A 57,671-nucleotide genomic window follows, 5' to 3' on the forward strand; every position below is an offset into this window, starting at 1 on the left:
CAATGCCAAAGCGCTGGCCGGGGCCATTTGCGCGCTCGCCCGCATGTAAGCCTTTCTAAGGTCCTTGTTGTCGCTGCGTCTTTTCCGCCTCGAAAATTTTCTCCAGATTCATATTGATAGGCATTCTCATTTTCAATAAGGTCCGGCAACTTTAACGGGCTGATTTGAGGGGATGCAAATGCTCGAATTCACGAATAAATCCAGGGCGGCGCATGTCGCCAGCCGCGCCGGTCTGTGGGCCGCGCCCGCCGCGCTTGCTTTGACGCTTGCTGCGCTGCCGGCTTTTGCGGGGCAAGAAAATGCCGGCGAGATCGTCGTCACCGCCACCCGCGCGGCAACGCCGGTTTCCGAGCTCACCCGCTCCGTCACGGTGGTGGATGAGGAAACGGTCGAGCGGGAAGCAAAGATCAACCGCAATCTCGGCGATATTCTCTCCAATACGACGCCGGGCTTTGCCACCTCTTCCGAGGCATTGTCCAATTTCGGCCAGACCCTGCGCGGGCGCGATTTCCTGACCCTGATCGACGGGGTGCCGCAATCGACGCCGCTGCGCGGCGGCAGCCGGGACCTCAACACGATCGACCCGGATGCCATCGAGCGCATTGAAATCGTGCGCGGCGGCACCGCCGCTTACGGCTTCGGCGCGACGGGCGGCCTTGTGAACATCATCACGAAACGGCCCGAAGACGGCGCGCTGAAAGCGAAGTCGGAAGTCGGCATCCGCTTTTCGACCGACCATCCGAGCGATTCCATGCAGTATCAGACGACGCATTCGCTCTCGGGCCGTGAAGGCGAGATCGATTTCCTGGCCGCCGGTACCTTCGTCAGCCGCAACAGCATCTTCGATGGGGACGGCGACCGCATTCCCCCGGATTCGCTTGGTGTGCAGGGCGGCTATGCCGATACCGACGAATGGAACTTCCTCGGCAAGCTCGGTTTCGAGCCCGATGCCAATCAGCGCTTCGAGCTCTCCGCGAATTATTTCGAGTTCCTGCAGGATACCGAATACACATTCGGCCTCGGCAACCCGGCCGCCGGCATCAAGACGCCCGCCGTCAAAGGCAGCCCGAATGTGGAAGAGCCGGGCACCGAAAATCTGATGATCAACGGCGAATATACCCATAGCGCCGTGCTCGGCTCCGAGCTTGCCGCGCAGGTCTATTACGGTGACATCACTTCCCGCTTCGGTAAGTTCCCGGGCTTTGCGCAGACCGAAGTGCAGTCGGAAAAATGGGGCGGGCGGCTGACCATGCAAACGCCGTTCGAGGTTGCCGGTACCGGTATGAAGCTGCTCTGGGGCGCCGACTATCTGCGCGATGAAACCGTGCAGGCGGGCATTGACGGGCCGACCATCGTGCCCGTCATGGAACAGAACGCCATTGCCGGGTTCGCCGAGCTTGAAATTCCGGTCGGCGAATGGGGCCTCGTACGCGGCGGTGTGCGCTATGAAGACATCACTGTCGATATCGAGAGCGTGACGAACCGGCCGGGCCGTTTCGTGCAGGGCGGGGAAATCTCGCTGCAGGAAGCGCTCTTCAATCTCAACGGTGTCGTCTATCTCTCCGAGCGCTCGGAGCTTTATGGCGGCTTCTCGCAGGGCTTCTCCGTTGCCGATCTCGGCCGTGTCATCCGCGACAGTACGACGATCAACAATGCAAGCGAGGTTGCCTCCGAAGCTCAGCTCGTCGACAACTACGAGCTTGGCCTGCGCACCGCCAACGATTGGGCGGACGGGTCGGTCGCCGTTTTCTTTTCCGAATCGGAAAAAGGCACGACCTATTCCACGACCAATTTGAACCTCGTCAAAGCGCCGGAAGAAATCTGGGGCATCGAGGCCGCGCTCAACGTGACGCCCGCCCCGCGCTGGAAGCTCGGCGGCACCGCCACCTGGATGGACGGCCATGTCGATCTCGACAGCAACGGGTCTTACGAAGAAGATCTCGACAATACCCGCATTCCGCCGCTGAAACTGACGGCCTATGTGGATTACGAGGTAACCGAATGGTGGGATGCCCGTCTGCAGGCACTCTATTCCGGTCACCGCGAACCGTTCACCACGGGCGCTTACCGGGGCGACAGCGATGTTTATACGCTGGTCGACTTCTATAGCTCTTTCGATGTCGGCCCCGGCCGCCTCGAGCTCGGCGTGGATAACCTTTTCAACGAGGATTATTTCCCCGTGGTCAATTCCGCCTTCAATGTCGCCTATGCCTACAATAAAGGCCCCGGGCGCATGGCGAGCCTGACCTACTCGATCGAATGGTAAGTTCCTCGCAGGAGCTAACTTGACCGGGAGCCGGCCTTCTTTCAAAGAAGCGCCGGCTCCCTTTTGTCTTTCGGAGAAAAGCCGTGCGCGCGTTTCTGGCAAAACTGCATCACTGGACCGGCATTACGGCGGGCCTCGTTCTTTTCGTTCTGGCGCTGAGCGGCAGCATTCTGGTTTTCGACGATGAGATCGACCGCGCGCTCAACCCGCATCTTTTCGCGGTGGAAGAAGGCGGGCCCGGCAGTCTCGATGCGGGTCTTGCGGCACTGAAAGAAACGCGGCCCGATTTCCCGCTCGCTTTTATCCGCTTGCCGAGAACGCCCGAACATCCGGTGGAATTCTGGTCGTCCGATGAGCCGCACCGCATTGCCTATGTCGATGCGGGCGCAGGCAAATTGCTCGGGACACGCGGTGAGAAAGACGGCCTCGTCGGTTTTCTCAAAGATCTCCATATCCATCTTCTGATGGGCGAGAACGGGCATACGGCAAACGGCATTGTCGGTATCGTCGTGCTTTTTCTGCTCATCAGCGGCGCCGTGCTGGCCTGGCGCAAAGGACGCTTTGCCCGCATTCTCAAACCGCGTTTGCGCGGCGCGCCGCTTGCCGCGTCCGCTTTCGATCTTCACCGGTTCACGGGCACAGTCGGCTGGGCGCTTCTTTTCATCAGTGCTCTGACGGGTGTGATGCTGGTTTTTTACCGCGTCACCGCTTACGCGCTGCTTTTGACCCTAGGCGGCACGCCGCCTTCTCAGCCGCCTACCATCGAGCAGGTGGAAGGCGCGCCTCTGCTCGGCCTTGAAGAGATAAAGGAAATTGCCGCGCGGGAAATGCCCGGGGCGGTGCCCACCTGGATCAGACTGCCTGCGGATGAAAAATCCGCCGTCGTCGTGCGCTACCGCCATGAAGATGACCCGCACCCCAACGGCACGACCTACGGCGCTTTTCACCCGCAAACGGGCACGCTCGTTTCCTCTTATGCCTGGGAAGGCAAGGGCACGGGCATGTGGCTTTCGGACCTGAAATACCCCATCCATATCGGCGATTTCTGGGGACCGGCAGGGCCTGTCATCGTGCTGGCGACGGGCATCGTTCCCCTCATCCTTATGGGAAGCGGGACATATCTCTTTTTCCGCCGCCGCGGCTTTTTCAAAAAATGATCAGGCGCGCGACGAAGTGAGCTGCAGGAAGACGTCTTCAAGATCGGCTTCTTCGGTCGACACATCGGCAACCTGCACACCGGCATTGCCGATTTGGGCCAGGATCTCGCCTGCCTTCATCTCCGCCGGATTGTAGCGCACCGCCAGGCGGCCATCCTCGCGCAGCTCCGCTTTGAGCGCGGTAAGCGGCGCAGGCAGGGCGCTCAAAGGGCTGTCGGGCTGAATGATCAGCCGCTTTTCCTCGATGCGCGAGAGCAGTTTGCCCGTCGGCTCGCAGGCCACCACTTCACCATGGTTGATGATGGCGATCTCGTCGCAAAGCGACTGGGCTTCTTCAAGATAATGTGTGGTGAGCACGATGGTCGTGCCGTTGGCATGCAGTTCGAGCACATAATCCCAAAGCTGTTTGCGTAGCTCGATATCGACGCCTGCCGTCGGCTCGTCCAGCACCAGAATGGGCGGGTTATGCACCATGGCCTTGGCAACGAGGAGGCGGCGGCGCATGCCCCCTGAAAGCGTGCGCGCATAAGCGTCCGCCTTGTCGGCAAGGCCCATCGCGCCCAGAATTTCCATGGTCCGCCGTTCCGGCCGGGGCACGCCGTAAAGCCCGGCCTGCAGCTCCAGCGCTTCGGCGGGGGTGAAGAACGGGTCGATATGCAGCTCCTGCGGTACGACGCCAATGGCCGCACGCGCCTGGCGCGGATTGACGTCGATATCGAAGCCCCAAAGCGAGACATTGCCGGAGGTTTTCATCACCAGCCCGGCCAGAATATTGATGAAGGTGGATTTGCCTGCCCCGTTCGGCCCCAGAAGGCCGAAGATCGAGCCGCGCGGAATGGCAAGATCGACGCCTTTCAGCGCTTCCTTGGCGGGCTGCCCGCCCGAGGCGCGGTAAACCTTTCGCAGGCCCCTGGCTTCAATAGCATTGAATTGAGCAGCGCTCGCGCCGGGCTCTGCGGGCACCGGCGTTTCAATCTCGGCATCATGCGCAACATGCGAAGCCATGCAGTCCCTCCCGGCGGCGTTGATGGTCTTGAGAGGCAGGATCTTACATGGCTCTCTATCACCGGCCCCATATGGGGTCAATTGCGCCGCCTGACAACTGCCGGGCAAAAAAGGAATTGCAGCCTTTCCCAAGCCCCGTGGAAGGTGCCATTATGCGCGCCTATCGGCGGAACTTCAGCGCGCAGGCAGGGAAAAACCGGCACTCATGTCATCCAAAAAAGAATCGAACGCGGCAAAAACGAAATCGTCTGACGTAAAACAGCCGGGTAAAGGCGATCACATTTTTCTGGTCGACGGGTCGGGCTATATTTTCCGCGCCTACCACGCGCTGCCGCCTTTGACGCGCAAATCCGACGGGCTGCCGGTGGGCGCCGTCAGCGGTTTCTGCAACATGCTGTACAAGCTCTTGCAGGATACGAAAGACGAGTTCGAACCGACGCATCTTGCGGTGATTTTCGACCATTCGGGCAAGAGCTTCCGCAACGAGCTTTACGCCGATTATAAAGCGCACCGCCCGCCGGCGCCCGAAGACCTCGTGCCGCAATTCGCTCTTATCCGCGATGCGGTGCGCGCCTTCGATGTGCCCTGCATCGAGATGGAAGGCTTCGAGGCGGACGATCTTATCGCGACATATGCTTGCCAGGCAGCGGCGAACGGCGCGCGCGTCACCATCGTTTCTTCCGACAAAGATCTGATGCAGCTCGTCAACGGCAATATCGACATGCTCGATACGATGAAGCTGAAAGCCATCGGTCCGGCGGAGGTCGAGGAAAAATTCGGCGTCGGGCCGGACAAGGTCGTGGATGTCCAGTCGCTGGCCGGCGATTCGGTCGATAACGTGCCGGGCGTGCCCGGTATCGGCATCAAGACGGCGGCGCTGCTTATCAACGAATATGGCGATCTCGACACGCTTTTGGAGCGGGCCGGGGAAATCAAACAGAAGAAGCGCCGGGAAAATCTGATCGAGTTTGCCGATCAGGCGCGCATCAGCCGCGATCTCGTACGCCTCAAGCAGGACGTGCCGGTGACAGTGGGTCTTGACGAGATGGACATCAAGACGCCCGATCCGGTGAAGCTCATCGGCTTCTTGAAGGATATGGAATTCACCACGCTGACAAAGCGTGTCGCCTCCGAGCTTGGCGTGGAAGCGGACGAGGTGCCTGCCGCCGGCGACCATCCGGCGGATGCCCCCGTCATTGTTGAGGCGAAAGGACCGGCCGAGCGCGGCGGTGCGCCGGGCGCGGTCTCACCCGGCATCGAAGCGCCTATCGATCCTGATGCTTATGAAACCGTGACGGAGGTGGAGGCTCTGAAGGCCTGGCTCGAGGAAGCTAAAGATCAGGGTTTCATGGCGCTCGACACGGAAACGGATTCGCTCGATGCCATGGCCGCGCGTCTTGTCGGTGTCTCCATCGCAACGCGCCCCGGCAAGGCCTGTTACATTCCCCTGCAGCATGGCGCGGGCGAGGGGCTCGATTTCGACGGCAATGGCGCGCCCGAGCAAATCAGTCTCGATGAAGCGCTCGGCCTTCTTAAACCCGTTCTGGAAGACCCGGCAGTTTTGAAAATCGGGCAGAACCTGAAATACGATCTTCAGGTCCTCAAACGCCATGGCATTGATGTCGCGCCCATCGACGACACGATGCTTATGTCCTATGCGCTGGACGCTGGGCTCCACGGCCATGGTATGGACGAGCTTTCCAAGCTCCATCTCGGCCATGAGCCCATTCCCTTCAAGGAAATCGCAGGAAGCGGCAAATCCCAGATCACGTTCGATCAGGTACCCATCCCGAAGGCCACGCGCTATGCCGCCGAAGATGCGGATGTGACGCTGCGCCTTTATATGCTTTTGAAGCCGCGCCTCGTCGCGGAGCGCAAAGTCACCGTCTATGAAACGCTGGAGCGCCCGCTCGTCTCCGTCCTCGTGGATATGGAGCATGAGGGGGTGAAGATCGACCGGCAAGTGCTCTCGCGCCTGTCGGGTGAATTCTCCCAGAAGATGGGCGCTTACGAAGAAGAGATTTACGAGCTCGCAGGCGAGGAATTCAATATCGGCTCGCCCAAGCAGCTCGGTGAAATTCTCTATGACAAGAAAGGTCTTTCCGGCGGGCGCAAAACGAAGACCGGCGCCTGGAGCACGGATGCCGCAGCGCTGGAAGAATTGGCCGCGCAGGGCCATGAGCTGCCCCAGCGCATTCTCGACTGGCGCGGCCTTTCCAAACTGAAAAGCACCTATACCGACGCGCTGCCCGAATATATCAACAAGGATACGGGCCGCGTTCACACCTCCTATTCCATGGCCTCCACCACCACGGGACGGCTTGCCTCGAGCGAGCCCAATCTGCAGAACATTCCCGTGCGCACCGAGGACGGGCGGCGCATCCGCACCGCCTTCATCGCCGAAAAGGGCATGAAGCTCATCAGCGCCGACTACAGCCAGATCGAGCTGCGTCTTGTTGCGCATATTGCCGGCGTCAAGGAACTGAAAGACGCGTTTGCGGACGGGCTCGACATTCACGCCATGACGGCAAGCGAGATTTTCAACGTGCCGATCAAAGGCATGGAGCCTTCCGTGCGCCGAAGGGCCAAGGCCATCAATTTCGGGATCATCTACGGCATCTCCGCTTTCGGCCTTGCCAATCAGCTCGGCATTTCGCGCAGCGAGGCGGGTGACTATATCGATCTTTATTTCAAGCGGTTCCCCGGCATCCGCGATTACATGGAAAGCACGAAGGAAAGCGCGCATAAGGACGGTTTCGTGGAAACGATTTTCGGGCGCAAGATTCATCTGCCCGAAATCAACTCCAAAAACGGCGCCCGCCGGTCCTTCATGGAACGCGCGGCGATCAACGCCCCCATTCAAGGCTCCGCTGCCGATATCATCCGCCGCGCCATGATCCATATGGCCGGCGCGCTCTCGCGGGCAGATTTGAAGGCGCGTATGCTCTTGCAGGTGCATGACGAATTGATTTTCGAGGCGCCGGAAAAAGAAACCGAGAAGACCTGTAAGCTCGTCTGCGATGTCATGTCGAAAGCAGCCGAACCGGCCATCGCCCTCTCGGTGCCGCTGGATGTGGAGGCGAATGCCGCGAATAATTGGGAAGAGGCCCACTGATTCCGGGCCTCTTCCAGGGGATGTCTAACAAGAGAGAAGGCCCTTTATGGCGCCCATCACCGATCCCACTCTTGCCATCACGCTGATCGTTGCGAGCGGCGTTTTCGCGCAATGGCTGGGCGCGCGCCTGCGCACCCCGGCCATCCTGCCGCTTCTCTTCATGGGCTTCCTGCTGGGGCCGGGGCTCGGGCTTCTAAATCCCGATGCGGTTTTCGGCGATCTTCTCTTTCCGACCATCTCCATGGCCGTTGCAGTCATTCTCTTTGAAGGCGCGCTCACCTTGCGCTTTGCGGATTTGCGCGGCGCGGCAACGCCGGTCATCCGCCTTGTCACGGTGGGCGTTCTTGTCACCGTGCTCATTCTTGGTTGGGCGGTGCATGAGATTTTCGCCTTTCCCTGGCCGCTTGCGCTGCTTTTCGGGGCGATCGGTGCGGTTTCGGGTCCGACCGTCGTCATGCCGCTTTTGCGCACCATTCGGCCGAACGACAAGGTGGCGCAGGTCCTGCGCTGGGAAGCGATCCTGATCGATCCCGTGGGCGCGGTGCTTGCTGTCGTGCTTTTCGAGGCGATCGTGGCTGCAGGCGCCATGACGGAGGGAAGTTCCGTCCTCGCCTTCCTCGAAGTTTTTGCCATTGGCGGGGCGGTGGGCGCCGGTTTCGGCTTTGCCTTCGGCTGGGCGCTGCGCCGTCATGCCATTCCCGATTATCTCATCAATGTGTCGACGCTCGGCCTCGTCCTCTTGGCCTTCACGCTTGCCAATACGCTCGGCCATGAAGGCGGCCTTGTTGCCGTCACGGTGATGGGCATCGTGCTCGGCAATCTGCCGGGCCTGCGTACGGGCGAGCTCATCGACTTCAAGGAAAGTCTTTCGGTCCTTCTCATCTCCGCGCTTTTCATCGTGCTCGCCGCGCGGGTGGATTTCGGCGGCATGATGGCCATCGCGGGCGGCCTTGCCCTTCTTATGGCGATCATTCTTTTCATCGCCCGCCCGCTTAATGTGCTTGTTTCGACCATCGGCACGGAGACAAGCTGGCGCGAGCGCGCGCTTTTATCCTGGATCGCGCCGCGCGGCATTGTCGCTGCCGCCATCTCCGCGATCTTTGCGGTGCGCTTACAGGAAGCAGGCGTGGAAGGGGCAGAGCTACTCGTGCCGCTGACCCTCGTCATGATCATGGTCACGGTCGTCTTGCAAAGCCTGACCGCGCGGCCCGTTGCCGAATTGCTGAATGTTGCCGAACCTGCCGCGCGCGGTGTCCTGATCGTCGGTGCCAATCCCTTTGCTTTGGCGCTCGCCGAAGTGCTGCATGAGCGGGGCGTGCGCGTGCTCGTCGCCGATACGTCCTGGAGCCAGACACGAACGGCACGGATGAAAGGCCTGCCCACGTTTTTCGGCAATGCGGTTTCAGAATATGCGGACCGTGAGCTTGATTTGGTCGGCGTAGGCTCGCTCCTTGCGCTTTCCCGCCAGCCTGCGCTCAACGCGCTTTCCTGTATGCGCTACCGCCATGAATTCGGCTCGGCCAATGTTTTTGCCGTGCGCCATGACCCGGCGACCTTTGAAAAAGGCTCGGATCCGCTGCCGCTTGAGCTGCGCGGTCATCTTCTTTTCAAGCCGGAATTGACTTTGGAACGCGCGCAGGAATTGCTGCGCGAGGGCTATAAAGTGCGCCTCACCCGCCTGACGGAAGAATTCGATTTCGAGGCGCTGGCCGAACAAATCGGCGGCACCGACAATATGCTTCTCGCCATCGATAAGGACGGGCTCGTCAAACCCTTCTCCGAGGAAACGCGCCTGCGCGCGGGGGCGGACTGGCGCGTCGTCTATCTTGAGAAGGTCTCCGAAGAAAAAAAGATCGAGAAGAAAAAAGAAGAAAAAGCCCAGCGCGAGGCGAAGAAGAAAGATTAGCGCCGGGAAAATAGATGAGCCGCCGCGCCGGAGGGGGCTCAGCTCCGGCGCGGCGGCGGGGATCAAGCTGCTTTCTGCAGTGAAGGCGCCTGGCTCGTGAAAAGCTCCAGCATTCGGTCCGTATAGGCGATGAGATTGTCATGGGTCCGCATCGCATCGATGAGCGGGCTTTTGACCTGCGGAATGCCGATGATATTGACGAGCACGCCGAAGGCGCTTGCATCGGCAAGGGAGGGACGGTCACCGAAAAGATAGGGCTTGTCGCCGAGCTCGGCGGCGAGCGCGGCAAGGTCGTCCGCGCCGAAGGCATAGATTTCCTCGCGCGTGTGCCGGCCAAGCCCGTGATGATGGAGCGCCGTCTTCATCTGTTTCAGCACCGCGCGGTAAACGAAAAAACGGATGGGAGCCGGAACGTCGCCGAAGAAAATCTCTTTCTCCAGCCACTCGTTTTCCTTCTCGCACCAGCGGGTGTAAACGATCGCCCAGTAAAGCCGCTCTTCGAGCATGCGCTGCAAGGCGTGGGAGCGGGCCCGCTCCAGCGGCGTCAAGTGCCAGTCGAGATCGACGCCGCGCCGCTCCTTCAGCCATTTCATGATCAAGGTGGAATCGCCGACCCGCTCCCCGTCCGCCACGATGAAAGGCAGCTTGCCTTTCGGTGCCTTGGCGGGGTTCGGCATGTCGCGCCGCTCATAGCCGATGCCGGCAAGGCGCAGTGCCGTTTCCAGTTTGACGACAAAGGCGCTGGGGTCCGGCACGCCCGGCACCTCGCTGGAAAACCCGTAAAGCTCGAGTTTCGGGGCGTTTTTGCCCGCGCCCGGCGTCTTGATAATGTTGCTCATTGCGTCTCTCCATTTCGCGCATCTGCCTTTTCCGCATTTCGGTGGCAGCGAATGGACTAGCTTTAGCCCGCGCCTCCTGACACCCTGCTGTCAGGAGCCCTATGGCAGGATCTTTTCATGAGACGCGCCGACCGCTTGTTCGACATTGTGGAATATATGCGCCGCCACCGCCGGGTGGTGACGGCGGACGAGCTTGCCGGAAAGATGGAAGTCTCGGTGCGCACGATCTATCGCGACATTGCCGATCTACAGGCAAGCCGCGTGCCCATCGAAGGGGAGGCGGGGATCGGCTATCTCCTGCGCCCGGGCTATGATTTGCCGCCGCTCATGTTTACAGAGGATGAGGCCGAAGCGCTGGCGCTCGGTGCGCGCATCGTCGCAAGTTGGGCGGATGAGGAATTGGCGGACAGCGCCCGCGCCGTGCTTGCCAAATTGCGCGCCGTCCTGCCGCCGCCTTTGCAAAAGCAGATGGATGCGTTCGGCGTCATGGCGCCACCCGATCATTACCGTGCGGAAATCGTCGTGGACCTTGCCGCGATCCGCAAGGCGGTGCGCCGGCGCGCCAAGATCCGTTTCGGCTATGTGAATGCCAAAGGCGAGCAAAGCGAGCGCACCGTCTGGCCGCTCTCGCTTGCCTTTTACGGCCATGTCTGGATCGTGCCGGCTTGGTGCGAAAAGCGCGAGGCCTTCCGCGTTTTCAGGGCCGACAGGATGCGCGATCTCTTGCTGCCCGGCGAGCGCTACCCCAAAGTGCCGGGCCGTGATCTCGATGCCTATCTTTTGGAGCAGGGCATCTCCCCGCAAGACCGGCTGGAGTGATCAGGACGCGCCCTGCACATAAGTGTTCATGTCGAAATAATCGCGCCAGACTTTGATCTTGCCGTCTTCCATCTCGAAAATGCCGAGACAGGGCAGATCGATGCTCTTGCCGCTTTTCAGGTGAATATGATCGACGCGTTCGGCGATCACCGTGTCGCCCTCGGCAACGAGGGAGAGCACGTCCCAGTTCGTCGCTTTCCAGTCGTTGATGAAGCCCGCAACGAAGGCCTTCACCGTCTCCCGTCCGCTCACCGGGTCGATCGGCATATTGTGATAAGTGCCGTCCTCGGTGAAGAAGGCGGCGATCTCTTCGGCATCGAGCCGCGGCCAAGCATTGATGAAGTTCAGCACGGTTTGCGCATTCTGGCTTTTATTGTCGCTCATGGCGTCCTCCCTTTTTCAAAAGCCTAACACTCCTGCTCCCGGCGAGCGAGGCAGAGAGGTGCCCGCCCAAAAGAAAAGCCGCGCTCTTTTAAGAGCGCGGCTTTGTCTTTCGTAACCCCGAAAGGCGAATGCTTACTGCGCGGCCCGTGCGGGAGCTGGGGCGGCGTCGCGCACTTCCGGATCGACATAGGATTCGAACTTGCGGAAGTTCTCGATGAACATCGAAACGAGTTTGGCGGCCTGCGCGTCATACGCGCCTTTGTCGGCCCAGGTTTCGCGCGGGTTCAGGATCGTCATGTCGACGCCCGGCACCGAGGTCGGCACCTGGAAGCCGAAGAACGGATCGAAGCGGAAATCCACATTGGCAAGCGAGCCGTCGAGAGCTGCGGAAAGCAGCGCGCGGGTCTCGCGGATCGGCATGCGCTGGCCGGTGCCGTAAGCCCCGCCCGTCCAGCCGGTATTCACCAGCCAGCAGTCCACATTGTGCTCGGCGATGAGATCGCGCAGCAGGTTGCCGTATTCGGACGGATGACGGGCCATGAAGGGCGCGCCGAAACAGGTCGAGAACGTGGCTTCCGGCTCCGTCACGCCTTTTTCCGTACCGGCCACTTTCGCCGTGTAACCGGAAAGGAAGTGATACATGGCCTGGGACGGCGTCATCTTGGCGATGGGCGGCAGCACGCCGAAGGCATCCGCCGTCAGCATGATGATGTTTTTCGGGTGGCCTGCGCGGCCCGTTTCGCTGGCATTCGGAATGAAGGACAGCGGATAGGCGCCGCGGGTGTTCTCGGTCAGCGAATTGTCGTTGAAGTCGAGCTCGCGGGTCTGCGGGTCCATCACGACGTTTTCAAGCACGGTGCCGAAACGCTGCGTCGTGGCGTAGATTTCCGGCTCCGCTTCCGCCGACAGGTTGATCATCTTGGCATAGCAGCCGCCTTCGAAGTTGAAGACGCCGTTTTCCGACCAGCCATGCTCATCGTCGCCCACCAGCGTGCGCTTGGGGTCGGCCGAGAGCGTGGTCTTGCCGGTGCCCGACAGGCCGAAGAAGATGGCCGAGTCGTCTTTCTCGCCCACATTGATCGAGCAGTGCATCGGCATGACGCGCTTTTCGGGCAGCTCGTAGTTGAGCATGGAGAAGACGGATTTTTTCGTTTCACCGGCATAGGACGTACCGCCGATCAGCACGATGCGCTTGGCGAAGTTGCACGCGATCACCGTTTCCGTACGGCAGCCATGGCGGGCTTTGTCGGCGCGGAAGCTGGGCAGGTTGATGATCGTGAATTTCGGATCGAAGTCGGGAAGCTCTTCAGGCTTGGGTTCGATAAGCAGGTTCTGAATGAAGAGCGAATGCCAGGCAAGTTCGGTAAAGACGCGGGTCGGCAGGCGGTGAGTGGGGTCGGCGCCGCCGAAAAGGTCCTGAACGAAAAGTTCTTTGCCTTCGGCGTGTTTGAGCATGTCCTGGTGGAGAGCGTCGAACTGCTCGGGCGTGATCGACTTGGAATTGTCCCACCAGACGGTGTTTTCGGTCTTCTCGTCGCGGACGATGAATTTGTCCTGGGCGGAGCGGCCGGTGTGCTCGCCGGTGCGGACCACCATCGCGCCTTGCGCGGACAGTTCGGCTTCCTCGCGCCGGATGGCTTCTTCGTAAAGCTTGGCGGGCCGGTAATTCCAATGCACCGCTTCAAGATTGGTGAAGCCCTGTTTGTCCACACCGTTTTTGCTGATGTACAGCCCAGTCTGTTTCACGCCCACTCTCCTCGTGTCTCGCCTGTCTGTCACGTTGGGTGAGGGATGAACCGGAGCCGACACCCAGTCTTCGGGAGGGGTTGAAACCGCCAATCGCCAAGACGTGACGTACCAATAATCTAAAGAGGCGGGTGACCCCGCCCGTTCAACTCAAAATATGTTCCCAGCAAAGAAGGGGCCGTGCGGCCGACGCGGCTCCGAACCCCTGCTCCAACTTTGGCTATATGGTGCCAAGCTTACTTGCCCGGCATCTCCCGCCAAGTGCGCGTCACCATAGTGTCGCGCCCCCCGCTGCGCAACTGGATTCGGACCGGGGAAGGGGGGAAATTGCCGCACCTTTCCGGCCCTTTTGCCGCCTTGGTAAACAGGCCTTACCGGCGGGGAAAAAGCCGGGTGAAAAGAGCACAAAAGAGGAACCGGAAAGGCCGCTCCAAGCCCGCTTTCTCTGACCTGCTTTAGGGAGGCCTTCAGGCCTTGGCCCGGGCTTCCTTGACCAGTGCCACCAGCATCTGCCGGGCCTCGGTGGGCGTGAAAACCGGGGCGGGGAAGTCGAGCCGGGCAAAATGCCGGCCTTTGCCCGTGGGCGTCCCCTCTTCGGGCGCTTCGGTATCGAGCACGAGGTCCGCCCCTTCCGGGTCGATGCCGCTCATCCGCCAGGCGCCTTCTTGGCGCCCAAGGAGCTTTCCGGCGTACAGGGCGATGGCGTCGGCGTGATCCTCGTTCATATGGGCGGTGATGCCTTCCGCCCCTTTCACCAGTTCTCCTGCTTCCTCGAGCGGGAAGGTGAGGTCGGCGTCGGAAAGATTGCCGATCCGCCCGAACCCTTCCACGATCCGCCCGCCTGAGAGGCGCAGCGCGTAATAGGAAAAATCGAGCGCGGTGTCATAGTCCCGTGTTTCCGGATGCAGTGCGGTAAAGCGGGCCTTGGCGCGTGCCGCTTCCGCGCCTTCCAGCTTTTCCGCCCGTCCCTGGACGCTCACCCGGGCAAGGTTCATGCGCTCGGCCCCTTCCGCTCCCGGCGTCTCGAACAGGAGGCTGATCTCGGGGTTTGCCTCTATATGGCGGGTATGGGCGGCCAGGCGCGAGATCAGCAAGAGCGGCACGGCATCCATCAGGCAGGCGGTCTGCGCCAGGCTGACGAAAGGCGCGGCGCTTTTGGCTTCCTGCGTGGCAAGCGGCACGAAACGCCCGGCACGGATGAGCTGGCGCGCCGTGGCGGCAAGGGCGGATTTTTCAGGTTTTTTCTGGGCGAGTGTCATGGCCTGCTTATATACTGAAAAGCTGTGCCAGACCAGATTGCCGCTTGAGTTTAAAGGCAGGCTTCGGCGCTAGCCGCATCTTCATGCGTTCCCATATTTGTTGAATGAAGAAAGGCCAGGCGATGGCACGCCCCCTCGATCCCTTTTCCGCGCCCGCAGCGCCTGCGCCCGCTTTACCGCTGGATTCCTTCGACCTCCACATCAAGCGCACGCTGACCCTCGCCTTCCCGGTGGTGCTGGCGCGCGCCGGCATGGTTGGTATCTTCACCGCCGATACGATCATGGTCGGCCATTACGGGGCGGGCGAGCTGGCCTATCTTGCGCTTGGCATCGCCATTCAGTCGGTCTTCCTTTTGATGTCGATCGGGCTTTTGCAGGGCACGATGATCCTGGCGAGCCAGGCTTACGGGGCGAGCGATTTTCGCGCCGCAGGCGCGGCCTGGCGCGCCGGGCTTTATCATGCGGTGCTGCTCGGGCTCGTCTTCGGCATCATTTGCGCGCTGGGCGAGCCGCTGCTTCTTGCCATCGGCCAGAGCCCGGAGCTTGCAGCGGGCGGCGGCGGCGTTTCGCTTGCCTTCGGTCTCTCCATGCCGGGACTTCTGATTTACATCTGCTCCAGCTATTTCCTGGAATCGATCCAGCGCCCGCGTGTCGGCATGTACATCATGGCGGCGGCCAATCTGCTCAATATCGCGCTCAACGGCTTTTTCATTTACGGGCTGGCCAGCTGGAGCGAGCCGATGGGCGCGGTGGGCGCGGCCATCGCCACGGCGTGCACGCGCTGGTTCTTCGCCGCCGCGATCCTTGCTTACATCTTCTCCATGGTCTGGCGGGAGGGGGAAGATCCGTTCGGCCTGCGCGTCAAGCTTTTGCGCTGGTGGGCGGAGGCGCGCCGCCTCGGCGCCTCGACGGGCAGGCGTCTTCGGGCGCAAGGCATCGGCATGGCGGTGATGATGGCGCTCGATGCCGCCGCCTTCCAGACGCTTATTTTGATGGCGGGCTATCTTGGGGAAAAGGAGCTCGCCGCCTATCATGTCGTCGTCAACGCCATGATCCTTGTGCTGATGATGGCGATCGGCTGTTCCTCTGCCACGTCCGTGCGGGTGGGCAATGCCATCGGCCGGGGTGATGCGCCCAATATGCGCCGTGCGGGCTGGGTCGGCATCGGGCTCGGCGCCTGTTTCGTGCTGCCTTTCGCGCTTATCGCGCTGATCCTGCCGGGCGGTGTGGCCGCGCTTTATACGTCCGATCCGGCGGTGATCGAGATTGCCCGCACCACCTTCCTCGTTGCCGGGATCGTGCTTGTCGTCGACGGGGCGGTGGCGACCACCATCGGCGCCTTGCGCGGGGCGGGCGATGTCTGGCCCACCATGATCCGTTTCATCGGCTCCTTCTGGCTGATCGGCATTCCGACCGGCTATGTCATGGCGTTTGAAATGGGCTTTGGCGCACCCGGCCTTTTGATGGGCCTCGGCTCGGCCATCTATATCGCCTTTGCGCTTCTCATCTTCCGCTTCCGCAAAGTCGCGCATATGCCGCTGAAGCGGGTGTGAGGCTTCAGGCTTGGGAGAAGTGCTCGCCGATCAGCGCAAGCGCCGCGCGCTTGGCGGTGCGCGCGGCATGGGAGGAGCCTGAAACCTGCGCCGTTACCGTCGCTCCTTCGAAGAGGAGCGCCAACTCGTCGGCCAGCGCTTCGGGCTCGCTCGCGCCCGCCTCCCGGCAGAGCTTTAGAATGAAGGCCCGCATCATGTTCTTGAAATCCTGGCAGGCGGAGCGGATGGGCGGGCTCGCCTGGGCATATTCGCCCACCGCGTTGATGAAGATGCAGCCGTAAAAACCCGGCTCTTCGAACCAGTTTTCCGCCGCATCGAAAAGCCCGGCCAGACGGCTGCGCGCATCGCGCCCGTTCTTTTCCACATCGCGCATGAAATTGTTGCGGAAGGCGCTGTCATGCACGCGCAGCACCGCCAGGATCAGTTCTTCCTTGGAGCGGAAATGACTATAGAGCGTCTTCTTCGAGACCCCGGCTTCCAGAATGATCTTGTCGATCCCTGTCGCATGAAATCCGTCTCGGGCGAAAAGCCGCCCGGCGGTCTGGATGAGATGGTCGCGGCGTGAGGCGGCGGGAAGGTCGGAAGCACGGGTCATCGGGTACGGGCCACTGGCCGCCAGGCGGCGGATGAAAAGGGTAAACAGAACTGTTTCCATATTTGGCCACTTTTTACACGGATGCAAGGTGGAACGAAAGGGTTCTTGCCTCACGCTCATGTGAAAACGCGTGTGCCAGTCGTGGTTTTGAAAATCGATCCCCGGTCATTACTTCTGGGAGCAAGGAAACAGATCTGTTTCCCGATGCTTTGCGGGTGGTGTGCCGCCTCGATCATGCAGACCCGGCCTCGCAAGCTCTAACCACGCAAAAGCCAAGGAGTAAGGCAATGCAGATTTTGAAATCCTTCATGGGCGCTCTGTTCGCCGTGATGTTCGTCATGGGCGCCGCAGGCGTTGCCCGTGCTGACGTTGCTCACATGACTGTGGGCGCCGGCGGCTATGACCTCGTTTCCTACCAGACCAACACGAAGCCCCTGCGCGGCAGCGGCGACTTCGCTCTCGAGCATGACGGCGTGAGCTACCTCTTCGCTTCCGACGCCAACCGCGAAGCGTTCAAAGCTGACCCGGCGAAATACCTGCCCGCTTACGGCGGCTACTGCGCTTACGGCGTGTCGGTCGGTAAGAAGTTCTACGGCGACCCGGAAGTGTGGCGCGTGGTTGACGGCACGCTCTACCTGAACCTGAACACGAAAGTGCAGGATCTGTGGCTGGAAGACGTTGCCGGCAAGGTTTCCCAGGCGAACACGTACTGGAAAGACATCAAAGACAAGCCGGCAAGCGAACTCTAAGCCGCTGGCTTTCGCATCGGTTTGTCCATTTCCCGGTGCTCATCAAGCGCCCGGCCCCTTTAAAAAGGGCCGGGCGTTTTCTTTGAGGAGAGGCGGGCTTTACTGCGCGCCCGATGTCGCATCCTCGATCAGGCCGACATAAAAGCGCACGGCCTTTTCCATGTTCTCAACGGTGATGCGCTCATTCGTGCCGTGGAAGCGGGCGGTGTCCCCCGGCCCGAGCACGATGGGGATGAAGCGGTAGATATTGTCCGATACTTCCCCGTAATGGCGCGAATCCGTGCCGCCCACCACCAGATTGGGTGCGACGGCCGCCCCCGGGAATGCGCCGCGCACATGGCGCTCCAGAAGCGTGTAGCCTTCCGACTCCGTCGGTGAGACGGTTGAGGGCAGACGCCCCGGATTGGAAATTTCCACCGTCACCGTCGGATCGTCGATCGCCTCGGTCACATGGTCCACCACATCGTCGAAATCGTTACGCGGATGGATGCGGAAATTGACGATGCCCGTCGCGCTGGTCGGCAGCACGTTTTCCTTCAAGCCCGCCCGCAGCATAGTGGGCGCGATGGTGGTGCGCAGCTGCGCATCCGAGGTGGGGCTGGCGCTCATCAGGTTTTCGATCATCGGCCCGAAAAGCCAGCGGTTGGCGAAGACCATGCGCTGCAGGAAAGGCGCATGGGGCGCGAGCGCGTCGATCATCTGCGCCGCCGGTCCCTCGATCCCGCCCTCGAAGGGTTTTTTCTGCAAACGGTCGATGGCTTTGGCAAGCGTGCCCACCGCCGTCTCGCGCGGCGGCATGGAAGAATGCCCGCCTTGCGCATGGGCGGTCAGCGTCAGCGAGATATAGCCCTTCTCGGCAATCCCGATCAGCGCCACCTTGCCCTCGATGCCGGGCATCAGATTGTCGGCGACAATGCCGCCTTCATCGGCAACGAAATGGAGGCGGATGCCGCGCTCTTTCATGAGCTGGCCGATCACCTGATTGCCTTGCGGGCCGCCCACTTCTTCATCATGGCCGAAGGCGAACATGATCGTGCGTTTGGGTTTCAGCCCTTGCGCGGCGAGCATCTCCGCCGCCTCGACCATGGCGATGAGCGAGCCTTTATTGTCGATCGTGCCGCGCCCCCAGATGAACCCGTCCGCCACGGTGCCGGAAAAAGGCGGATGCTCCCAGGAGCCTTCCGAGCCCGGGATCACCGGCACCACGTCGATATGCGACATGAGCAGTACGGGGTCGAGGCTTTCATCGCTCCCCTTCCAGGTGAAAAGCAGGCTGTAATCGCTGACGATCTCGCGCGTCGCGGCGGCGTGGAAGGCGGGATAAGTCGCCTCCAGCCAATCGCGGAATTTGACGAATTCTTCCCCTTTGCTCTGCGAGGGGATCTGATGGGAAATGGTTTTGAACTGGATCGCCTCGCCCAGCCGCCGCGCCGCCGCTTCCCCGTCGATGGCGATGTCGCTTTCCTTGGCCGCCTCGCGGCTTTCCGGCGCCGCCACCATGAAGGTGCGCACCAGCACGATGGCGGCAAGCACCAACACCAGGGCGCCCAGCCCTGCCAAAATCTTCTTCATTCTCTAACTCCCAGCCTGAGGCGCCGGTTTTCCGGCGCTTTGCGAGGCAGTCTGCGCGATCCCGGGTCAAAGTCAAACCGCCAGGCCGGCACCCCCGCGCCCTCCTGAGCGAGGACCGGCAGACATGGTGCGGGCATGGCGCGGGCCCGGCCAAGCCTTTATACTCCTGGCGCGGGGAGGCGGGGATAAAGCGGCGGGCTTGCGCCGCCTCATGCCACAATTTGGGCCAAAACGCCGCTTAAGCGGTGCAAGGCTTTGAAAATGCCGGGAGATAACCCGGCGTCTGGCCAGCTTGAACCATGCTGGATGTGAAGGGGATTTGAATGGCGACGATTGCGCTGGTGGATGACGACCGCAACATTCTGGCTTCGGTCAGCATCGCGCTCGAGGCGGAAGGCTTCCATGTCCAGACCTATACGGACGGCGCCTCGGCCCTTGCCGGCCTGCAGGCGACGCCGCCGGATATTGCCGTCTTCGACATCAAGATGCCGCGCATGGACGGGCTGGAGCTGTTGCGCCGCCTGCGCCAGAAATCCGAACTGCCGGTCATTTTCCTCACCTCCAAGGATGATGAGATCGATGAATTGTTCGGCCTGAAAATGGGCGCGGACGATTACATCAAGAAGCCTTTCTCTCAGCGCCTTCTGGTGGAGCGGGTGAAGGCGATCCTGCGCCGCTCCGGCGCGGTGAAAGGCGGGCCGGAAGGCGAGGCGCAGCCTTCGGGCGGCATGCTGGAACGCGGCAAGCTCGTCATGGACCCGGACCGGCACACCTGCACCTGGAACGGCCAGGACGTGACGCTCACCGTTACGGAGTTTCTTATCCTGCAGGCGCTCGCCCAGCGTCCCGGCTATGTGAAAAGCCGCGACCAGCTCATGGATGCGGCCTATGATGATCAGGTCTATGTGGATGACCGCACCATCGACAGCCACATCAAGCGGCTGCGCAAGAAGTTCAAGCAAGCCGATGACGATTTCGACGCCATCGAAACGCTTTATGGCGTGGGCTACAAGTTCAAGGAAAGCTGAGGCCTGAATGAGCTATGCGGCCCGGCAGGAGGAAGAACCTCAGGGTGAGAGCCGGCAGGACGCGGCGGAGGAAGCATCCTCCGGTCCGCTGAGCGCGGCGGGCCGCCTTTGGAGCACGCTCTCCGCCGCCTTCCGCCGCTTTCTTCTGCAATCGCGCTTTGCCAGCCTGACGCGGCGCATCGTCGTCTTCAATCTCGTCGCGCTTTGTCTGTTGGGCGCGGGCATTCTTTATCTCAACCAGTTCCGCCAGGGCCTCATCGATGCGCGCAAGCAGTCGTTGATGACCCAGGCGCAGATCATCGCGGGCGCCATCGGCGAAACGGCGACCGCGAGCCCGCTTGCCGAAACCGTCGATCCTTTGGAACAGATCGAGCGGCGCGGCAAATGGGTGAACCCGGATGAATATTTCGAAGAGCGCGACATTGCCATTATCGCCGAGGAAGCCGCGCCCATCCTGCGCCGTCTCGTGCTTCCGACACAGACGCGCGCGCGCCTTTACGACCGTGACGGCTGGCTGATCCTCGATTCCCGCCAGCTCACCGATGCGGGCCAGATCATCCTCTTCGAATTGCCGCCGCCCGACGGGGCCGATGAGCGCGGGATTTTCACGCGGATTTTCGACACGGTGCGCGGCTGGCTGCCGGGCCGCGCCCTGCCGCGCTACCGGGAAGCGGGCAGTCAGAACGGCTATATCTACGATGAAGTGGCGCTGGCGCTGACCGGCACCGCCGCCACCATGGAGCGCATCTCCGATAGGGGCGAGTTGATCGTCTCCGTCGCCGTGCCGGTGCAGCGTTTCCGCGCGGTGCTCGGCACGCTGATGCTTTCCACCGAAGGCGGCGACATCGACGCCATCGTGCGCGCCGAGCGCCTGGCCATCGTGCAGGTCTTTCTCGTGGCGCTCGCCGTTTCCATTCTTCTTTCCGTCGTGCTTGCCGGCACCATTGCCGAGCCTGTGCGCCGCCTGGCCGAGGCGAGCGAGCGCGTGCGCCGGGGCAAGACCGGCCGTGTCGAGATCCCCGACTTTTCCGAGCGGCGCGATGAGATCGGCGAGCTTTCGGGCTCCTTGCGCGATATGACGAAAGCGCTTTACGACCGCATCGATGCGATCGAAAGTTTCGCGGCAGATGTGGCGCACGAACTGAAGAACCCGCTCACCTCCATCCGCTCGGCCATCGAAACGCTCGACATTGCCAAGACGCCGGAACAGCGCGCCCGGCTCATGGATATTATCCAGCACGATATCCGCCGCATCGACCGGCTGATCTCCGACATTTCCGATGCCTCCCGCCTCGATGCCGAGCTCTCGCGCCAGGAGCTGGAAGAGGTGCGCCTCGATGTGCTGGCTGAAACCGTCATCGATCTTTTCAACGAGACGGGGGCGGGCGGCGCCAAAATCGTTCAATTCGAAAAGCCGGTGGGCGCGCGCGCCGACACCGCCTATAGCGTCACGGGCGTTGCCGACAGGCTCGGCCAGGTGCTGCGCAACCTCATCGACAATGCGCTCTCCTTCACGCCGGAAGGCGGGCTGGTGCATGTGCGCGTCTCGCGCGAGGAAGACCGTGTGCGCCTGACGGTGGAGGATGAAGGGCCGGGCGTCCAGCCATCGAGCCTTGAGAAAATCTTCGAGCGTTTCCATTCCGACCGCCCCGGCGCCTTCGGCCGCCATTCCGGCCTCGGCCTTTCCATCTCCAAACAGATCGTCGAGGCCCATAACGGGCGCATCTGGGCGGAGAACCGGGAAGAGAAGGGCGCGCGCTTCACCGTCGAATTGCCCGCGGCGGAAGAATGATGCCGGAAACCTCTCAGCAGACATTGCACGGCACGGCCATCGCCTGGAACGGCGAGGCGGTGCTTTTGAGCGGACCGCCGGGCGCGGGCAAATCCGATCTTGCCTGGCGCATTCTGGAAAATGACCCGGCGGCCCGTCTTGTGGGCGATGACCGGCTTGAATGGCAGCTGGAAGAAGGCGCGCTCTGGCTTTCCGCGCCCGGGACGCTGGCGGGCCTCATCGAAATCCGCGGTCTCGGCATCCTCACGCTGCCTCACGCGCCGAAGGCACGCCTGCGCCTTCTCATCGAGCTTGTCTCCCGCGCCGAGGTGCCGCGCCTGCCCCTGCCTGCTTTTCGCGAAGTGGAAAGCGTGCCCGTGCCGCTTTTGCGCCTTCATGCCTTCGATGCCGCCGCGCCCGCGAAAGTGGCGCTCGCGCTCGCCAGCATCGGTCTTTCCGGCTTTCCGGGGCCGGATGGGCGGCTTTCCCGTTAAGCCTCCTCACGGATTTCTGTCTTTTGCGCGCGAGTTCTCCTTGTCATGCGGCCCGTAATGGTTGCACGATAGCCGCCACTTTCGGGGGAGCCTTTGCAATTGATGCGCGGCGCGGATATTAGGTCTTAGATGATCGGATTAGTTCTTGTAACGCACGGCCAATTGGCCAGCCAGTTTGTCGCCGCGACGGAGCATGTCGTCGGACCCCAGCAGAATGTAACGGCCATCTGCATCGGCCCGGACGATGACATGGAGCAGCGCCGCAAAGACATTCTGGAGGCGGTGGCCGGTGCCGATACCGGCGACGGGGTGATCCTCCTCACCGACATGTTCGGCGGCACGCCCTCCAATCTCGCCATTTCCATCATGGATAAGGCGCATGTGGAGGTGATCGCGGGCATCAACCTGCCCATGCTGATCAAGCTGGCCAGCGTGCGCGAGAGCCTTTCTCTTGCCGAAGCGGTGGATCAGGCGCAGGAATCGGGCCGCAAATACATCTCCATCGCCTCCAAGGTGCTGGCCGGCGAAACCTCCTGACCTTGAAGTGATGGCCGTGCTTTCCAAAGAAGTCGAAATCGTGAACACGCGCGGGCTGCATGCGCGCGCCTCGGCCAAATTCGTCCAGACGGCGGAATGGTACGACGCCAAGGTGCGCGTCTCCCGCGACGGGCAGACCGTGGGCGGCACCTCCATCATGGGGCTGATGATGCTCGCCGCCGCCAAGGGCTGCACCATCACCATCAAGGCGGAAGGCCGCCAGGCCGAAGAGGCGCTGGAAGCCTTAAGCGCCCTCGTCGCGGACCGTTTCGGCGAAGAAGACTGAGCTTCTTTCCATTTCCCCTCACTCGCTCAACACACATGTCATGGCCCGGCTTGTCCGGGCCATCCACGAATTATGCCGCAGCGCCCTTTTTGCCGCCCGTGGATGCCCCGCATAAAGCGGGGCATGACAAGAAGGGGGACGACACGGGAAGGATTGCTTAGGGTTAAATCGTAGAAAGACATAAAGATTTCTTTATATCTTCTTGCGCCCGCCCCGCGCCCTTGCTATGAAGGCGCTCTCAGTTCAAATGCGGGGCCTTTGCCGGTGCCGCGCTGCCGGGGCGCCTCGCCCCCGATGGATAAGCCTAAGGAGCCAAGGATGAGTGAATTCACCGATTGCAAGGTCGCGGACATGTCGCTTGCAGACTGGGGCCGCAAGGAAATTGCGATCGCGGAAACTGAGATGCCGGGCCTGATGGCGCTGCGCCAGGAATTCGGCAAGGAAAAGCCGCTGAAAGGCGCGCGCATCGCCGGCTGCCTGCATATGACCATTCAGACCGCCGTGCTGATGGAAACGCTGGTCGAGCTCGGCGCCACGCTGCGCTGGTCCTCCTGCAACATCTTCTCCACCCAGGACCACGCCGCCGCCGCCATGGCCGCGGTGAAAATCCCTACCTTCGCCTGGAAGGGCGAGACGGAAGAAGAATTCTGGTGGTGCATCGAGCAGACCATCGAAGGCCCGGACGGCTGGCGCCCCAACATCATTCTGGACGATGGCGGCGATCTCACCCAGATCATGCATGACAAGTATCCCGAGCTTCTCAACGACGTGGTCGGCATTTCCGAGGAAACCACCACGGGCGTGCTGCGCCTTTACGAAATGGCGAAAGCCGGCACGCTCAAAGTGCCCGCCATCAACGTCAATGACAGCGTGACGAAGTCGAAGTTCGACAATCTTTATGGCTGCCGCGAAAGCCTGGTGGACGGCGTCAAGCGCGCCACCGACGTGATGATCGCGGGCAAGGTCGCGGTGATCTGCGGCTATGGCGATGTGGGCAAGGGCTCGGCCGAATCCATGCGCAGCCAGGGCGCCCGCGTGGTGGTGACGGAGATCGACCCGATCTGCGCGCTGCAGGCGGCGATGGAAGGCTATGAAGTGGCGACCATGGATGAAGTCGCCCCCCATGGCGATATCTTCATCACCTGCACGGGCAATAAGGACATCATCACGATCGACCATATGCGCCAGATGAAGGACCGGGCGATCGTCGGCAATATCGGCCATTTCGACAGTGAAATTCAGGTGGCCGCGCTGAAGAACTACACCTGGCACAATGTGAAGCCGCAGGTGGACGAGATCGAGTTCCCGGACGGCAAGCGCATCATCCTGCTTGCCGAAGGGCGTCTGCTCAATCTGGGCTGCGCGACGGGCCACCCCAGCTTCGTGATGAGCGCCTCTTTCACGAACCAGGTGCTGGCGCAGATCGAGCTTTGGCAGAACCACAAGAATTACGACAACAAGGTCTATGTGCTGCCCAAGCACCTGGACGAAAAAGTGGCCGCGCTTCACCTGCCCAAACTCGGCGTGCGCCTCACTCAGCTTACGGACGATCAGGCCAAATATATCGGCGTCCCCCAGGACGGCCCCTTCAAGCCGGATCACTACCGCTACTAAGCACGATGTTCGGGCGCCTTGACGCCCCGCTCAAAGCCCGGCCCCAGCGGCCGGGCTTTTTGTTTTTTGGTAAGAAGAAAGTGTCTGCTTCGAAATGGGCTGACGACATGGTAGTGCGTGTTAGGTTGGTTCAGGCAATCTCCCGACCGTATCCGACGACTCTTTTGCGCGATTATAAATTGAAGTGACGGCTTCGCGTATACCGCTAAAGGCATACTTGTTACCAAAAAGAACGAATACCTCGGCGGAAGGATCTACGAGCCTAAAGACGTGCCCCAACTCTTCGTCGGCAACGCTCGCGGTGCTAACCATTGGTGCGGGGAATACATAACCAGTAATATCCCTGAGTAGATATTCGTCCAACCTTTCGTCGAAATGCTCTAGAGCGTTCCGAAGGTCTCTTGCACAAAGTGGCGAGTTGTCTGGCACCCCAAATGCTTTTCGCAGTTTTTCGGCTCTTCGTTGGTGTATTTGATTTTTTGAACGTGCGGGCCAGAAGAACCTGGATACGGCTGCAGAATGAGATAAGGCTTCATGTGCATTGGATACTATAGCAGCCTCATCTTTCCCCTCTGATATTGCTGCGTCATATCGATCAAATGCTTTGACGGCGCGACCTGCTGCATAAACTATAGCTTCTAGGTAAAATGCTTCAAACATTGGATCAATGCCGTCGAGTTCTTCCGCGACAATCCGTTCACGTCGCATCTGCTCTTCAGTGTTTATTTCGCTCAATAGCCCTCTCCTGTTTTTGGTGCAGCATAAAAAGTCTTGTGAATGCGAAGTTTGATCGATGAACTCGAATCCGAGAATCGTATTTCTAGATCAGAATAAATGGATTGAATTGCTGCGCGCGGAGCAGCATCCAAATTTATATCCGCTCCAGTACTCTGTTCTCAAAAATCTAGAAGCAGACTTAAATAAGAGGAAGATTGTTCTGCCTCTGTCGAGCACAAATATATATGAAACGTACAAGATTGCCGCGCCAGACCGGAGAGCGAAATTGGCTCTTCTGCAGGCGCGGTTAAGCAATGGACTGGTTTTCCGCGGACGCTATGCGCGTCTTGAAGCTGAGCTGTTTGACTTCCTCGGGAAGGAGTATGGCATCGCGCGCGCATTCCGTTCTGAATGGTGGTTTCTTTCTGATGTATTCTTCGAGGCGTTCATGAGTGCGGAAGATGAGCGTATCAATTTCAAAATTTCACCTAGTGTCTTGCAGGTTATTCGCCGGTATCCGGCTAAGTCTCTCTTTGATTACCTTGCTTCCGCGCCGGATGAAGAACGACGCCTTGCCGTGAGGAATTGGAGTAATGGTTCTGAACTGCTGAGGAAAAGAGTAGAGAGTCGACGTGATAGACATAGGGGCGAAAGCATGTCTATACGAAGGCGTATCTATGGTGCATTGATGCTTGAAGACGAATTCCAACTGCTTGCGCGGTTCGCGAAGAAATGTGGAGTGGATTGGAAATCAGTAAGCCAGATAAAGGGAGCCATTGCGAGGCGGCTCCTGAATGAGATGCCTATTTATCATCTTGAGCGTGAGCTTGTGTTGCGGCTAGAAGCTCAGGAGCGTGCTGTCACTGAGAATGATTTCAGGGATGTTTCTGCTTATATCGCTGCAATTGCTTATGCTGATGAGGTCATCGGGGAGAACACCGTAGTGAATGTGGCGCGGCAAGCGGGGTTCGGAAAAAAATATAATACCAAGCTTGAGACGAACATACTCACGTTAATCCGATAGCATGTGTTGTATTGAGTGAGCGAAAATGGAATGCAGCTATTTTTTTCCAAAGCCACCTAGAGCTTCGTATGCCTCCAATATATCCTTAGGCGATAGTATAATTTCTCCGGTTTTTATCCAAGGCTCGAATGTGCCATCTTTATCTAACTCCACCGCATATCGAACAGCGTCATGTAACTCCCACCAAGGTTCCGGTGCAGGGGACGAACTGTTCGACTGTTCTGAAGGATTGAAATCCTTTGTCGGCTGCTCCCCCCGTGGAAGCCAAAAAAGTATTGCTGATGCCTGCCAGAGTAGATTGCTTTTTGTCATAACTAACTACGTTCCTAAGCTTTTGATGGGGCCGTATTAAACCGTTGCCCATCATGAATGTAGTATGCAGCGAAATTTTCTTGTGACTTTGTGTGCTCTGTGAAATCTACAATACCACTTTAGCGCTAGAGGCCGTGATAAATGCGGTTACATACTCAGTTTGGCTAGTGAACTAATTTTTCCCCATCGATTCGGTTGCGCAATGAAGTGTGGTCTTTGAGACTCACTTGCCCGCGATTTCGGTTAAGATTTTCTCCGTGCATCTGTCCAAGCTATAGCAATGCCTGAGCTTGGCGGTGTAACGTATTGGCAATAGGGGAAAATCGGTGCGGCGGCGCGGGCGGGCAGGCTCGGCAAGTCCCGCATCTGTTGGGGTTAGTCAGGCAAGGCGGCAATGAGCCATTTGAGGCAGGGCAGGGACAGCCAGCTTAAAAGCATGGGGGCACGGAAAAGCCGCGCGGCGCGCGCGGCCTTGGGCCTCGCTGTTTCGGCTCTTGTGGCCGCGCCCTTCGCGCCTGCCCAGGCCCATGAAGGCGGGGCGGCGCCGGGCTGGCTCGGCGGCTGGGCGGAAAATGCCGCGCCGTTTCTGGAAAGCATCGGGGTCGATCCGCATCTGGCTGCCGATCCTTCTTATGTCGCCGGGCTTTCCTTTGCGCTCGCCGCCGTGGTGCTCGCCAATCTTTTCGCCTTCTGGTCTATGCGCTCGGTGCGCGCGGCCCGGGGCGCCGAGGCGCGCCGCGCCGAGGACCTCGAAGGCCTGATGAAACGGGTGAACGCCGCCGAGGCCATTCTCGCCGCCGAGCCCGATGCGGTGTTCATCTGGACGCCGGAAACCATGAAGGCCTCCCCCGGCACCTTGCAGGCGCGGCCCCGCATTGTCGGCTCCACCTCCGCCATCGTCGATCCGTCATCGGGGGCGGTGGATTTCGATTATTTCGTCTCCCGCCTCGTCGGCGAACATGGCGCCAAGCTGCGCGATGCGGTGAACCGGCTGCGCTCGCGCGGGGCGCGCTTCTCGCTCATCCTGCAAACGGTGCAGGGCCATATTTTCGAGGCCGAGGGGCGGCCCGCCGGGGCCCAGGCCGTGCTTTGGCTGCGCGATGTGACGGGCGAGCGCGCGGAAGTCTCCCGCCTGATGGAGCGGATCAAGAGCGCCGACAGCGCGCAGCTGCGCCTGACCGAGCAGCTCGGCCTTTTGCCCATGCCCGCCTGGCGGCGCGGCCTCGATGGCAATCTTCTCTGGGTGAACGAGGCTTATGCGGGCGCCGTGGATGCGGCAAGCCCCGGCGAGGCTTTGGAAAAACAGACGCGCCTTGCCCCGGACGCGCTGCAGCGCGAGCTCGACAAAGTGCTCGAAGAAGGCGGGCGGGCGAGCGGCCAGGGCCGCGTCGTCATTGCCGGTGAGCGGCGCAATATGGAGATCACGGAATTTCCCATCGGCGAGGGGCAGATTGCCGGCATCGCCGTCGATGTGAGCGCGCTGGAAGAAGCCCGCCAGGAACTGAGACGCCATATCGAGGCGCACCGCACGACGCTCGACAAATTGACGAGTGCCGTGGCGATCTTCGGCCCGGACAAGCGGCTGAAATTTTACAACGAAGCGTATGTCTCTCTCTGGGGCCTCGATGAAGCGCTGCTGAAAGACGAGCCGACGGAAGGCGAGCTGCTCGACCAGTTGCGCGCCGCCCGCCGCCTGCCCGAACAGGCGAATTATCAGGACTGGCGCGCCCGCCGCCTTGAGCTTTACCGCTCGCCGGAGCCCCTGGAGGAATATTGGCACCTGCCCGACGGGCAGACCGTGCGCGTCATGGGCCAGGCGCATCCGTTCGGCGGGCTCATTTATGTGTATGAGAACGTCACCGAGAAGCTGCATTTGGAAAGCTCCTATAATGTGCTGGAGCGCGTGCAGCGCGAGACGCTGGACAATCTGAAAGAGGCGGTGGCGGTGTTCGGCTCGGACGGGCGGCTGAAGCTGCACAATCCGGCCTATGAGGAGATCTGGAATTTCTCCCCCGCCGAGCTCGACAATGAACCGCATTTCAACGAGCTCGCCGAGGCTTCGACCTATCTTTACGACAATGAGGAAGTGTGGGGCGATTTGCGCGCGCGCATCACCTCCGCCGGCGCGGTGCGCGCGGAGCAGGCGGGCCGCGTGGAGCGGCCGGACGGCACGGTGATCGATTACGCCCTCGTGCCGCTGCCCGACGGGGCGACGCTTTTGACCTTCGTGGACATGACCGATTCCACCCGCATGGAGCGCGCCTTGCGCGAGCGTAACGAGGCGCTGGAAACGGCGGACCGGCTGAAATCGGAATTCATCAGCCATGTGTCCTATCAGCTCAGAACGCCGCTCACGAATATCATCGGCTTCGGCGAAATTCTGGAAGCGGAAATGTTCGGCGAGCTGACGCCGAAGCAGCATGAATATACGGTCGGTATTCTCGACAGCTCCAACCAGCTCCTCGATCTCGTGAACGACATTCTGGACTTGGCCACCGTCGAGGCGGGCGCCATGGCGCTGGAAGTGTCCGAGGTCGATCTCAGCGAAGTGGTGCGCGCGGCAGAAGAATTCGCCCAGCGCCCGGCGCAGAAAAACAAAGTGACGCTGAAAGTCGAATGCCCCGAGGATATCGGCGCGCTCAAGGCCGATGAGCGGCGCATCAAGCAGATCATGCTCAATCTGCTCTCCAATTCCCTCGCCTTCACCCAGGCCGGCGACACGATCGTCATCGGCGCGGCGCGTTCGGACAGCGAGGTTGCCCTTTTCGTTTCCGACACGGGCGACGGCATCAAGCCGGAACATCAGGCAACGGTTTTCGATCGCTTCGAGGCGCGCGGCGGGCCGGACGGGCATTCGGGCGCGGGCCTCGGCCTCTCGCTCGTGAAAAGTTTCGTCGAGCTGCATGGCGGCTGGGTGACGCTGGAATCGGCGCCGGAAATGGGCACGCGCGTCACCTGCCATTTGCCGCTCCATGCCCCACAATTGCGCGCCGGGGCGGCGCTTCAGGTCGGCAGCTAGGCGCCCCAAGTCGTGTAAGTGCCCGTTGGGTCAAAAAGGCTGACCGGCTGAACAGTCACAAAAATTTGCCCCGCCTGTTCAAAAACGGCCCTTGCACGGACCTCAAATTGAACCATATGGTTTAATCAGGAACAGCCCCCGCGAGGCCGCGCTGCGTTATGTCAGGCGCCGGCCAGCGCGCGGCGGGCTTGCGCGGGCCATGTGTCCGCAGCTACCGGACGGGGAGAGGACCTCATGATTTCTTTGCAAGTAAATGGCGAGTGGCGCGAGCTCGATGTCGAGCCCGACATGCCGCTGCTCTGGGCGATCCGCGATGAGCTGGGCCTCACGGGAACGAAATTCGGCTGCGGCGTCGCCGCTTGCGGCGCCTGCACGGTGCAGGTGGATGGCGTGGCGCAGCGCTCCTGCGTATTGCCGGTCGGCGCGGTGGAAGGCGCCTCGGTGCGCACGGTGGAAAATCTCGGCACTGCCGATAATCTCTCCGCGCTGCAGGCCGCCTGGATCAAACATCAGGTGCCGCAATGCGGTTATTGCCAGTCCGGCATGCTGATGGCTGCCGACGCGCTGCTTACCGAGAACCCCAATCCGAGCGATGCGGATATCGATGCGGCGATGACGAATATCTGCCGCTGCGGCACCTATCAGCGGGTGCGCGCGGCCATTCACGACGCGGCGAAAGCCAAGGCATAAGGGAGAGGCAGATGAAACGACCATCAAGACGTCAATTTCTCATCGGCGGCGGCGCAGTTGGCGGCGGCCTGCTTCTGGCGTATGGCCTGCTCTCGCCGGAGCGGCGCGAAGTGGCGGGTAGCATCATCGGCGGGGAAGGCGCGCAGCTGACGACCTGGGTGCGCATCCATCCCGACAACACCGTCACCTTCTATGTGCCCCACGGCGAAATGGGCCAGGGCGTCCACACCGCGCTGCCCATGATGGCGGCCGAAGAAATGGAAGCCGACTGGGATCTCGTGCGCATGGAACAGGCCCCGGCGACTCCGACCTTCGCCAACGGCCCGCTCGGCAAAGGGTATCTGACGAATGGCGGCGGCGTGCCTGCCGCGCTCAACGGCACGGCGAATTTCGCCACCTACAAACTCGCCGAGCTCATGAACCTGCAGATCACCGGCGGCTCGACGGCGGTGCGCTTTACGGGCCAGTTCGGCATGCGCGTGACGGGGGCTGCGGCAAAAGAAATGCTGATCAAGGCAGCCGCAAAAAAATGGGGCGTGGCGGAGAGCGAATGCACCGCGCGCCTTTCTCATGTGCTGCATGAAGCCTCGGGCCAGAAAGCGACTTTCGGCGAGCTTGCCGAACTTGCCGCCGAGTTCTCGCCTTCCGCCAATCCGGTTCTTAAGAACAAGAAAGATTACACGATCGTCGGTACCGCGAAGCAGCGCTTCGACATTCCGGCGAAAGTGACGGGCGAAAGCATGTACGGCATCGACGTTAAAGTGCCGGGCATGCTCTATGCCGCGATCAAGCAGGTGCCGGTAATCGGCGGCAGCGTCGCCCGCGTCAACGATACCGAAGCCTTGGCCGCGCGCGGCGTGCGCGCCGTGGTGACGCTGGAAGACGGCGTCGCCGTGGTGGCGGACAATACCTGGCGGGCGAAACAGGCGCTCGATCTTCTGGAAGTCGAGTTCACCGATGGCGGCAATGGGGATGTCTCGAGTGAGAGCATTTTCGCGCAGTTCGATAAAGCGCTGGCCGAAAGCGAAGGCGAGGAAGATGTGGAGAAGGGCGAGGGCGCAGCTGCACTTGCCAGCGCCCAGACCGTGGTCGAGGCCGACTACCGCGTGCCCTTCCTTGCCCATGCCACGATGGAGCCGATGAACTGCACCGTGCGCATCGAGAACGGCAAATGCGATGTCTGGATCGGCACCCAGGACGGGCTCGGCACGCGCGCCGTAGCGGCGGAAGCGGCCGGCATGAGCGATGACGATGTCACCGTTCACACGCTGATGATGGGCGGCGGTTTCGGGCGGCGCTCGCCCGGCTCGCCCAACCACATCATTCAGGCGGTGAAAATCGCCAAGGAAGTGGGCGCGCCGGTCAAGCTGACCTGGAGCCGTGAAGACGACATGCAGCATGATTATTACCGTCCGGCGGTTTCCGCGCGCATGTCTGCAGGCTTCGATGAGGAAGGTAATCTCACCGCCTGGGTCAACCGCTATATCCGCAAGGACGAACCGGCAGAGGCAAGCCACATTCCTTACGCAGTGGCGAACCAGTCGATCCGCTATGTGGAAAGCGAAGTGCATATCCCTTACGGGCCCTGGCGCTCGGTGGCGCATACCCAGCACACGTTCTTCAATGAGAGCTTCACGGACGAGCTTGCTCATGCGGCAGGCAAGGACCCTTATCAGTTCCGCCGCGATCTTTTGAAGGATCAGCCGCGTCACCTGGCGGTGCTGGACCTTGCCGCCAAGAAAGCCAATTGGGGCGGCCCGCTGCCCGAAGGTCATGCCAGAGGCATTGCCGTTCAGGAAAGCTTCCAGACCATTGTGGCGGAAGTCGTGGAAGTCTCGCTCGATGAGAACGGCCGTCCGCGCGTGCACAATGTGACGGCGGCGGTCGATTGCGGCGAGGTGATCAATACCGATACCGCCCGCGCGCAGGTGGAAAGCGGCATCATTTACGGCCTGACCGCCGCGCTTTACGGCGAGATCACGGTCGAGAACGGCGCCGTCGTCGAGGAAAACTTCCCCGATTATGAAATGGTGCGTCTGGCGAACACGCCGAAGATGGATGTGCATTTCATCGAATCGGGCGCAAAGCTCGGCGGGCTGGGGGAACCCGGCACGCCGCCGGTCGCCCCGGCGCTGGCCAATGCGCTCTTTTCCCTGACGGGCCAGCGCATCCGCTCTCTGCCCTTGAAGAACCACGAGTTCTCCCGCTCGAACCGGCTGGCGCAAGCAGCCGACTGAGCCTTCGGGAAAGCAAGATGAATGCGGCCCCCGCCTTTACCGGCGGGGGCCGTTTCTTTTAGGAAAGATGCTTATGTGCCGGGCGCGCCGTCTCCAGCGATTTACGCAGCTCGCTCAGCCGTTGCAGAAGATCGTCCGTATCCGAGCTTTCGGCGAAATAAGTTTCAAGACTGCTTTCGATCTTGTTTGCCTGTGCGCCAAGCACCTGCCAGTGCTCATCCGTGCGGATGAACTCTCCGAGCCGCGTGATCGATTCGATGAGCCGTAGCGTGACGGCCACATTGTCCCGCGCCGCCTGGCGGATTTCATTGAAGGCGCAATCGATAAAACCTTCAAAGGAAACGATGTCGCGCCAGAGTCGCGGGGTGTTCTCCTTGTCGCAAAGAAGGGGCGCGGGCGCCTCGCCCTGCATCGCACGGGCGGAAGCCGCCGTCAGCCAATCGATACAGGCAATTGCCGTGCGCGGATCGTTGATGCCGGGGGAAAGCGCCCGGAGCGCGATTTCGACAAGGGCCGTTACCGCAAATTCGATATCCTGTGCCGCGCTGCGCTTAGGGCCGAGCACCAAAGCCGCGCGGATCTTCTCGTGATCGCCTTCCTCGATCGCGGGGCCGCAATAAGCAAGGGTGCTGCCTGAAACGATATAATGGCCCGGCCTGTAAAGAAGCCGGATGAAACTGTCGCGCTTTTCCGCGAGCTCGGCGAGCGGTCCCGGGCTCAGCGTTTGCACATAGCCGGACTTTTCCGCCTTGATGGGATGGGGCGCAAGATCGCTTAAGGCCTTCAGCGTTTCTTCTTGCCTGGCGCGGGCCGCGCTGCGGCTTTCCTTATCGCTTTCTTCCGGAAAGGCGCGCGGCATGGCGTTCAAAAGATCATCGGCCACGGAAAAAATCACCCAGTCAGCTTGGATGATAATGGCGACATGGTGGATGAAGGCGATAAGGAGCCCGAAGCAGAACAGCGTGCCGAGAATGGCAAAATGCAGCGAAAGCACGGGCACGAACGCCTCTTCTCCGCCTGCCACCGAGCGCAGCACGATCAGCGCATAAGAAAACGTGCTGACATAACTGCCGAGCGTGAATTGCACCAGCCGGTCGGAAATGAACTTGCCGATGAGCCGCGGCCCGAGCTGGGAAGAGGCCATGGTCAGCGTCACAAGGGTGAGGGAGAAGACAAGGCTCGTGACGGTGATAAGCGAGCCGGCGATGGTGGATAAAATGGCCCGCGCCCCGTCCGCATCCACATCGAAAAAGGGAAGCGGGCTGAGAAAGGCCGCGCCGAGCCCGGCATGATCCGCCCAAAGCGTCATCCCCGCCATGAAAAGCGCAAAGAGCCACATCAGCGACGGCGTGAACCAGAAACTGTTGAGCGCCTGATATTTGAAATAGCGAAGATGGCTGAGCATGATCTCTCCCTTGAGCTCAGCTTAGCGGGCGCGGGCACCGGCAGGAAGAGAGGCGGGCAAAAGAAAAGGGACGGCCAAGCCGTCCCTTATCCAACCCGTGTGCTTCAAGTCTTAGTGCTGGGAGGCGGGCATGGACACCCGGATACCCTCCAGCGCGTCCGTCACCTCGATCTGGCAGGCAAGACGTGAGTTCTCTTTGCTGTGGTCGCAGAAGTCGAGCATGGTCTCTTCCATGTCTTCTTTTGCCGGCAGCTTGGCGGCCCATTCTTCCGGCACATAGATCATGCAGGTCGCGCAGGCGCAGGCGCCGCCGCAATCCGCGTCGATGCCGGGAACGAGATGTTTCGTGGCCGCTTCCATGAGGTTGGTGCCGTTTTCCGCATCCACTTCATGTTCGGTGCCGTCATGCTCGATGAAAACAACCTTGGTCATAGATACTCCGTCTTCAGATGTCTGCCCCGGTCGGTGTTGACGGGCAGCTCCCGTTAAGGCCGCGCGGCGTTCATATCGCGAAGGCGGCCATTTCCTTCATGTTGATGTTTTCGTCCCTCAGCTTCTCCGCCGGGATGGACACACCTTTGGCGATGAGCTGTTTGGACATCATGAATTCCGGCGCGCGGTTGATCGCATCGACGGCGATGAGCCGGCCTTCCTTCAGATAAAAGACCGCGAAAGAGCGCCCCTCATCCGGATTGCCGCGCACGACGGCCTGGTCATAGCCGGCGGACAGGCCGACGATCTGAAGTTTCAGGTCATATTGATCGGACCAGAACCAGGGGATTTGCGCGTAAGGTTTTTCCTTGCCGCAAATGGCCGCCGCCGCCGTCTTTGCCTGCTCGAGTGCGTTATGCACGCTTTCAAGGCGCAGCCTTTCGCCCAGAAGCGGGTTGGGGTGGTTCGTGCAATCGCCCGCCGCATAAATATCGGGATCGGAGGTGCGGCAGCATTCATCGACCGCAATGCCGTTTTCCACCTTGAGATTGGCTTCGACGGCAAGTTCCACATTGGGCAGAATGCCGACGCCCACCACCACGAAATCCGCCTCATGGGCGGTGCCGTCCGCGCAGGTGACTTTCGTGAGCTGGCCGTCCTTGCCTTCAAAGCCCGAAACCGCTGCGCCCGTGAGGATCTTCACGCCTTCTTCTTTATGCACGCGCTCGTAAAAGCGCGAGACGATGGGATCGACGACGCGGGCCATGACCATGGGCGCCATTTCCAGCACGGTGACATCGATGCCGTGTTTGGCGGCAACGGCGGCCACTTCAAGGCCGATATACCCGCCGCCGACGATGACGCATTTGCCGCCCTTGTTGAAATAGGATTGGATCCCCTCGACATCGCCGACATTGCGCAGATAAAAAACGCCGTCGAGGTCGAAGCCCGGCAGGTTGAGCTCGCGCACGCGGCTGCCGGTCGTCAAAAGCAGTTTGGAATAGGTGAGCGTTTCGCCCTGATCCGTGTGAACGGTTTTGGTCTTCCGGTCGATTTCCGTCACCCGCGTGCCGAGCTTCACGGTGACGTTTTCTTTTTCGTAGAATTCTGGCGGTTTGAAATAGACCCGGTCGATGCCGATTTCCCCGGCGAGGAACTTCTTGGAAAGCGGCGGGCGCTGATAGGGAATGTAAGGCTCGTTGCCGATCATCGTGATCGCGCCTTCATAGCCTTCCTGGCGCAGACTCGCCGCCGCCTGTCCGGCCGCATGGCCCGCGCCCACAATCACCACATGATCGCTCATTGCCTCTCGCTCCCTTTTTGGCGCCGTTTGAGGCTGCCTATGACGCTTTACCCCGATTTCCTTGCGATTCTTCTAAAAATGACGGGGGCGTCATGTTTTTTGCGTCCGTAACATGCCGCCTCCCCCCGCCCAAATCAACCCCCGAGTCACCAGGAGAAATGCAGCAGGAGTCGCAATGCGGAGTTCCCCAACGCATTCTAGCGCACGCTGGCCGGAAAAGCCCGTAAAAGCGCGGTTTGCTGGGGCACATCCGGTTGTGGGCGCTTATGGGGCAGCGTAAAACGGAGCCATGATGGATGAGCAGGTGATTCTGCCCGATATGACAGGCGCTTATGAGGCGGCGCTGCCGGATGAGGCGGCCACCATGGCGCTCGGCCGCGCGCTGGCGGGGCTCGTGCAGCCGGGCGATCTCATCGCGCTCTGGGGGGATCTTGGCATGGGTAAATCCGTGCTCGCCCGCGCGCTCATTCAGGAAGCCCAGCGCCGGGCAGGCGGGGAGGCGGAAGACGTGCCGAGCCCGACCTTCACCCTCGTTCAGACTTATGAGGCAGGCGGCCTTAGCCTTACCCATTTCGACCTTTACCGGATCGGCGCGCCGGATGAGATTTACGAGCTCGGCCTCGACGAGGCGCTGGAAACGGGCGCCGCGCTTATCGAATGGCCGGGGCGGCTCGAGGATCTGCTGCCTGAAGAAAGGCTCGACATCCTGATCGAAGAACGGGACAAGGAGCGGGCCGCGTGCCTGAAAGGCCCGGCGCGGCTCATCGAGGGGGTGCGCGCCGCGCTTGGCGAAAAACGACCCGCAGGAGAAAAATAAGAAATGGCCGAGGAGCGGGAAAAGAAGATTGCGGCTTTCCTGGAGAAAGCCGGTTGGGGCAGGGCCGCGCGCGCGCCGCTCGCAGGCGATGCCTCGACCCGCGCTTATGAGCGCCTGTCTGGCCCTGAAGGGCGCGCCGTGCTGATGAACGCCCCGGCAGGCCCCGACGGGCCACCGCTCGAAGGTGCCCGCAAAGCCTATTCCGCTATTGCTCATCTGGCCGAAGATTGCCGCCCCTTCGTGGCGGTGGGCGAGCATTTGCGCGCGCTCGGTCTTTCCGCGCCGCGTCTGCTTGCCCATGACATGAAAGCAGGGCTGCTGCTTCTGGAAGACCTCGGCGATGATCTTTATGGGAAAGCCATTGAGACGGGCAAGGCGGGCGACGGCACGCCGCTCGATGCGCTTTACCGCGCCGCCATCGACGCGCTTCTTCTTCTGCACCAGGCAGGCACACCCGCTGCCCTGCCGCTGCCGGATGGCAGCGCCTATGAGGTGCCCTCTTACGATGAAGCCGCGCTTGCCATCGAAACCGAACTTCTGACGGACTGGTATATCCCGGTGAAAAAGGGCGCGGCGCTGGCGGCAGAGGAAAAAGACATCTACCGCGGGCTTTGGAAAAAGCTTTTTCCGGAAACCCAATGCGGCGCGCCCGTTCTGGTGCTGCGCGATTATCACTCGCCCAATCTTCTCTGGCTTGGGGAACGAGAAGGGCCGGCGCGGGCCGGTATGCTCGACTATCAGGACGCGCAGGCGGGATCGCGCACCTATGACCTTGTCTCGCTTTTACAGGATGCGCGCAAAGACGTGCCTGAAGCGCGCGAGGAAGAGATGCTGGCCTATTACATTGAAAAGGCACGCGCGGGCGAAGCGGATTTCGATGAAACGGCTTTCCGCGCGGCCTATGCGGTGCTGGGCGCGCAGCGCAATGCCAAGATCATGGGGATTTTCGTCCGGCTGTGGAGAAGGGACGGCAAGCCCGGCTACCTCGCCCATCTGCCGCGCGTTTCCGCCTATCTCGAGCGGGATTTGCGCCATCCGGTCTTGAGCGAGATGAAGGCCTGGCTCGACACGCATGTGCCCGCGGCGCTGCGGAAAGAAATTCTGCAGGCGGAGTAAGAGATGAGCGACATCAGCCGCGCGATGATCATGGCGGCGGGCATGGGAAACCGCATGCGCCCGCTCACCGACAAAATGCCGAAACCGCTCGTGCCGTTTCTCGGCAAGCCGCTGATCGACCATGCGCTGGATAAGCTCGCCGCGGCAGGGGTGAGCGACGTTGTCGTCAACCTCCACTATAAAGCGGAGATGCTGGAAGCCCATTTGAAGGGGCGCACCCGCCCGCGCATTCAATTTTCGGATGAAAGAGACAAGCTGCTCGACACGGGCGGGGGGCTGAAAAAAGCGCGCCCGCTACTGGGCGAGGTGCCCATCTTCGTCATGAATTCCGACACGGTCTGGGCCGAAGGCATGAGCCCCGTTCTGGACCGCATGAAAGCCTTTTGGGATGCGGAAAAGATGGACGCGCTCTTGATGATGGCGCCTGCCGTCACCACGATCGGCGAGTGCCGGCGCGGGGACTTCACCATGGACGGGCTTGGCCGGCTGACGCGGCGGCGCGAGGCGCATGTCGCGCCCTTCATGTTTGCAGGCGTGCAGATTTTCCATCCCCGCCTTTTGGAGGGCACGCCGGAGGGTGTCTTTTCCACCAATATTCTTTGGGATAAGGCAGCCGAAGAAGGCCGTCTCTTCGGCCTGCGCCTTGACGGGGTGTGGATGCATGTCGGCACGCCCGGCGATCTTGCCGAGGCCGAAGCCTTCATGCGCGACCTTTAGGCCCGCCCGCGTTAGACTGGCACCATGGCACCTTCATCCCGCAAAGCCGCGCCCGCTCTTTTCACGATGCCCTCCGGGCTCGCCTTTGCCGATGTGATGGCGCGAGCCTTGAGCGAGGATGCCTCGCTTGGCGGGCGCTTTGAGGGGGCGGCGCTTGCCGACATCACGATCCTCTTGCCGACGCGGCGCGCGGTGCGCACGCTGTCTGAAGCCTTTCTGCGCCAGTCGGGCGGGCGGGCGATGATCCTGCCATCGATCCGTCCTATGGGCGATGTCGATGAAGAAGAAATGCTGCTCGATCCGGGCTTCAGCTTTCGCGAGGAAGGCGCCGCCTTCGGCGCCGAGCTGCCGCCTGCCATGGAAAGCCTCTCCCGGCAGATCGTACTCACGAAACTCATCAATGCCTGGGGGGAGGTGAACCCCGATGCAGGCGCGATGAGCGCGGGCCAGGCGGCGGCGCTCGCGGGCGATCTTGGCCGCTTTCTCGATGCGGTGGAAACCGAAGGTGTGGAGCTTTCCGCGCTGCAGGATCTCGTGCCCGGCGATTATGCGCAGAACTGGCAGATCACGCTCGAGTTCCTGCAAATCATCACCCGCTACTGGCCGGATATTCTTGCCGAAAGGGGGCTGATCGATCCGGCCCGCCGGCGCACTTTGCTGCTCGAAGCGCAGGCTGCCGCCTGGGCCGCCAAACCGCCGCATGGCCCTGTCATTGCCGCAGGTTCCACGGGCTCGGTACCAGCCTCCGCAAAACTTCTCTCCGTCATTGCGGGCCTGCCGCAAGGGGCGGTGGTGCTGCCGGGGCTCGATCTTGATTTGGCGCCGGAAGCCTGGGAGGCGGCCGGCGAATCCCATCCTCAATTCGGCATGAAGCAATTGCTCGAACGGCTCGGCGCGGCCCGGGACGATGTGGCGCTCTGGCCGGGCGCGGAAACCGCCGCTGCTGAGAAAAACGCCGCGCGGGCTCGGCTCCTGAACGAAGCCTTGCGTCCGGCCGAGGCAACGGATGGCTGGCGCGCCGTGCTGGCGGCCGAGGGAAAAGAAATTCCAGGCGCGCTTGAAGGCCTGCACCTCATCGAAGCGGCGAATGCGCGCGAGGAAGCGCTTGCCATTGCGCTCATCCTGCGCTCGGTGCTGGAAGAAAAAGAAAAGACGGCGGCGCTCGTCACCCCGGACCGCTCCCTCGCCCGGCGCGTTGCTGCTGAGCTTGCCCGCTGGGGCATCGAGGTGGACGATTCCTCCGGCGTGCCTTTGGCGGAAACGCCGGTCTTTATTTTCCTCCGCTTGCTGCTTGAGGCGGTGGAAGAAGACTTCGCGCCGGTGCCGCTTCTCTCACTCCTTAAACATCCCCTTGCCGCCGCGGGTATGGCGCCCGGTGATTTCCGCGCCGATGTGCGCCGCTTTGAGCGCGCGCTCCTGCGCGGCCCCCGCCCGGCGCCGGGGCTTGAAGGGATCGAGCTTGCGCTTACTGCTCATGAAGAAGAGCGGGAGCGGGAAGAGCCGCGCCTGCGCGCGCTTATCGCCCGCTTGAAAGAAACCGTCACCCCGCTTTTGAAGCTTCCGCTTTTTGAAAAACAGGAGGCGGGCGCACTGCTCGGCGCGTTTCTTGAGGCGGCGGAGGCGTTGGCCGCGCGAAATGAAGAAGAAGGCGCGGCCCGGCTATGGGCAGGTGAAGACGGGGAGGCAGCCGCTGCCTTTTTTGCCGCGCTGATGGAAGCGGCGGAGGAAGCCCCCGCCCTTGCGCCGGCGGGCCTGCGCGCTTTCATGGAAAGGCTGGCGCTTGGCCGCGTGGTGCGCCCGCGCTTCGGGCGTCATCCCCGTCTCATGATTCTCGGGCCTTTGGAAGCGCGTCTTCAGCAGGCCGACTGTCTTATTCTCGGCGGGCTGAACGAAGGAGTGTGGCCGGCGGAAACGAAAGTCGATCCCTGGCTCAGCCGTCCCATGCGCCGCAATCTCGGCCTTTATTCGCCCGAGCGGCGGATCGGCCTTTCCGCCCATGACTTCGTTCAGGCTGCGGCCTGCCCGCAGGTTTTTCTGACGCGGGCGATGAAGGTGGAAGGCGCGCCCGCCGTTCCCTCGCGCTGGCTCTTGCGGCTTGAAAGTTTCCTGAAAGGCGCCGGGATAGACGGATTGCCGCTTGCGCCGAACTGGACGTATTGGGCGCGCGAAATCGATGCGCCGCCAGAGCGCCGCGCCGCCTTGCCGCCGCGCCCTGCGCCGCCGCTTCATGCGCGGCCCGCCCGGCTCTCGGTAACGGATGTGGAAGTCCTTATCCGCGATCCTTATGCTTTTTATGCGCGGCGTGTTCTGGGCTTAAAAGCGCTCGATCCTATCGATGATTTTGCGCCCGCGCGGGACAGAGGCATTCTCATTCACCGCGCCCTCGACACATTCGTGAAGTGCTATCCCGAAACTCTGCCGGAGAATATCGAAGAGGTGCTTCTGGAAATTGGCGAGGAAGTTTTCGCCGATGCGCCGGACAGGCCCGAGGTTATCGCCTTCTGGCAGCCGCGCTATGAGCAGATCGCCCGCTTTCTTGCCTCGGCGGAACCTGAATTGCGGCAGGATGTGCTCAAGGCTTATGGCGAGATCGAGGGCATGCTGGAAATCGGCGGGCTGAAACGGCCCGTCAGTCTTCATGCCCGCGCCGACCGGATCGATGTGAAACGTTCCGGCGCGCTTGCCATTATGGATTACAAGACCGGCGGTGTGCCGAGCGCAGCGCAAGTGGAATGCGGGCTGTCCCCGCAGCTTTCCCTTGAAGCGGCGATGGCGGAGGCGGGCGCTTTCAAAGACATTCCCAAAGGCCCTGTGGAAACGCTCACCTATCTGCATCTGACGGGCGGCGAGCAGGGCGGCGCGGTGAAGGAAATCACTGAGGAAGGCACCCGCTTGGCCGCAGAGGCGCTGGGCGGGCTCAAGGGTTTGCTGGCCTCTTACGAAAACGAAAGCCTGCCTTATCTCTCTCGTCCCCGCGTGCAATTTATCGGGCGCTATAGCGACTACGATCATCTGGCGCGGGTGAAAGAATGGTCCGCCTCGGATGGGGAGGAGGGCGCATGAGCGGTATGAACCGTTTTGCCCAGACGCTGGAAGACCAGCGCCGCGCCGCCGATCCCGCCGCCTCCGTCTGGGTGTCGGCGAATGCGGGGGCAGGCAAGACCCATGTGCTCATCAACCGTGTCATCCGTCTTCTTTTAAGCGGCACACCGCCCGAACGCATTCTGTGCCTCACCTTCACCAAGGCGGCGGCTTCGGAAATGGCGGCCCGGCTTTACCGTGAGCTCGGTTCCTGGGCGGTTCTGGAAGATGGCGCGCTTGCTGAAAAGATAAAGACGCTCGATGGCGGCGCGGCCACTCCGGCGCGCCTTAAAGCCGCGCGGCTTTTATTTGCCCGCGCCATCGAAACGCCGGGTGGGCTTAAAATTCAGACCATCCATGCCTTTTGCGAGCGCTTGCTTGGCCGTTTTCCGCTGGAAGCGGGCGTGCCGCCGCATTTCGACATTCTGGATGAGCGCGCGACGGATGAATATATGGCCGAAGCGCAGCACGCGCTGTTGGAAGAGATCGGCGAGGACGATCTTGCAGGTCATGAAACGCCGCTGACCCTGGCGCTCTCTCACGTCAGCCGCGTTGCCGGCGAGTTCGGTTTCGAAACGCTTTTCAAGGCGATTGTCGGGGAGCGCGGCCGTATCCACCGTTTCCTGGAGCGGGCAGGCGGGCTGGAAGCGGGTATCGCGCGGCTGCGTTCAGCGCTCGGCGTCAAAGAAGACGTGAGTGAGAGAGGCCTTATTGCGGGCGCGCTGTCGCGCGTGCCGCGCGCGAGGATCGGCGAAGCGGCGGACGTGCTTGCCGGCGGCACGGTGACGGACCGGAAGAAAGAAGCCATCTTCCGCGCTTTCCTTGCCGAGCGGGATGAAGCCGCGGCCTTTTCTCTTTATTGCAGCGCGTTTTTGAAGGCGACGGACGGCGAGCCTTTCAAAGATCTGATGACGAAGAAGCTGCGCGAGGCGAACGGCGCGCTGGAAGAAGAATTGCGCGCCGAGCAATCGCGTATCCATGATCTAACCTTGGCGCTGAATGCGGTGCGTGTTGCCGAGGCGAGTGAGGCGATGCTCCGGCTCGGCGATGCGCTGCTTGCCTCTTACGAAAACATCAAGCGCACTTATGCGCGGCTCGATTATGAGGATTTGATCGAGCGGGCGCGGGCCTTGCTGACGAACCGGCAGATGACGGCCTGGGTGCTTTATAAGCTCGATGGCGGGCTCGATCATATTCTCGTCGATGAAGCGCAGGACACGAGCCCGGCGCAATGGGAAGTGATCTCGGCCCTTGCCGATGAGTTTATGTCGGGCAGCGGCGCGCGCGAGAGCGTGCGGACGGTCTTTGCCGTGGGGGACGAAAAACAATCCATCTATTCCTTTCAGGGCGCGGCGCCTGAAAAATTTTCCGCCATGCGCGCTTATTTCGAAAAGCGCGTGAAGGAAGCCGAAGGCACCTGGTCGCCGGTGCATCTTCTTCTTTCTTTCCGTTCCGTGCCGGAAGTGCTGAACGCGGTCGATCTCGTCTTTAAAGGCGAGGCGGCGCGGGCGGGCCTGAGTGCGGAAGATGATCCCGTCGCCCATTATGCCCGCCGCGAGGAAGAAGGCGGCCTTGTCGAGCTTTGGCCGCTGGAAGAGCCGGAAGAGGAAGAAGAAGAAAATCCCTGGGATGCGCCGCTCGATTATCCGACAGGCTCGAGCCCGCGTGCTCGGCTTGCCGCGCGCATTGCCGATCAGGTGGCCGAATGGCTTCAAAACGGCGAGCGGCTGCACGGCAATGGCCGGAAAATCGAGCCCGGCGACATCATGGTGCTGGTGCGCCGGCGCGATCTCTTTGTCGAGGAAATGATCCGGGCCTTGAAAGCGCGCGCCATTCCCGTTGCCGGCGCCGACCGGATGATGCTGGCCGAACAGATCGCGGTGATGGACCTTCTTTCTCTCGGCCGTTTCGCGCTTTTGCCGGAAGACGATCTGACGCTTGCCGAAGTGCTGAAAAGCCCGCTTATCGGTTTCAGCGAGGAAGAGCTTTTCGATCTGGCCTTCGGGCGCACGGTCTCGCTCTGGGGCGCGCTTATCAAACGGGCCGAGGAAAAACCCGTCTTCGCCAAGGCCTATGCTTATCTTTCTCATGTACTGGCCGAAGCCGACCAGCGCCGCCCTTATGAATTTTACGCGCGCCGGCTCATCGGCGAGCGGGGGCGGGAAAAACTCCTCGCCCGGCTCGGCGAGGATGTGAACGATCCCGTCGATGAGTTTCTTTCGCTCGCTCTCCAATATGAGCAGGGCCATGCAGGCTCGCTGCAAGGTTTTCTCTATTGGATCGAAACCGGCCATGTGCAGATCAAGCGCGACCTCGACCAGGGCGCGAATGAAGTGCGGGTGATGACGGTGCATGGGGCAAAGGGGCTGGAAGCGCCCATCGTCTTTTTGCCGGATACCTGCGCGGTGCCCGCCGCCCGTTTCGACCCGGTGCTGCTGCCCGCCCGGTATCAGGGCGAGGACCTGCCGCTCTGGCCGGTGCGCAAGGCGAATGACGAGGCCTTGGCGGGCGAAGCGCGCGAAAAGGCCCGCGCGCTGCAGGGCGAGGAATATCGGCGGCTCCTTTATGTGGCCATGACGCGCGCCCGCGACCGGCTTTATGTCTGCGGGCACAAAGGCACGAAGAAACTGCCCGATGCCTGCTGGTATGCGCTGATCCAAGAGGGGCTGAAAGACGAGCTCGAGCCGGTGGAAACCCCGCGCGGCACGGTCTGGCGCAAAGAAGGCAAGCGCGCCGCTCCGGCGGGAGAAAGCGTGATGGCGGAGCCCTTGCCGCCGCTGCCCGCCTGGGCCCATGAGCCCGCGCCCGAAGAGGCCGTGCCGCCCCGCCCCCTTGCTCCCTCGCGCTTTGAAGGGGAGGCGGGGGCCGAGCCGCCGGTTCTGTCTCCCTTGGGCGGGGACACGCAAAAAAGGTTCAAGCGCGGGCGCATCATTCACCGCTTGCTTGAAACATTGCCCGAGATCGATGCGGAAAAATGGGACGCGGCGGCGGCACGTTTTCTTGCCGCGCCCGGCCACGCGCTTTCTGAAGGTGAGCGCGAGGAAATCTGGCAGGCGGCGCGCGCGGTTTTGGAGGCGCCGGATTTTGCGGCGCTCTTCGGGCCGGGCAGCCGGGCGGAAGTGCCGGTGGTGGGCATTGTCGAAACGCCCACAGGCCCCCTCTCTTTTGCCGGGCAGATCGACCGGCTGGTCGAGCGGGAGGGGGAAATTCTCATCGTCGATTACAAGACGAATCGCCCTGCGCCTAAAACGCCGGGTGAGGTCAGCCCCGCCTATATCGCCCAGCTGGCCGCCTACCGCGCGCTTTTGGCGCAGTCCCGCCCGGAAGCCAAGGTGCGCTGCGCGCTTTTGTGGACGGACGGGCCGCGGCTGATGGAGATTCCGGCGGAAAACCTCGAAAAATATCTGCGCTGAGAAGCCGCAAAACGGCACAATTCTCACATGCCCGTGCGCCTTCCTTGACGTTGGAACCTGCCATTCCTAGATTTGTGGCAAGCTGAATACGAACCGAGGCGTCTTTGCCGCGCGAAGCGGGCCGGACGTATCAGAAAGTAAAGAGGTAAGAGAATGGCTACCACGAAAGTAACCGACGGCAGCTTCGAATCGGATGTGATCGATTCTTCGACGCCGGTGCTTGTCGACTTCTGGGCCGAATGGTGCGGCCCGTGCAAACAGATCGGTCCGGCTCTTGAAGAAATCGCGGCCGATCTCGGCGGCAAGGTAACGATCGCCAAGATCAATATCGACGAGAACCCCAACACGCCGACGAAATACGGCGTGCGCGGCATCCCGACGCTGATGCTTTTCAAGGACGGCCAGGTGGCTGCCACGAAAGTCGGCGCGCTGCCGAAGGGCAAGATTCAGGAATGGATCGAAAGCTCGCTCTAAAGTTTGGAGCGCGAATGTTTAAGAAAGCCCGGCCTGGAAAATCAGCGCCGGGCTTTTGTTTGCTGCAGAGGCAGTATGGACCCCGGCACGTAGGCCGGGGTGACAAAAGAGTTTGCAGTACCCACATGCTTTTCATCAGGTGAGGCTGTCACCCCGGGCTTGTCCCGGGGTCCAGGCAACCTCACAGCTTGCTGCAGCTTTCGCATGGTCCCTCGCGCCGAACGCGAGGGTGACGAAGGGGAAGCAACCCTCACCCGTGCTCCCTGAGCACCTGACCGGCAAGATAAAGCGAGCCGCAAATCAGAATGCGCGGCGCGGTCCTGCCGTCCTGCGCGCTTTTAGCGATGCGCGTCATGGCGGCGGCAAGGCTTTGCGCTTCCTCGCCGTGGAGCCCCGCTTTCTGCGCGGCGGCGGCCAGCTCGCCCGGGGTGAGCGCATTCGCTTCGCCTTCGATAGGCACGGCAACGGCCATGGCTGCCAGGTCCTTGAAGGCGGCGAGAAATCCCGTGGCGTCTTTGGTCGAGAGCATGCCGCATATGAGATAGAGCGGGCGCGGCGCGCGGTCGTTCATCTCGGCGAAAGCCTGCGCAATGGTGCGCCCGGCGGCAGGATTGTGCCCGCCATCGAGCCATAGCTCGGCGCCTTCCGGAAGCGCGGCAAGGAGCGGGCCTTCTTTCAGGCGCTGCATGCGCGCGGGCCACTTGGCCGTCAGCAGCCCTTTCTCGATGGCCTCATCGGAAACGGAAATCCCTTTGGCCTGGCGCAAGGCCGCAATCGCGCCGCCCGCATTCGTCAATTGATGGCGTCCTTGCAGCACGGGGAAGGGAAGATCGAGCAGGCCGTCCGTATCCTGATAGACGAGGCGGCCATGTTCTTCGAAGGCCATCCAGTCCTGCCCATGAATGTAAGGGCGTGCGCCGATCCGTTCGGCTTTTTCAAGAAGTACGCTGAGAGCCGCCTCTTCCTGCGGGCCGAGAATGGCCGGCACATCGCGGCGGAAGATGCCGGCTTTTTCGCCTGCAATCTCCCTCAGCGTTTCACCCAGAAATTGCTGATGGTCGAGCCCGATGGGCGTGATCAGCGTTGCGGCTGGGCGGGCAACGACATTCGTCGTATCGAGCCGCCCGCCCATGCCTGTTTCAAGCAGCAGCGCATCGGCGGGGAGGCGCGAGAAGGCAAGGAGCGCGGCAACGGTCGTGATTTCGAAATAGGTAATGGGCGCGCCGTCATTCGCGCGCTCGCATTCTTCCAGCACTTCGATCAGCGCCTCTTCGGCAATGAAGATGCCGCCGCCTTTACCGCCGAGATAAATGCGTTCGTGAAAATGCACGAGATGGGGTGAGGTATAGGCATGCACCGCCTTGCCATCCGCCTCCAGCATGGCTTTGAGGAAGGCAAGGGCCGAGCCTTTGCCGTTCGTGCCCGCGATATGAATGACTGGCGGCAGGTGTTCCTCGGGATGGCCGAGCGCGGCCAGCAGCCGGTGCACCCTTTCCAGCGACAGGTCGATCAGCTTGGGATGCAGCTTCGAGAGGCGTTCCAGCACCACATCGCTGTAAGGGGCAAGAGGCGGCGGGGTGTTGGGGGCGCTCATGGAATCCAGGTATGTATCAGGAAACGGGGGCCGGCGGCGTTGGCCGCACGGCAGGCAGCGTGTCCTGCTTCAGCGTCGAGCCCGGCCGGTGGGTGAGAAGGCGGATGGTGCGCGCCAGCGTCGCTTTGAGCTCATGGCGGTGGACGACCATATCGACCATGCCGTGCTCCAAGAGATATTCGGCGCGCTGGAAGCCTTGCGGCAGTTTCTCGCGGATCGTCTGTTCGATCACGCGCTGGCCGGCAAACCCGATCAGAGCGCCGGGTTCGGCAATCTGCACATCGCCCAGCATCGCATAAGACGCGGTCACCCCGCCCGTCGTCGGGTCGGTCAGCACGACGATATAAGGCAGGCCCGCCTCGCGCAGCATCTGCACGGCAACGGTGGTGCGCGGCATTTGCATCAGCGAAAGAATGCCTTCCTGCATGCGCGCGCCCCCGGCGGCGGCAACGACGATGTAAGGCGTTTTGCGTTCCAGCGCCTCGCGGGCGCCGAGCACGATCGCTTCGCCCGCTGCAATGCCGAGCGAGCCGCCCATGAAGGAGAAATCCTGAACGGAGATAACGGTCTCGATCCCATCGAGCGCGCCGTGGGCAACGGTGACGGAATCGGGCCTGCCGGTTTTGGCGCGGGCATCTTTCAGCCGTTCGGGATAGCGCTTCTGGTCGCGGAATTTCAGCGGATCGGCGGGGGCTTCCGGCACGGCGATTTCTTCATATTCGCCATTGTCGAAAAGCTGCGCGAAGCGCTCTTTCGTGCCGAGCTTCATGTGGAAGTCGCAGGAGGGGCAGACATTCAGCGCGGCAAGAAGATCGCGGTGAAACACCATCTCTCCGCAATTGGAACATTTCGCCCACAAATTATCCGGCGTGTCCCGCTTCTTGAAGACCCGCTGAATTTTCGGCCGGACGACATTGTTAATCCAGTTCATGTCCCACTTCCTCCATCTGGCCTTTTAAAAGGCTCGAGACTTATTCTGCCGCCGCGCGCCGGACGCTGTGAGCGCCGTCGGCAAGGGCGCGTACTTTTTCCAGAACCCGGCCCGCGCCGCCCGGTTTCATTTTGCCGTTGCCGTCCAGCTCATCGCGCACCGCATCGACAATGGCAGAGCCTACCACGGCCCCGTCCGCAACCGCGCCAAGTTCTGCGGCCTGTTGCGGCGTTTTAATGCCGAAACCGACCACGACGGGCAGTTTCGTATAGTTGCGGATGCGCGCGACCGCCGCTTCCACATCATGGCTCACCGCGCTGCCCGCCCCGGTAATACCGGTGATCGAGACATAATAGATGAAGCCCGTCGTATGGGCGACCACGGCGGGAAGGCGCTTGTCGTCGGTTGTCGGCGTTGCAAGGCGGATGAAATTGACGCCTGCCTTGATAGAGGGCAGGCACAGCTCTTCGTCTTCTTCCGGCGGCAGATCGACGATGATCAGTCCGTCGACACCCGCTTCCACGGCATCCTTCAAAAAGGCATCGACGCCGTAGCGGTAAATCGGGTTGTAATAACCCATCAGCACGATCGGCGTTTCATTGTCGCCGCCTGCGCGGAAGCGGCGCACCATCTCGAGCGTCTTGATCATGGTTTGCCCGGCTTTCAGCGCCCGGATGGTGGAGGCTTGAACGGAAGGGCCGTCCGCCATCGGGTCGGTGAACGGCATGCCGAGCTCGATAATATCGACACCCGCGCCGGGCAGGCCCGCAAGCAGCTCATAGGAGCTTTCCAGGTCCGGATCGCCCGCGGTGATGAAAGCCACGAAGGCCGTGCGCCCTTCCGCTTTCAGTTTTTCAAAACGGGCATCGACACGCGTGCTCACAGGCTTACCCCCAAATGTTCGGCGACCGAAAAGACGTCCTTATCGCCGCGCCCGCACATATTCATCAGGATGATGTGATCCTTCGGCAGCTTCGGCGCGATCTTGGCGACATGTGCAAGCGCATGGGCCGGCTCGAGTGCGGGAATGATCCCTTCAAGGCGCGTGCAAAGCTGGAAGGCTTCGAGCGCTTCATCGTCGCGCACCGATACATATTTCGCCCGGCCGATTTCCTTCAGCCAGGAATGTTCCGGCCCGATGCCCGGATAGTCGAGCCCGGCGGAAATCGAATGCCCGTCCTTGATCTGCCCGTCGTCGGTTTGCAGCAGATAGGTGCGGTTGCCGTGCAAGACGCCGGGCTCGCCGCCCGCAAGCGAGGCACAATGCTCGCCCGTCTCGATGCCTTTACCGGCTGCTTCCACACCCAGAATGTCGACCGACTTATCATCGAGGAACGGATGGAAAAGACCGATGGCGTTCGAGCCGCCGCCGATGCAGGCAACCAGCGTGTCGGGCAGACGCCCTTCGCGCTCCTGCATCTGTTCTTTGGCTTCCTTGCCGATGACGGATTGGAAGTCGCGCACCATTTGCGGATAAGGATGGGGACCCGCCGCCGTGCCGATAATGTAGAACGTGTCGGCGACATTGGTGACCCAGTCGCGCAGCGCTTCGTTCATCGCGTCTTTCAGCGTGCCGGTGCCGGAAGTGACGGGCACGACTTCCGCGCCCAAAAGCTTCATACGGAAGACATTCGGTTTTTGCCGTTCGATATCGGTCGCGCCCATATAAACAACACAAGGAAGGCCGAAGCGCGCCGCCACCGTCGCCGTTGCAACGCCGTGCTGGCCCGCGCCCGTTTCCGCGATGATGCGCGTCTTGCCCATGCGCCGGGCAAGCTGGATTTGCCCCAGGCAATTATTGATCTTGTGCGAGCCGGTATGGTTGAGCTCGTCACGTTTGAAATAGATTTTCGCGCCGCCCAGATGCTCGGTCAGCCGCTCGGCGAAATAAAGCGGGCTCGGGCGTCCGGCATAATGGCGGGCCAGATCGTCGAGCTCGGCATGGAAGGCCGGATCGTTTTTTGCGTCCTTATAGGCCTGCTCCAGATCGAGGATCAGCGGCATCAGCGTTTCGGCGACGAAGCGGCCGCCGAAAATACCGAAATGGCCGCGCTCGTCCGGACCGGTCCGGTAGGAATTGGGTTCGAGAGCACTCACGCTGATCACTCCTTTACTTTGACCAAGTCGGCGTCTTGCTTGGCGGCCCGGATAAAGGCCTCGACAAGAGCGGCATCCTTTTCCCCCGGCGCGCTTTCAACGCCCGAGGATACATCCACCATGGTTGCCCCGGCGGTGCGCATTGCCTCGGCCACGTTCAGGGGGGTCAGACCGCCTGAAAGCATCCACGGCTTGCGGGGTTTGCGCGCGCCGATCAGCTCCCAGTCGAAGGCAAGCCCGTTGCCGCCAGGCAGGGCGCCCGCCATGGTTTTAGGCGGTTTGGCATCGAACAGCAACATATCCACAACAGGCTCGTAAGCCGCTGCGCCTTCTACATCTTCCGGCCCCGAAACGGCAATGGCCTTCATCACGGGAATATGGGTCCGGGCGCGGATCTCGGCCACCCGCTCCGGGCTTTCCTTGCCGTGAAGCTGGATGACGTCGGGATGCACGTAGGTTACGAGATCATCGAGCAAGGCATTGTCCGGATCGACGAGCAGCGCCACCACCCAGACCCCTTCGGGCACAGCGCGGCGCAGTTTCATCGCCTCGCCCATGGTGAGATAGCGCGGGCTCTTTTCGAAAAAGACGAACCCGATGGAATCGGCCCCCGCCGCCGCCGCCGCGCGGATCATTTCTTCCGTTTTCAGGCCGCAGATTTTGACGTGAAGGCTCATGGGTTTTTCCAGCACAGATTGTCAGGCGGCCGGCGGCAGATCGGCCAGAATGTTTTCCACCGCTGCGGCAGGGTCCGCCGCGCGGATGATGGGGCGGGAGATCACCAGAATATCGGCCCCATGCACCAGCGCATCGGAAGGGGTCATGACGCGTTTCTGATCATCCGCGCTTTCGCCCTTCATACGGATGCCCGGCACGATCAGTTTGAAATCGGGCCCGCAATCCTGGCGCAGCACTTCGACTTCCTGAGGGCTGCAGACCACGCCGTCGAGGCCTGCTTCTTGAGCCGCGGCGGCAAGCCGGCGCACCTGATCCGAAGGGCTGCCTTCGACGCCCAGCCGGGCGATATCGCCGGCATCGAGGCTGGTGAGCAGCGTCACGCCGATCAGCCAGGGCCGCCCGTCGCCTTCTTCTTCCACCACATCGCGCGCCCGTTTCATCATCTCAACGCCGCCACTGGCATGGACGTTCATGATGGCCGGCTGCAGGGAGAGGAGCGAGCGGATGCCGCCCGCCACGGTGTTCGGAATATCGTGCAATTTCAGATCGAGAAAGATCGGCACGCCCGTATCCGCGATCCGTTCATAGCCTGAGCGCCCGAAGGCATAAAAGAATTCAAGGCCGATTTTGAGCCCGCCCACGACGGGCACCAGGGTTTTGGCAAGGCGCTCGGCTTCATCCAGGTCATGGGTGTCGAGACCGCAAAAGATCGGGTTGCGAAAGAGCTTGGACATGGGTCTCTCCTTGATCCTTGGCCTTACGCCCTGCTCCATGAGCTTGGGGCGCGGCGTTATTCGGCGGCTGCCGCGCGGCGGCTGGCAGGCAGCGCGCCATTGATCACGTAATCCAGAATTTCCACGATCTGCCCGGGCTCGCTCGCCACGGCCATGGCCGCGCCGTCCACTTCTTTGAGCGCATGGGTCAGCGCCGGGTCGTGCAGCGTGATGATCGATTTGCCGAGCGCGGCCGCATAGCCTGCATCGAAGGCCGCGTTCCACTGCTTATATTTATCCCCGAAACGGACCACCACAATATCCGATCGTTCCATTAACGTGCGCGTGCGCAGGGCGTTCACCTTCGCGCCCTTATGGTCCGTCCAGAAATTGCTTTCTTCATCGCCCAGAATGCGCACCCCGCATTCATCCGAAGAAGCATGATCGGTGACGGGCGACACCAGGGTGACAGGCAGGTTTTTTGCCCGCACGCCTTCGGCGATCTGCTCGCGCCAATCCGTGTGGATTTCACCGGAAAGATAGACGGTCCAGTTTTGCGTACCTGTTTGGCTCATAAGGTATCTCCTTCCATCGCGGCCGGCGGTTTGGGGCAGGCCCGGCGGTTTGGGGCAGGCGAAGTGTGGGCCTTATAGCAGTCCCGGCGCGGCTCGGCCATAAGCCGGGCAGGGGGCTTTGAAGGTAAAGGCGAAAAGCAACGGAGCGGTCTTAAGAGAGCGGGCGTCAGCCCATCTTGCTCGGCACGATGGCGGTCGAACCGCTCGCGGTGGTTTTGGCGCCGCTCTTTGCCTTACGGGCGCGGTCCTTGCGCCATCGTCCGGTCAAAACGGCGGCGCCGCCGATCAGCATGCCCAGAAAGATCGCGGCGAGCACCACCAGGAAAAGCGGCATTTCGAGCGCAATGGCCGGGTTTTCCGGTTCGAACGCGTCAAGGCTGAAAAGCACGCTGTGCCGGTTGGCCACTGCCAGATAAAGCGTGACCAGACAAAGCGGCAACAGCAAAAGCCAGGACAGAATTCTCAAAGACCGCTCCTATTGCGGGTCCCGGCGCATGATCCGCCGGCAGGACTCAATTATCGTCGTCGTCGCTGCCGCCATCGCCGTCATTCAGCCGCTCGCGCAGCTCTTTGCCCGTCTTGAAGAAAGGCACGAATTTCTCGTCCACATGCACCGGCTGGCCGGTGCGCGGGTTGCGGCCGGTGCGCGCGGGGCGGGACTTCACGGAGAAAGCGCCGAAGCCGCGCAACTCTACCCGGTCGCCTCTGGCCAGCGCCGCGCTGATCTCATCAAAGACCGTTGCGACAATGCGCTCGACATCCCGCTGGAACAGATGCGGATTGGCTTGCGCCAGCTTGGCAACGAGTTCCGACTTGATCATGGCTCCCAACCCCTTCTTTGGCGCGGGGAGGGGCGGTAAGTGCCGCTCCAACCCGTCAGCGGCGGTCAGGGTGCCAAACGCTTATCAGCCCGTCAAGCGTAAGTCCCTCTGTCTGCAACGTTTTTTGGGCTGTTTCAGCAATTGCTTGCGAAAACGCCTCACCCATGGCCCGGCCCATGAAAGTGGCCAGTTCATAAGGTTCTTCGCGCACTTCCCAGTCTTCCACCGGCAATTCGCTGTCGATCTGGCGCTCTGCGGAAAGCCAGGCAAGGGCTTCGGCTTCCCCGCCAATGGCATCGATCAGGCCGTTTTCCTTGGCCTGCCAGCCGGTATAGACCCGCCCGTCACCAAGCTCGCGGGCGCGGGCCTCGTCAAACCCCCGCCGTTCCCGGACAAGGCCGAGGAACCAGTCATAGGAGGCGTCGATCATGGCCTGGGTGGCACGGATCGCCTCGCGGGAGGGTTCGGTAAAGGGATTGGGTTCGGCTTTGAGCGGGCTCGATTTCACTTCCTTCATCTCGATGCCGATATGGCCAAGCAGCTCCTTCATCTGCGCCCACTGGAAAAGCACGCCGACCGAGCCCGTGATCGTGTTGCCGCGGGCAACGATATGATCGGCGGAAATGGCGGCGATATAGCCGCCCGAAGCGGCAACCGTGCCGAGCACGGCGACGACGGGTTTCACCTCGGCCACTTCGCGGATTTTTTCGTAAAGGGCTTCGGAGCCCGTGGTCGTGCCGCCGGGGCTGTCGATGCGCAGAATGAGCGCGGAGACGTTGTCGTCTTCCTTGATCTCGTCGAGCATCGTCTGGAACTCGTCATCGTCGACGATGACGCCGGAAACCCAGACACGGGCAATATGCTGATGGGAAGGGGCAAGGCCTGCATTTTGCGCGAAGAAGGCGAAGAGGCCGGCAACGAGCAGGATAATAGCGGCGAAGCGCCAAAAAGACAGGCGGCGCTTGAGACGCCGCCTGTCGATAATCAGATCGGTATCGAGCGACACAGGATCATCCTCTTGATCGGGCGGACTGGTTTACTGGCGCCAGCCTAACCCGAACGGAGAATTTTGTCCCGCCCGGCAGTGAGCGGGGATTACTCGTCCCCGCCGCCCTGCTTTTCTTTCAGGGCCGCGCCGAGGATATCCCCGAGCGATGCCCCCGAATCCGACGAGCCGTACTGAGCCACAGCCTGTTTTTCCTCGGCGATTTCCAGCGCCTTGACGGAGAGGCTGAGACGGCGGCTTGCCTTGTCGATATTGGTGATGCGGGCATCGACCTTGTCACCGACCGCGAAACGGTCCGGACGCTGGTCGCCCCGGTCGCGGGCCAGATCGCCGCGGCGGATAAAGGCGGTCATGCCTTCATCGCCCACCGTCACATCGATGCCGTTCTCATGGATGGCGGCAACGGTGCAGGTAACGGTCGCACCCTTGCGCAGTTCGCCGGCAGCCGCTTCGAAGGGATCGCCGTCGAGCTGCTTGATGCCGAGCGAGATGCGCTCTTTTTCCGTGTCCACGTCGAGCACCACGGCCTTGACCACCTGACCCTTCTGGTAGTCCTGGATGGCGTCTTCGCCAGCCCGGTTCCAGTCGAGATCGGACAGGTGCACCATGCCGTCGACATCGCCGTCGAGACCGATGAACAGACCGAATTCGGTGATGTTCTTGATCTCGCCTTCGATTTCCGTGCCGGAGGGATAGCGCTCTGCGAAAGCGGCCCAGGGATTGTCCATGCACTGCTTGAGGCCGAGCGAGATGCGGCGCTTGGCCGGATCGACTTCGAGCACCATGACTTCCACTTCCTGGCTGGTGGAAACGATCTTGCCAGGATGGACGTTTTTCTTGGTCCAGCTCATTTCCGAGACGTGCACCAGGCCTTCGACGCCCGCTTCCAGTTCCACGAATGCACCGTAATCGGTGATGTTCGTGACGCGGCCGGTGAAGCGCGTACCCACCGGGTATTTCGCTTCGACGCCTTCCCACGGATCGGCTTCAAGCTGCTTCATGCCGAGCGAGATGCGCTGGGTGTCCGGATTGACCTTGATGACCTGCACTTTCACGGTCTGGCCGATGGACAGAACCTCGCGCGGGTCGTTGACGCGGCGCCAGGAAATGTCCGTGACGTGCAGAAGCCCGTCGAGGCCGCCCAGATCCACGAACGCGCCGTAATCGGTGATGTTCTTGACCACGCCGTCGCGCACATCGCCTTCTTTGAGGTTCTCGATGAGCTCTTGGCGCTGTTCGGCGCGGGTTTCTTCCAGAACGGCGCGGCGCGAGACAACGATGTTGCCGCGGCGCTTATCCATTTTCAGGATCTGGAAAGGCTGGGGAATGTTGAGAAGCGGACCGACATCGCGCACCGGGCGGATATCGACCTGGCTGCCGGGCAGGAAGGCGACGGCGCCGTCGAGGTCGACCGTGAAGCCGCCTTTGACGCGGCCGAAGATCTGGCCTTCCACACGTTCGGTGGCTTCGTAAGCTTTCTCCAGGCGCACCCAGGCTTCTTCGCGGCGTGCTTTTTCGCGGCTGAGAACAGCCTCGCCCATCGCGTTCTCGATCCGGTCGAGGAAGACTTCCACTTCATCGCCGACGGAAAGATCGGCGGGATGGCCGGGGGTGCTGAATTCTTTAAGGGCGACGAGGCCTTCGGTTTTCAGGCCGACATCGATAATGGCCAGGTCGTTTTCGATACCAACGATGGTGCCTTTGACAACCGAGCCTTCTTCGGCGGAATTGCGCTCGAAGCTTTCTTCGAGCATAGCCGCGAAATCGTCGCGGGTCGGGTTGAGACTTTCTGACAAGTCGTTTCTCCTAACGTCATCAATAAATTTCCGGCCGACGGTTGGCTCCGGCGGTCTTCCCCGCGGTCATTCGGTGCCTCGGGGCATCGAGGAAACAAGGGTTTTAGCTAATCAAAGCATCCGGCGGGGCTCTTTAAGCTCCCCAGGATCGGCAAACGCCTCAAGGTGCGCCTTCACCGAAGGAACACGCACCTACGCCCGCCCACTCTCTATAATGGCAAGAGCGGCCTTGAATGCCGCTTCTATACTCAAATCCGAGGTGTCGAGCAAGTGCGCATCGGCGGCGGGCAGGAGCGGGGAATGGGCCCGCTCCCGGTCGCGCTTGTCCCGCTCGCGTACTTCCTCCAGTACTTGTGTCTCGGAGACCGCAGACCCCGAATTCTTGAGTTCGAGCCAGCGCCGGTGGGCCCGGATCTCGGCGCTTGCCGTGACGAAAAGTTTCACATCCGCCCCGGGGCAGACCACGGTGCCGATATCCCGCCCGTCGAGAACGGCGCCGGGGGCGCCATCCGGTGGATTTCCGGCGAAATTGCGCTGAAAAGCCAGGATCGCGTCGCGGACAGGCTGCATGGCGGCCACGATCGAGGCGGCCTGGCCGATTTCGCCGGTGCGGATGGCTTTCGGGTCGATGGCGGCCGGATCGAGTTCTTGGGCGGCCTTCAGGGCGGCGGCCTCATCGCCAGGCTCTTTTCCCTGCCGGACCACGGCATGGGCAACGGCCCGGTAAAGCGAGCCCGTATCGAGATAGGCATAACCGAAATGATCGGCGATCTGGCGGGCAAGCGTGCCTTTGCCGGCAGCAGCCGGTCCGTCGATCGCGATGATCATGCGTTCGCTCCGGATTCCAGCTGCGCGCCCAGCCGCCGCATCAGTCCGGTGAAGTCCGGAAAGCTCGTGGCGATCATCTCGCCCGCATCGATGGTGACGGGTTTTTGCGCGCCGAGCCCAAGCGTGAGGAAGGACATGGCAATGCGGTGGTCCATATGGGTGGCGACATGGCCGCCTCCGTCCACGGTGCCGGCCCGTCCTTCGACGATCATGCCGTCCGGCAGATCCTCGACCTTCACCCCGTTGGCTCTGAGGCCCGCTGCCGTGGCGGCTATGCGGTCGCTTTCTTTTACCCGAAGCTCCTCGGCCCCGCGCATCACCGTTTTGCCTTCCGCAAAAGAAGCGGCGACGGCAAGCACCGGATATTCATCGATCATGGAAGGCGCGCGCTCCGGCGGCACTTCGATGCCTTTCAACTCGCTTGCCTTGACGCGCAGGTCCGCGACGGGCTCGCCGCCTTCTTGGCGCTGGTTCAGGATCTCGATATCCGCGCCCATATCGATCAGCGTCGTATAGAGCCCCGATCTGTGCGAGTTGAGGGTAATGCCGGTCACGGTGATGTCCGAGCCCGGTGTGACCAGCGCGGCGACGACGGGAAAAGCCGCCGAAGAGGGATCGCCCGGCACGGCGAGCGTGCAGGCTTTCAGCTCCGGCTCGCCGGTAACGCGGATGACGCGCACGCCCTTCGGGCCTTCTTCGGTCACGACCTGCGCGCCGAAAGCTTTCAGCATGAGTTCGGTATGATCGCGTGTCGGCGCGGGCTCGATCACCGTCGTCTGGCCCGGCGCATTCAGCCCGGCAAAAAGCACGGCCGATTTGACCTGGGCGGAGGCGACGGGAAGCGGATAGGTGATGGGCAGCGCGCGCTCGGCTCCCGTCAGAGTGAGCGGCAGGCGCCCGCCTTCGCGCGCATGGATATGGGCGCCCATTTCGGTAAGCGGCGTGATGACGCGGCCCATGGGGCGCTTGGAAAGAGAGGCATCGCCGATAAAGGTGGCGGTGATGGGATGGCCTGCGACGATGCCCATCATCAGCCGGACGCCGGTGCCCGAATTGCCGAAATCGAGCGCGGTTTCGGGCTCTTTCAGCCCGCCCACGCCAACCCCCCAGATCGACCAGCTGCCGTCTGCATGGCGGGTGATCTCGGCGCCCATCTGGCGCAGCGCCTCGCCTGTGGCAA

Annotated in this window: 48 protein-coding genes (2 of these 48 only partly in view); 24 read left to right on the plus strand and 24 right to left on the minus strand. The window is 61.6% G+C overall.

Translation table 11 applies throughout. From position 1 onward, the window contains the following. The 3 genes from ACOQOT_RS00745 to ACOQOT_RS00755 form a co-directional block, all read left to right on the plus strand. Positions 1-49: the end of a TetR/AcrR family transcriptional regulator gene (locus tag ACOQOT_RS00745; protein WP_420560485.1), read on the plus strand. 587 nt of this gene lie to the left of the window's left edge; 49 of the gene's 636 nt are visible here — the last part of the coding sequence; its start codon lies beyond the left edge, outside the window; its stop codon occupies positions 47-49. A gap of 129 nt (positions 50-178) precedes the next feature. Further along, complete coding sequence (locus ACOQOT_RS00750; RefSeq protein ID WP_420560486.1) at positions 179-2,266, plus strand: TonB-dependent receptor; 2,088 nt, start codon at positions 179-181, stop codon at positions 2,264-2,266. A gap of 83 nt (positions 2,267-2,349) precedes the next feature. Continuing rightward, positions 2,350-3,423 (plus strand): PepSY-associated TM helix domain-containing protein, encoded by a 1,074-nt coding sequence (locus tag ACOQOT_RS00755; RefSeq protein ID WP_420560487.1) that lies wholly within the window; start codon positions 2,350-2,352, stop codon positions 3,421-3,423. Here the strand turns inward: ACOQOT_RS00755 and ACOQOT_RS00760 are convergent, their stop codons facing one another. Continuing rightward, the gene (locus ACOQOT_RS00760; protein WP_420560488.1) at positions 3,424-4,428 is read right to left on the minus strand and encodes an ABC transporter ATP-binding protein; all 1,005 of its coding nucleotides are present in this window, start codon (positions 4,426-4,428) and stop codon (positions 3,424-3,426) included. A gap of 205 nt (positions 4,429-4,633) precedes the next feature. On the opposite strand from ACOQOT_RS00760, the gene polA reads away from it, so the two are divergent. Together polA and ACOQOT_RS00770 are read left to right on the plus strand one after the other, a co-directional pair. Next, positions 4,634-7,543 (plus strand): DNA polymerase I, encoded by a 2,910-nt coding sequence (gene polA / locus ACOQOT_RS00765; RefSeq protein WP_420560489.1) that lies wholly within the window; start codon positions 4,634-4,636, stop codon positions 7,541-7,543. Between the two features lie 46 nt (positions 7,544-7,589). Next, entirely contained in the window at positions 7,590-9,449 is a 1,860-nt protein-coding gene (locus ACOQOT_RS00770) for a cation:proton antiporter (protein ID WP_420560490.1), read from the plus strand. A 62-nt stretch (positions 9,450-9,511) separates the two neighbouring features. Here ACOQOT_RS00770 and ACOQOT_RS00775 read toward each other — a convergent pair whose 3' ends face one another. Next, complete coding sequence (locus ACOQOT_RS00775) at positions 9,512-10,288, minus strand: glutathione S-transferase family protein (protein ID WP_420560491.1); 777 nt, start codon at positions 10,286-10,288, stop codon at positions 9,512-9,514. A 117-nt stretch (positions 10,289-10,405) separates the two neighbouring features. Here ACOQOT_RS00775 and ACOQOT_RS00780 point away from each other — a divergent pair, with 117 nt between their 5' ends. Then, positions 10,406-11,107: a helix-turn-helix transcriptional regulator gene (locus tag ACOQOT_RS00780; RefSeq protein WP_420560492.1), complete on the plus strand. Its 702-nt coding sequence runs from the start codon at positions 10,406-10,408 to the stop codon at positions 11,105-11,107. Here ACOQOT_RS00780 and ACOQOT_RS00785 read toward each other — a convergent pair whose 3' ends face one another. The 3 genes from ACOQOT_RS00785 to ACOQOT_RS00795 form a co-directional block, all read right to left on the minus strand. After that, the gene (locus tag ACOQOT_RS00785; RefSeq protein WP_420560493.1) at positions 11,108-11,491 is read right to left on the minus strand and encodes a nuclear transport factor 2 family protein; all 384 of its coding nucleotides are present in this window, start codon (positions 11,489-11,491) and stop codon (positions 11,108-11,110) included. A 132-nt stretch (positions 11,492-11,623) separates the two neighbouring features. Then, positions 11,624-13,237, minus strand: coding sequence for a phosphoenolpyruvate carboxykinase (locus ACOQOT_RS00790; RefSeq protein ID WP_420560494.1), 1,614 nt, complete (start codon positions 13,235-13,237; stop codon positions 11,624-11,626). Positions 13,238-13,704: 467 nt separating this feature from the next. Continuing rightward, positions 13,705-14,496 (minus strand): HugZ family protein, encoded by a 792-nt coding sequence (locus tag ACOQOT_RS00795; RefSeq protein WP_420560495.1) that lies wholly within the window; start codon positions 14,494-14,496, stop codon positions 13,705-13,707. A 122-nt stretch (positions 14,497-14,618) separates the two neighbouring features. On the opposite strand from ACOQOT_RS00795, the gene ACOQOT_RS00800 reads away from it, so the two are divergent. Then, positions 14,619-16,049: an MATE family efflux transporter gene (locus tag ACOQOT_RS00800; protein WP_420560496.1), complete on the plus strand. Its 1,431-nt coding sequence runs from the start codon at positions 14,619-14,621 to the stop codon at positions 16,047-16,049. A gap of 4 nt (positions 16,050-16,053) precedes the next feature. On the opposite strand, the gene ACOQOT_RS00805 is transcribed toward ACOQOT_RS00800, so the two are convergent. After that, positions 16,054-16,704, minus strand: coding sequence for a TetR/AcrR family transcriptional regulator (locus ACOQOT_RS00805; RefSeq protein ID WP_420560497.1), 651 nt, complete (start codon positions 16,702-16,704; stop codon positions 16,054-16,056). A 227-nt stretch (positions 16,705-16,931) separates the two neighbouring features. On the opposite strand from ACOQOT_RS00805, the gene ACOQOT_RS00810 reads away from it, so the two are divergent. Beyond that, entirely contained in the window at positions 16,932-17,393 is a 462-nt protein-coding gene (locus ACOQOT_RS00810) for a YHS domain-containing (seleno)protein (protein ID WP_420560498.1), read from the plus strand. A gap of 99 nt (positions 17,394-17,492) precedes the next feature. Here ACOQOT_RS00810 and ACOQOT_RS00815 read toward each other — a convergent pair whose 3' ends face one another. Further along, positions 17,493-18,965, minus strand: coding sequence for a M20 family peptidase (locus tag ACOQOT_RS00815; protein WP_420560499.1), 1,473 nt, complete (start codon positions 18,963-18,965; stop codon positions 17,493-17,495). A 323-nt stretch (positions 18,966-19,288) separates the two neighbouring features. Between ACOQOT_RS00815 and ACOQOT_RS00820 the strand changes: the two genes are divergently transcribed. From ACOQOT_RS00820 to ahcY, 6 genes are all read left to right on the plus strand, one after another. Further along, on the plus strand, positions 19,289-19,993 hold the full coding sequence (locus tag ACOQOT_RS00820) for a response regulator transcription factor (RefSeq protein WP_045442165.1): 705 nt from the start codon (positions 19,289-19,291) through the stop codon (positions 19,991-19,993). 7 nt (positions 19,994-20,000) lie between these two features. Then, entirely contained in the window at positions 20,001-21,785 is a 1,785-nt protein-coding gene (locus ACOQOT_RS00825; RefSeq protein WP_420560500.1) for a stimulus-sensing domain-containing protein, read from the plus strand. Then, the gene (locus ACOQOT_RS00830) at positions 21,782-22,258 is read left to right on the plus strand and encodes an HPr kinase/phosphorylase (protein WP_420560501.1); all 477 of its coding nucleotides are present in this window, start codon (positions 21,782-21,784) and stop codon (positions 22,256-22,258) included. The genes ACOQOT_RS00825 and ACOQOT_RS00830 overlap by 4 nt, the downstream gene beginning before the upstream one ends. Before the next feature lie 129 nt (positions 22,259-22,387). Further along, a complete protein-coding gene (locus ACOQOT_RS00835; protein WP_420560502.1) occupies positions 22,388-22,795 on the plus strand; it encodes a PTS sugar transporter subunit IIA in 408 nt (135 codons plus the stop codon). A gap of 10 nt (positions 22,796-22,805) precedes the next feature. Beyond that, positions 22,806-23,081 carry an HPr family phosphocarrier protein gene (locus ACOQOT_RS00840; protein ID WP_420560503.1) on the plus strand — a complete coding sequence of 92 codons (276 nt, stop codon included), beginning with the start codon at positions 22,806-22,808 and terminating at the stop codon, positions 23,079-23,081. A gap of 318 nt (positions 23,082-23,399) precedes the next feature. Beyond that, complete coding sequence (gene ahcY / locus ACOQOT_RS00845; RefSeq protein ID WP_420560504.1) at positions 23,400-24,695, plus strand: adenosylhomocysteinase; 1,296 nt, start codon at positions 23,400-23,402, stop codon at positions 24,693-24,695. 120 nt (positions 24,696-24,815) lie between these two features. Here the strand turns inward: ahcY and ACOQOT_RS00850 are convergent, their stop codons facing one another. Beyond that, complete coding sequence (locus ACOQOT_RS00850) at positions 24,816-25,430, minus strand: hypothetical protein (protein WP_420560505.1); 615 nt, start codon at positions 25,428-25,430, stop codon at positions 24,816-24,818. Positions 25,431-25,488: 58 nt separating this feature from the next. On the opposite strand from ACOQOT_RS00850, the gene ACOQOT_RS00855 reads away from it, so the two are divergent. From ACOQOT_RS00855 to ACOQOT_RS00870, 4 genes are all read left to right on the plus strand, one after another. Beyond that, entirely contained in the window at positions 25,489-26,436 is a 948-nt protein-coding gene (locus tag ACOQOT_RS00855; protein ID WP_420560506.1) for a hypothetical protein, read from the plus strand. Positions 26,437-27,142: 706 nt separating this feature from the next. Further along, entirely contained in the window at positions 27,143-29,767 is a 2,625-nt protein-coding gene (locus ACOQOT_RS00860) for an ATP-binding protein (protein WP_420560507.1), read from the plus strand. 234 nt (positions 29,768-30,001) lie between these two features. Further along, positions 30,002-30,457 carry a (2Fe-2S)-binding protein gene (locus ACOQOT_RS00865; RefSeq protein WP_420560508.1) on the plus strand — a complete coding sequence of 152 codons (456 nt, stop codon included), beginning with the start codon at positions 30,002-30,004 and terminating at the stop codon, positions 30,455-30,457. An 11-nt stretch (positions 30,458-30,468) separates the two neighbouring features. Then, entirely contained in the window at positions 30,469-32,694 is a 2,226-nt protein-coding gene (locus tag ACOQOT_RS00870; protein ID WP_420560509.1) for a molybdopterin cofactor-binding domain-containing protein, read from the plus strand. 58 nt (positions 32,695-32,752) lie between these two features. Here ACOQOT_RS00870 and ACOQOT_RS00875 read toward each other — a convergent pair whose 3' ends face one another. The 3 genes from ACOQOT_RS00875 to ACOQOT_RS00885 all read right to left on the minus strand — a co-directional run bounded on the left by ACOQOT_RS00875 (position 32,753) and on the right by ACOQOT_RS00885 (position 35,834). Then, a complete protein-coding gene (locus ACOQOT_RS00875; RefSeq protein ID WP_420560510.1) occupies positions 32,753-34,099 on the minus strand; it encodes a DUF2254 domain-containing protein in 1,347 nt (448 codons plus the stop codon). Between the two features lie 111 nt (positions 34,100-34,210). Continuing rightward, positions 34,211-34,531 (minus strand): 2Fe-2S iron-sulfur cluster-binding protein, encoded by a 321-nt coding sequence (locus ACOQOT_RS00880; RefSeq protein ID WP_420560511.1) that lies wholly within the window; start codon positions 34,529-34,531, stop codon positions 34,211-34,213. Between the two features lie 70 nt (positions 34,532-34,601). Beyond that, positions 34,602-35,834: an NAD(P)/FAD-dependent oxidoreductase gene (locus ACOQOT_RS00885; protein WP_420560512.1), complete on the minus strand. Its 1,233-nt coding sequence runs from the start codon at positions 35,832-35,834 to the stop codon at positions 34,602-34,604. Positions 35,835-36,123: 289 nt separating this feature from the next. Here ACOQOT_RS00885 and tsaE point away from each other — a divergent pair, with 289 nt between their 5' ends. The 6 genes from tsaE (at position 36,124) to trxA (ending at position 45,452) form a co-directional block, all read left to right on the plus strand. Then, a complete protein-coding gene (gene tsaE / locus ACOQOT_RS00890) occupies positions 36,124-36,651 on the plus strand; it encodes a tRNA (adenosine(37)-N6)-threonylcarbamoyltransferase complex ATPase subunit type 1 TsaE (RefSeq protein WP_420560513.1) in 528 nt (175 codons plus the stop codon). A gap of 3 nt (positions 36,652-36,654) precedes the next feature. Beyond that, on the plus strand, positions 36,655-37,767 hold the full coding sequence (locus ACOQOT_RS00895; protein WP_420560514.1) for an aminoglycoside phosphotransferase family protein: 1,113 nt from the start codon (positions 36,655-36,657) through the stop codon (positions 37,765-37,767). A 3-nt stretch (positions 37,768-37,770) separates the two neighbouring features. After that, positions 37,771-38,484 (plus strand): nucleotidyltransferase family protein, encoded by a 714-nt coding sequence (locus ACOQOT_RS00900; RefSeq protein ID WP_420560515.1) that lies wholly within the window; start codon positions 37,771-37,773, stop codon positions 38,482-38,484. Between the two features lie 24 nt (positions 38,485-38,508). Then, the gene (addB, locus tag ACOQOT_RS00905) at positions 38,509-41,547 is read left to right on the plus strand and encodes a double-strand break repair protein AddB (RefSeq protein ID WP_420560516.1); all 3,039 of its coding nucleotides are present in this window, start codon (positions 38,509-38,511) and stop codon (positions 41,545-41,547) included. Beyond that, positions 41,544-44,978 (plus strand): double-strand break repair helicase AddA, encoded by a 3,435-nt coding sequence (addA, locus tag ACOQOT_RS00910; RefSeq protein ID WP_420560517.1) that lies wholly within the window; start codon positions 41,544-41,546, stop codon positions 44,976-44,978. The genes addB and addA overlap by 4 nt, the downstream gene beginning before the upstream one ends. A gap of 153 nt (positions 44,979-45,131) precedes the next feature. Further along, the gene (gene trxA, locus ACOQOT_RS00915; RefSeq protein WP_045448752.1) at positions 45,132-45,452 is read left to right on the plus strand and encodes a thioredoxin TrxA; all 321 of its coding nucleotides are present in this window, start codon (positions 45,132-45,134) and stop codon (positions 45,450-45,452) included. 250 nt (positions 45,453-45,702) lie between these two features. Here trxA and ACOQOT_RS00920 read toward each other — a convergent pair whose 3' ends face one another. From ACOQOT_RS00920 to aroA, 13 genes are all read right to left on the minus strand, one after another. Continuing rightward, positions 45,703-47,046: a bifunctional folylpolyglutamate synthase/dihydrofolate synthase gene (locus ACOQOT_RS00920; protein WP_420560518.1), complete on the minus strand. Its 1,344-nt coding sequence runs from the start codon at positions 47,044-47,046 to the stop codon at positions 45,703-45,705. A gap of 16 nt (positions 47,047-47,062) precedes the next feature. Next, positions 47,063-47,977 (minus strand): acetyl-CoA carboxylase, carboxyltransferase subunit beta, encoded by a 915-nt coding sequence (gene accD, locus ACOQOT_RS00925; protein WP_420560519.1) that lies wholly within the window; start codon positions 47,975-47,977, stop codon positions 47,063-47,065. A 40-nt stretch (positions 47,978-48,017) separates the two neighbouring features. Continuing rightward, entirely contained in the window at positions 48,018-48,860 is an 843-nt protein-coding gene (gene trpA, locus ACOQOT_RS00930) for a tryptophan synthase subunit alpha (RefSeq protein WP_420560520.1), read from the minus strand. After that, a complete protein-coding gene (gene trpB / locus ACOQOT_RS00935; RefSeq protein WP_420560521.1) occupies positions 48,857-50,074 on the minus strand; it encodes a tryptophan synthase subunit beta in 1,218 nt (405 codons plus the stop codon). The genes trpA and trpB overlap by 4 nt, the downstream gene beginning before the upstream one ends. A 5-nt stretch (positions 50,075-50,079) precedes the next feature. Beyond that, positions 50,080-50,751, minus strand: coding sequence for a phosphoribosylanthranilate isomerase (locus ACOQOT_RS00940; RefSeq protein ID WP_420560522.1), 672 nt, complete (start codon positions 50,749-50,751; stop codon positions 50,080-50,082). A 21-nt stretch (positions 50,752-50,772) separates the two neighbouring features. Further along, on the minus strand, positions 50,773-51,486 hold the full coding sequence (gene pyrF / locus ACOQOT_RS00945) for an orotidine-5'-phosphate decarboxylase (RefSeq protein ID WP_420560523.1): 714 nt from the start codon (positions 51,484-51,486) through the stop codon (positions 50,773-50,775). Positions 51,487-51,542: 56 nt separating this feature from the next. Further along, on the minus strand, positions 51,543-52,040 hold the full coding sequence (locus ACOQOT_RS00950; RefSeq protein WP_420560524.1) for a YtoQ family protein: 498 nt from the start codon (positions 52,038-52,040) through the stop codon (positions 51,543-51,545). A 166-nt stretch (positions 52,041-52,206) separates the two neighbouring features. Then, positions 52,207-52,506, minus strand: coding sequence for a LapA family protein (locus tag ACOQOT_RS00955; protein ID WP_420560525.1), 300 nt, complete (start codon positions 52,504-52,506; stop codon positions 52,207-52,209). Between the two features lie 46 nt (positions 52,507-52,552). Then, the gene (gene ihfB / locus ACOQOT_RS00960) at positions 52,553-52,861 is read right to left on the minus strand and encodes an integration host factor subunit beta (RefSeq protein WP_045448773.1); all 309 of its coding nucleotides are present in this window, start codon (positions 52,859-52,861) and stop codon (positions 52,553-52,555) included. A gap of 55 nt (positions 52,862-52,916) precedes the next feature. Beyond that, a complete protein-coding gene (sppA, locus tag ACOQOT_RS00965) occupies positions 52,917-53,867 on the minus strand; it encodes a signal peptide peptidase SppA (protein ID WP_420560526.1) in 951 nt (316 codons plus the stop codon). A gap of 89 nt (positions 53,868-53,956) precedes the next feature. Continuing rightward, on the minus strand, positions 53,957-55,621 hold the full coding sequence (gene rpsA, locus ACOQOT_RS00970; RefSeq protein ID WP_420561972.1) for a 30S ribosomal protein S1: 1,665 nt from the start codon (positions 55,619-55,621) through the stop codon (positions 53,957-53,959). Between the two features lie 234 nt (positions 55,622-55,855). After that, positions 55,856-56,491 carry a (d)CMP kinase gene (gene cmk, locus ACOQOT_RS00975; RefSeq protein ID WP_420560527.1) on the minus strand — a complete coding sequence of 212 codons (636 nt, stop codon included), beginning with the start codon at positions 56,489-56,491 and terminating at the stop codon, positions 55,856-55,858. Then, positions 56,488-57,671: the 3' portion of a 3-phosphoshikimate 1-carboxyvinyltransferase gene (aroA, locus tag ACOQOT_RS00980; protein ID WP_420560528.1), read on the minus strand. Its footprint extends 148 nt past the window's final position; only the last 1,184 of its 1,332 coding nucleotides appear in the window; the start codon falls outside the window, past its right edge; it ends in the stop codon at positions 56,488-56,490. Before aroA ends, cmk begins: the two co-directional genes overlap by 4 nt.

It is taken from the genome of Tepidicaulis sp. (genome assembly GCF_965222285.1).
In the GTDB taxonomy this organism is placed as follows: Bacteria; Pseudomonadota; Alphaproteobacteria; order Parvibaculales; family Parvibaculaceae; genus Tepidicaulis.

Excerpts from the sequence above, each read along its gene's own strand:
- ACOQOT_RS00820 (WP_045442165.1), top strand. The coding sequence starts at position 19,289 with ATGGCGACGATTGCGCTGGTGGATGACGACCGCAACATTCTGGCTTCG.
- ACOQOT_RS00870 (WP_420560509.1), top strand. The coding sequence starts at position 30,469 with ATGAAACGACCATCAAGACGTCAATTTCTCATCGGCGGCGGCGCAGTT.
- ACOQOT_RS00940 (WP_420560522.1), bottom strand. The coding sequence starts at position 50,751 with ATGAGCCTTCACGTCAAAATCTGCGGCCTGAAAACGGAAGAAATGATC.
- trxA (WP_045448752.1), top strand. The coding sequence starts at position 45,132 with ATGGCTACCACGAAAGTAACCGACGGCAGCTTCGAATCGGATGTGATC.
- tsaE (WP_420560513.1), top strand. The coding sequence starts at position 36,124 with ATGATGGATGAGCAGGTGATTCTGCCCGATATGACAGGCGCTTATGAG.
- ACOQOT_RS00800 (WP_420560496.1), top strand. The coding sequence starts at position 14,619 with ATGGCACGCCCCCTCGATCCCTTTTCCGCGCCCGCAGCGCCTGCGCCC.
- ACOQOT_RS00815 (WP_420560499.1), bottom strand. The coding sequence starts at position 18,965 with ATGAAGAAGATTTTGGCAGGGCTGGGCGCCCTGGTGTTGGTGCTTGCC.
- ACOQOT_RS00775 (WP_420560491.1), bottom strand. The coding sequence starts at position 10,288 with ATGAGCAACATTATCAAGACGCCGGGCGCGGGCAAAAACGCCCCGAAA.
- ACOQOT_RS00785 (WP_420560493.1), bottom strand. The coding sequence starts at position 11,491 with ATGAGCGACAATAAAAGCCAGAATGCGCAAACCGTGCTGAACTTCATC.
- ACOQOT_RS00900 (WP_420560515.1), top strand. The coding sequence starts at position 37,771 with ATGAGCGACATCAGCCGCGCGATGATCATGGCGGCGGGCATGGGAAAC.
- ACOQOT_RS00830 (WP_420560501.1), top strand. The coding sequence starts at position 21,782 with ATGATGCCGGAAACCTCTCAGCAGACATTGCACGGCACGGCCATCGCC.
- ACOQOT_RS00865 (WP_420560508.1), top strand. The coding sequence starts at position 30,002 with ATGATTTCTTTGCAAGTAAATGGCGAGTGGCGCGAGCTCGATGTCGAG.
- ACOQOT_RS00860 (WP_420560507.1), top strand. The coding sequence starts at position 27,143 with ATGAGCCATTTGAGGCAGGGCAGGGACAGCCAGCTTAAAAGCATGGGG.
- ACOQOT_RS00795 (WP_420560495.1), bottom strand. The coding sequence starts at position 14,496 with ATGACACTCGCCCAGAAAAAACCTGAAAAATCCGCCCTTGCCGCCACG.
- rpsA (WP_420561972.1), bottom strand. The coding sequence starts at position 55,621 with ATGCTCGAAGAAAGCTTCGAGCGCAATTCCGCCGAAGAAGGCTCGGTT.
- ACOQOT_RS00885 (WP_420560512.1), bottom strand. The coding sequence starts at position 35,834 with ATGAGCGATCATGTGGTGATTGTGGGCGCGGGCCATGCGGCCGGACAG.
- addA (WP_420560517.1), top strand. The coding sequence starts at position 41,544 with ATGAGCGGTATGAACCGTTTTGCCCAGACGCTGGAAGACCAGCGCCGC.
- ACOQOT_RS00760 (WP_420560488.1), bottom strand. The coding sequence starts at position 4,428 with ATGGCTTCGCATGTTGCGCATGATGCCGAGATTGAAACGCCGGTGCCC.
- ACOQOT_RS00780 (WP_420560492.1), top strand. The coding sequence starts at position 10,406 with ATGAGACGCGCCGACCGCTTGTTCGACATTGTGGAATATATGCGCCGC.
- ACOQOT_RS00950 (WP_420560524.1), bottom strand. The coding sequence starts at position 52,040 with ATGAGCCAAACAGGTACGCAAAACTGGACCGTCTATCTTTCCGGTGAA.
- accD (WP_420560519.1), bottom strand. The coding sequence starts at position 47,977 with ATGAACTGGATTAACAATGTCGTCCGGCCGAAAATTCAGCGGGTCTTC.
- ACOQOT_RS00840 (WP_420560503.1), top strand. The coding sequence starts at position 22,806 with ATGGCCGTGCTTTCCAAAGAAGTCGAAATCGTGAACACGCGCGGGCTG.
- ACOQOT_RS00875 (WP_420560510.1), bottom strand. The coding sequence starts at position 34,099 with ATGCTCAGCCATCTTCGCTATTTCAAATATCAGGCGCTCAACAGTTTC.
- ACOQOT_RS00770 (WP_420560490.1), top strand. The coding sequence starts at position 7,590 with ATGGCGCCCATCACCGATCCCACTCTTGCCATCACGCTGATCGTTGCG.
- ACOQOT_RS00810 (WP_420560498.1), top strand. The coding sequence starts at position 16,932 with ATGCAGATTTTGAAATCCTTCATGGGCGCTCTGTTCGCCGTGATGTTC.
- cmk (WP_420560527.1), bottom strand. The coding sequence starts at position 56,491 with ATGATCATCGCGATCGACGGACCGGCTGCTGCCGGCAAAGGCACGCTT.
- ACOQOT_RS00825 (WP_420560500.1), top strand. The coding sequence starts at position 20,001 with ATGAGCTATGCGGCCCGGCAGGAGGAAGAACCTCAGGGTGAGAGCCGG.
- pyrF (WP_420560523.1), bottom strand. The coding sequence starts at position 51,486 with ATGTCCAAGCTCTTTCGCAACCCGATCTTTTGCGGTCTCGACACCCAT.
- ACOQOT_RS00855 (WP_420560506.1), top strand. The coding sequence starts at position 25,489 with ATGAACTCGAATCCGAGAATCGTATTTCTAGATCAGAATAAATGGATT.
- addB (WP_420560516.1), top strand. The coding sequence starts at position 38,509 with ATGGCACCTTCATCCCGCAAAGCCGCGCCCGCTCTTTTCACGATGCCC.
- ACOQOT_RS00835 (WP_420560502.1), top strand. The coding sequence starts at position 22,388 with ATGATCGGATTAGTTCTTGTAACGCACGGCCAATTGGCCAGCCAGTTT.
- ACOQOT_RS00805 (WP_420560497.1), bottom strand. The coding sequence starts at position 16,704 with ATGGAAACAGTTCTGTTTACCCTTTTCATCCGCCGCCTGGCGGCCAGT.
- ahcY (WP_420560504.1), top strand. The coding sequence starts at position 23,400 with ATGAGTGAATTCACCGATTGCAAGGTCGCGGACATGTCGCTTGCAGAC.
- ACOQOT_RS00750 (WP_420560486.1), top strand. The coding sequence starts at position 179 with ATGCTCGAATTCACGAATAAATCCAGGGCGGCGCATGTCGCCAGCCGC.
- ACOQOT_RS00895 (WP_420560514.1), top strand. The coding sequence starts at position 36,655 with ATGGCCGAGGAGCGGGAAAAGAAGATTGCGGCTTTCCTGGAGAAAGCC.
- ACOQOT_RS00880 (WP_420560511.1), bottom strand. The coding sequence starts at position 34,531 with ATGACCAAGGTTGTTTTCATCGAGCATGACGGCACCGAACATGAAGTG.
- ihfB (WP_045448773.1), bottom strand. The coding sequence starts at position 52,861 with ATGATCAAGTCGGAACTCGTTGCCAAGCTGGCGCAAGCCAATCCGCAT.
- polA (WP_420560489.1), top strand. The coding sequence starts at position 4,634 with ATGTCATCCAAAAAAGAATCGAACGCGGCAAAAACGAAATCGTCTGAC.
- ACOQOT_RS00920 (WP_420560518.1), bottom strand. The coding sequence starts at position 47,046 with ATGAGCGCCCCCAACACCCCGCCGCCTCTTGCCCCTTACAGCGATGTG.